The organism is Sporosarcina sp. E16_3 (genome assembly GCF_017347125.1).
Taxonomy (GTDB): domain Bacteria; phylum Bacillota; class Bacilli; order Bacillales_A; family Planococcaceae; genus Sporosarcina.
Window position 1 is genome coordinate 1 of the sequence record NZ_JADPRX010000009.1, and the last position, 57671, is coordinate 57671.

General features: G+C 41.5%; 59 protein-coding genes, 5 pseudogenes and 2 riboswitches (1 of these 66 running past the window's edge). Of the genes and pseudogenes, 22 read left to right on the top strand and 42 right to left on the bottom strand.

The features are described 5' to 3' along the window. The 4 genes and pseudogenes from I2483_RS07565 to I2483_RS07580 form a co-directional block, all read right to left on the bottom strand. A pseudogene (locus I2483_RS07565) lies at nt 1–462 on the bottom strand (amino acid degradation protein); the annotation flags it as partial. Between the two features lie 12 nt (nt 463–474). Continuing rightward, complete coding sequence (locus I2483_RS07570; protein WP_207174980.1) at nt 475–1893, bottom strand: amino acid permease; 1419 nt, start codon at nt 1891–1893, stop codon at nt 475–477. Nucleotides 1894–1936: 43 nt separating this feature from the next. Then, complete coding sequence (locus tag I2483_RS07575; RefSeq protein WP_207174982.1) at nt 1937–2698, bottom strand: dimethylarginine dimethylaminohydrolase family protein; 762 nt, start codon at nt 2696–2698, stop codon at nt 1937–1939. A 19-nt stretch (nt 2699–2717) separates the two neighbouring features. Next, complete coding sequence (locus tag I2483_RS07580; protein ID WP_481886325.1) at nt 2718–3590, bottom strand: dimethylarginine dimethylaminohydrolase family protein; 873 nt, start codon at nt 3588–3590, stop codon at nt 2718–2720. Nucleotides 3591–4493: 903 nt separating this feature from the next. On the opposite strand from I2483_RS07580, the gene I2483_RS07585 reads away from it, so the two are divergent. Next, nucleotides 4494–5234: an IclR family transcriptional regulator gene (locus I2483_RS07585; protein WP_207174984.1), complete on the top strand. Its 741-nt coding sequence runs from the start codon at nt 4494–4496 to the stop codon at nt 5232–5234. Between the two features lie 76 nt (nt 5235–5310). On the opposite strand, the pseudogene I2483_RS19745 reads toward I2483_RS07585, so the two are convergent. The 4 genes and pseudogenes from I2483_RS19745 to I2483_RS07600 all read right to left on the bottom strand — a co-directional run. Beyond that, nucleotides 5311–5439 (bottom strand): annotated as a pseudogene (locus I2483_RS19745) (undecaprenyl-diphosphatase); the annotation flags it as partial. Nucleotides 5440–5670: 231 nt separating this feature from the next. Further along, entirely contained in the window at nt 5671–6540 is an 870-nt protein-coding gene (gene pheA / locus I2483_RS07590) for a prephenate dehydratase (protein WP_207174985.1), read from the bottom strand. A gap of 46 nt (nt 6541–6586) precedes the next feature. Then, a complete protein-coding gene (locus I2483_RS07595) occupies nt 6587–7594 on the bottom strand; it encodes a TAXI family TRAP transporter solute-binding subunit (protein ID WP_255550335.1) in 1008 nt (335 codons plus the stop codon). Between the two features lie 53 nt (nt 7595–7647). Continuing rightward, on the bottom strand, nt 7648–9579 hold the full coding sequence (locus tag I2483_RS07600; RefSeq protein ID WP_207174987.1) for a TRAP transporter permease: 1932 nt from the start codon (nt 9577–9579) through the stop codon (nt 7648–7650). 690 nt (nt 9580–10269) lie between these two features. On the opposite strand from I2483_RS07600, the pseudogene I2483_RS19660 reads away from it, so the two are divergent. The 3 genes and pseudogenes from I2483_RS19660 to I2483_RS19750 all read left to right on the top strand — a co-directional run. Continuing rightward, nucleotides 10270–10353: pseudogene (locus I2483_RS19660) on the top strand (FAD-binding protein); the annotation flags it as partial. Nucleotides 10354–10374: 21 nt separating this feature from the next. Beyond that, nucleotides 10375–10515: a hypothetical protein gene (locus I2483_RS07610; protein WP_207174989.1), complete on the top strand. Its 141-nt coding sequence runs from the start codon at nt 10375–10377 to the stop codon at nt 10513–10515. Between the two features lie 21 nt (nt 10516–10536). Next, nucleotides 10537–10697, top strand: a pseudogene (locus I2483_RS19750) (FAD-binding oxidoreductase); the annotation flags it as partial. A gap of 60 nt (nt 10698–10757) precedes the next feature. Here I2483_RS19750 and I2483_RS07620 read toward each other — a convergent pair. From I2483_RS07620 to I2483_RS07635, 4 genes are all read right to left on the bottom strand, one after another. Beyond that, nucleotides 10758–11585 carry an undecaprenyl-diphosphate phosphatase gene (locus I2483_RS07620; RefSeq protein WP_186668194.1) on the bottom strand — a complete coding sequence of 276 codons (828 nt, stop codon included), beginning with the start codon at nt 11583–11585 and terminating at the stop codon, nt 10758–10760. A 7-nt stretch (nt 11586–11592) separates the two neighbouring features. Continuing rightward, nucleotides 11593–12204 carry a DedA family protein gene (locus I2483_RS07625; protein WP_186668195.1) on the bottom strand — a complete coding sequence of 204 codons (612 nt, stop codon included), beginning with the start codon at nt 12202–12204 and terminating at the stop codon, nt 11593–11595. A gap of 558 nt (nt 12205–12762) precedes the next feature. After that, a complete protein-coding gene (locus I2483_RS07630) occupies nt 12763–14385 on the bottom strand; it encodes a long-chain fatty acid--CoA ligase (RefSeq protein WP_207174991.1) in 1623 nt (540 codons plus the stop codon). 140 nt (nt 14386–14525) lie between these two features. Next, entirely contained in the window at nt 14526–15674 is a 1149-nt protein-coding gene (locus I2483_RS07635) for an acyl-CoA dehydrogenase family protein (RefSeq protein ID WP_207174993.1), read from the bottom strand. Nucleotides 15675–16037: 363 nt separating this feature from the next. Between I2483_RS07635 and I2483_RS07640 the strand changes: the two genes are divergently transcribed. From I2483_RS07640 to I2483_RS07660, 5 genes are all read left to right on the top strand, one after another. Next, nucleotides 16038–16388, top strand: coding sequence for a lmo0954 family membrane protein (locus I2483_RS07640; RefSeq protein WP_207174995.1), 351 nt, complete (start codon nt 16038–16040; stop codon nt 16386–16388). 16 nt (nt 16389–16404) lie between these two features. Beyond that, nucleotides 16405–17043 carry a PspA/IM30 family protein gene (locus I2483_RS07645; RefSeq protein WP_207174997.1) on the top strand — a complete coding sequence of 213 codons (639 nt, stop codon included), beginning with the start codon at nt 16405–16407 and terminating at the stop codon, nt 17041–17043. 123 nt (nt 17044–17166) lie between these two features. After that, entirely contained in the window at nt 17167–17868 is a 702-nt protein-coding gene (gene liaF, locus I2483_RS07650) for a cell wall-active antibiotics response protein LiaF (RefSeq protein ID WP_207174999.1), read from the top strand. Further along, nucleotides 17865–18911, top strand: coding sequence for a sensor histidine kinase (locus I2483_RS07655; RefSeq protein ID WP_207175001.1), 1047 nt, complete (start codon nt 17865–17867; stop codon nt 18909–18911). Before liaF ends, I2483_RS07655 begins: the two co-directional genes overlap by 4 nt. Next, nucleotides 18886–19518: a response regulator gene (locus I2483_RS07660; RefSeq protein ID WP_207175003.1), complete on the top strand. Its 633-nt coding sequence runs from the start codon at nt 18886–18888 to the stop codon at nt 19516–19518. Before I2483_RS07655 ends, I2483_RS07660 begins: the two co-directional genes overlap by 26 nt. A 68-nt stretch (nt 19519–19586) precedes the next feature. Here I2483_RS07660 and I2483_RS07665 read toward each other — a convergent pair whose 3' ends face one another. Together I2483_RS07665 and I2483_RS07670 are read right to left on the bottom strand one after the other, a co-directional pair. Next, complete coding sequence (locus I2483_RS07665) at nt 19587–20054, bottom strand: DinB family protein (RefSeq protein WP_218624897.1); 468 nt, start codon at nt 20052–20054, stop codon at nt 19587–19589. A gap of 82 nt (nt 20055–20136) precedes the next feature. Further along, a complete protein-coding gene (locus I2483_RS07670; protein WP_186668209.1) occupies nt 20137–20460 on the bottom strand; it encodes a hypothetical protein in 324 nt (107 codons plus the stop codon). A gap of 333 nt (nt 20461–20793) precedes the next feature. Here I2483_RS07670 and I2483_RS07675 point away from each other — a divergent pair, with 333 nt between their 5' ends. Next, nucleotides 20794–20892, top strand: a complete 99-nt coding sequence (locus I2483_RS07675) for a YjcZ family sporulation protein (RefSeq protein WP_207175006.1) — start codon at nt 20794–20796, stop codon at nt 20890–20892. Nucleotides 20893–21057: 165 nt separating this feature from the next. Then, entirely contained in the window at nt 21058–21702 is a 645-nt protein-coding gene (locus tag I2483_RS07680; RefSeq protein ID WP_207175008.1) for a CPBP family intramembrane glutamic endopeptidase, read from the top strand. Nucleotides 21703–22486: 784 nt separating this feature from the next. Here I2483_RS07680 and I2483_RS07685 read toward each other — a convergent pair. The 5 genes from I2483_RS07685 to I2483_RS07705 all read right to left on the bottom strand — a co-directional run bounded on the left by I2483_RS07685 (nt 22487) and on the right by I2483_RS07705 (nt 27740). Further along, entirely contained in the window at nt 22487–24679 is a 2193-nt protein-coding gene (locus I2483_RS07685) for a sensor histidine kinase (RefSeq protein ID WP_207175010.1), read from the bottom strand. Nucleotides 24680–24681: 2 nt separating this feature from the next. Next, on the bottom strand, nt 24682–24858 hold the full coding sequence (locus tag I2483_RS07690; protein WP_207175012.1) for a hypothetical protein: 177 nt from the start codon (nt 24856–24858) through the stop codon (nt 24682–24684). Continuing rightward, on the bottom strand, nt 24836–25525 hold the full coding sequence (locus tag I2483_RS07695; protein WP_186668215.1) for a response regulator transcription factor: 690 nt from the start codon (nt 25523–25525) through the stop codon (nt 24836–24838). Before I2483_RS07695 ends, I2483_RS07690 begins: the two co-directional genes overlap by 23 nt. 141 nt (nt 25526–25666) lie before the next feature. Continuing rightward, nucleotides 25667–26542 carry a DMT family transporter gene (locus I2483_RS07700; protein ID WP_207175014.1) on the bottom strand — a complete coding sequence of 292 codons (876 nt, stop codon included), beginning with the start codon at nt 26540–26542 and terminating at the stop codon, nt 25667–25669. 568 nt (nt 26543–27110) lie between these two features. Further along, nucleotides 27111–27740, bottom strand: coding sequence for a nitroreductase family protein (locus tag I2483_RS07705; protein ID WP_207175016.1), 630 nt, complete (start codon nt 27738–27740; stop codon nt 27111–27113). Between the two features lie 133 nt (nt 27741–27873). Between I2483_RS07705 and I2483_RS07710 the strand changes: the two genes are divergently transcribed. The 4 genes from I2483_RS07710 to I2483_RS07725 all read left to right on the top strand — a co-directional run bounded on the left by I2483_RS07710 (nt 27874) and on the right by I2483_RS07725 (nt 30952). Next, nucleotides 27874–28206 (top strand): winged helix-turn-helix transcriptional regulator, encoded by a 333-nt coding sequence (locus tag I2483_RS07710; RefSeq protein ID WP_346267708.1) that lies wholly within the window; start codon nt 27874–27876, stop codon nt 28204–28206. 227 nt (nt 28207–28433) lie between these two features. Then, a riboswitch (PreQ1 riboswitch) is annotated at nt 28434–28480 on the top strand. Between the two features lie 7 nt (nt 28481–28487). Then, nucleotides 28488–28970 carry a QueT transporter family protein gene (locus I2483_RS07715; protein ID WP_207175018.1) on the top strand — a complete coding sequence of 161 codons (483 nt, stop codon included), beginning with the start codon at nt 28488–28490 and terminating at the stop codon, nt 28968–28970. A gap of 64 nt (nt 28971–29034) precedes the next feature. Then, the gene (locus I2483_RS07720; protein ID WP_207175020.1) at nt 29035–29265 is read left to right on the top strand and encodes an excisionase family DNA-binding protein; all 231 of its coding nucleotides are present in this window, start codon (nt 29035–29037) and stop codon (nt 29263–29265) included. A 196-nt stretch (nt 29266–29461) separates the two neighbouring features. Further along, the gene (locus tag I2483_RS07725) at nt 29462–30952 is read left to right on the top strand and encodes a BCCT family transporter (RefSeq protein ID WP_186668225.1); all 1491 of its coding nucleotides are present in this window, start codon (nt 29462–29464) and stop codon (nt 30950–30952) included. Nucleotides 30953–30990: 38 nt separating this feature from the next. Here I2483_RS07725 and I2483_RS07730 read toward each other — a convergent pair whose 3' ends face one another. From I2483_RS07730 to I2483_RS07740, 3 genes are read right to left on the bottom strand one after another with little or no spacing between them, the layout of a single operon-like run. Further along, the gene (locus I2483_RS07730) at nt 30991–31977 is read right to left on the bottom strand and encodes a homoserine dehydrogenase (protein ID WP_207175022.1); all 987 of its coding nucleotides are present in this window, start codon (nt 31975–31977) and stop codon (nt 30991–30993) included. Then, nucleotides 31935–32801: a homoserine O-acetyltransferase family protein gene (locus I2483_RS07735; RefSeq protein WP_207175024.1), complete on the bottom strand. Its 867-nt coding sequence runs from the start codon at nt 32799–32801 to the stop codon at nt 31935–31937. Before I2483_RS07735 ends, I2483_RS07730 begins: the two co-directional genes overlap by 43 nt. 30 nt (nt 32802–32831) lie before the next feature. Continuing rightward, complete coding sequence (locus tag I2483_RS07740; RefSeq protein WP_207175026.1) at nt 32832–34121, bottom strand: O-acetylhomoserine aminocarboxypropyltransferase/cysteine synthase family protein; 1290 nt, start codon at nt 34119–34121, stop codon at nt 32832–32834. A 125-nt stretch (nt 34122–34246) separates the two neighbouring features. Further along, nucleotides 34247–34362, bottom strand: a riboswitch (SAM riboswitch). Between the two features lie 145 nt (nt 34363–34507). Here I2483_RS07740 and I2483_RS07745 point away from each other — a divergent pair. Continuing rightward, nucleotides 34508–35143, top strand: coding sequence for a glycerol-3-phosphate acyltransferase (locus I2483_RS07745; protein ID WP_207175028.1), 636 nt, complete (start codon nt 34508–34510; stop codon nt 35141–35143). A 61-nt stretch (nt 35144–35204) separates the two neighbouring features. Here I2483_RS07745 and I2483_RS07750 read toward each other — a convergent pair whose 3' ends face one another. Both I2483_RS07750 and I2483_RS07755 read right to left on the bottom strand, forming a co-directional pair. Next, the gene (locus I2483_RS07750) at nt 35205–36563 is read right to left on the bottom strand and encodes an aspartate aminotransferase family protein (RefSeq protein ID WP_207175030.1); all 1359 of its coding nucleotides are present in this window, start codon (nt 36561–36563) and stop codon (nt 35205–35207) included. Nucleotides 36564–36603: 40 nt separating this feature from the next. Beyond that, nucleotides 36604–38067: a CoA-acylating methylmalonate-semialdehyde dehydrogenase gene (locus tag I2483_RS07755; RefSeq protein WP_207175032.1), complete on the bottom strand. Its 1464-nt coding sequence runs from the start codon at nt 38065–38067 to the stop codon at nt 36604–36606. Nucleotides 38068–38217: 150 nt separating this feature from the next. Here I2483_RS07755 and I2483_RS07760 point away from each other — a divergent pair, with 150 nt between their 5' ends. Continuing rightward, complete coding sequence (locus I2483_RS07760) at nt 38218–39873, top strand: PucR family transcriptional regulator (RefSeq protein WP_207175034.1); 1656 nt, start codon at nt 38218–38220, stop codon at nt 39871–39873. An 18-nt stretch (nt 39874–39891) separates the two neighbouring features. On the opposite strand, the gene I2483_RS07765 is transcribed toward I2483_RS07760, so the two are convergent. Genes I2483_RS07765 through I2483_RS07780 form a run of 4 tightly spaced genes read right to left on the bottom strand, consistent with a single transcriptional unit; the run spans nt 39892 to nt 44561 of the window. Further along, nucleotides 39892–41517 (bottom strand): amidohydrolase, encoded by a 1626-nt coding sequence (locus I2483_RS07765; RefSeq protein WP_207175036.1) that lies wholly within the window; start codon nt 41515–41517, stop codon nt 39892–39894. Nucleotides 41518–41576: 59 nt separating this feature from the next. Next, nucleotides 41577–43040: a sodium:solute symporter family protein gene (locus tag I2483_RS07770; RefSeq protein WP_207175039.1), complete on the bottom strand. Its 1464-nt coding sequence runs from the start codon at nt 43038–43040 to the stop codon at nt 41577–41579. Then, entirely contained in the window at nt 43040–43261 is a 222-nt protein-coding gene (locus I2483_RS07775; protein ID WP_207175041.1) for a DUF3311 domain-containing protein, read from the bottom strand. Before I2483_RS07775 ends, I2483_RS07770 begins: the two co-directional genes overlap by 1 nt. A gap of 43 nt (nt 43262–43304) precedes the next feature. Then, complete coding sequence (locus I2483_RS07780) at nt 43305–44561, bottom strand: M20 family metallo-hydrolase (RefSeq protein WP_207175043.1); 1257 nt, start codon at nt 44559–44561, stop codon at nt 43305–43307. Nucleotides 44562–44824: 263 nt separating this feature from the next. On the opposite strand from I2483_RS07780, the pseudogene I2483_RS07785 reads away from it, so the two are divergent. Next, nucleotides 44825–45019, top strand: a pseudogene (locus I2483_RS07785) (GABA permease); the annotation flags it as partial. A gap of 155 nt (nt 45020–45174) precedes the next feature. Here the strand turns inward: I2483_RS07785 and I2483_RS07790 are convergent. The 7 genes from I2483_RS07790 to I2483_RS07820 form a co-directional block, all read right to left on the bottom strand. Further along, nucleotides 45175–45948 carry a TSUP family transporter gene (locus I2483_RS07790; protein ID WP_207175047.1) on the bottom strand — a complete coding sequence of 258 codons (774 nt, stop codon included), beginning with the start codon at nt 45946–45948 and terminating at the stop codon, nt 45175–45177. A gap of 63 nt (nt 45949–46011) precedes the next feature. Next, nucleotides 46012–46239, bottom strand: a complete 228-nt coding sequence (locus I2483_RS07795; RefSeq protein ID WP_207175049.1) for a sulfurtransferase TusA family protein — start codon at nt 46237–46239, stop codon at nt 46012–46014. A 28-nt stretch (nt 46240–46267) separates the two neighbouring features. Continuing rightward, on the bottom strand, nt 46268–47395 hold the full coding sequence (locus I2483_RS07800) for an MBL fold metallo-hydrolase (protein WP_207175051.1): 1128 nt from the start codon (nt 47393–47395) through the stop codon (nt 46268–46270). A 33-nt stretch (nt 47396–47428) separates the two neighbouring features. Then, nucleotides 47429–47995, bottom strand: a complete 567-nt coding sequence (locus I2483_RS07805) for a sulfurtransferase TusA family protein (protein ID WP_207175053.1) — start codon at nt 47993–47995, stop codon at nt 47429–47431. A gap of 57 nt (nt 47996–48052) precedes the next feature. Continuing rightward, nucleotides 48053–48349, bottom strand: a complete 297-nt coding sequence (locus I2483_RS07810; protein WP_207175055.1) for a rhodanese-like domain-containing protein — start codon at nt 48347–48349, stop codon at nt 48053–48055. A gap of 24 nt (nt 48350–48373) precedes the next feature. Next, on the bottom strand, nt 48374–48853 hold the full coding sequence (locus tag I2483_RS07815) for a DsrE/DsrF/DrsH-like family protein (RefSeq protein WP_207175058.1): 480 nt from the start codon (nt 48851–48853) through the stop codon (nt 48374–48376). Nucleotides 48854–48921: 68 nt separating this feature from the next. Next, on the bottom strand, nt 48922–49185 hold the full coding sequence (locus tag I2483_RS07820) for a metal-sensitive transcriptional regulator (RefSeq protein ID WP_186668244.1): 264 nt from the start codon (nt 49183–49185) through the stop codon (nt 48922–48924). 300 nt (nt 49186–49485) lie between these two features. On the opposite strand from I2483_RS07820, the gene I2483_RS07825 reads away from it, so the two are divergent. The 4 genes from I2483_RS07825 to I2483_RS07840 all read left to right on the top strand — a co-directional run bounded on the left by I2483_RS07825 (nt 49486) and on the right by I2483_RS07840 (nt 52852). Beyond that, entirely contained in the window at nt 49486–49707 is a 222-nt protein-coding gene (locus I2483_RS07825; RefSeq protein WP_067213589.1) for a DUF2187 family protein, read from the top strand. 245 nt (nt 49708–49952) lie between these two features. Then, entirely contained in the window at nt 49953–50615 is a 663-nt protein-coding gene (locus tag I2483_RS07830) for a lysoplasmalogenase (protein ID WP_207175060.1), read from the top strand. A 35-nt stretch (nt 50616–50650) separates the two neighbouring features. Further along, the gene (gene pepT, locus I2483_RS07835; protein ID WP_207175062.1) at nt 50651–51877 is read left to right on the top strand and encodes a peptidase T; all 1227 of its coding nucleotides are present in this window, start codon (nt 50651–50653) and stop codon (nt 51875–51877) included. 18 nt (nt 51878–51895) lie between these two features. Continuing rightward, nucleotides 51896–52852 (top strand): DMT family transporter, encoded by a 957-nt coding sequence (locus tag I2483_RS07840; RefSeq protein ID WP_207175064.1) that lies wholly within the window; start codon nt 51896–51898, stop codon nt 52850–52852. An 82-nt stretch (nt 52853–52934) separates the two neighbouring features. Here I2483_RS07840 and I2483_RS07845 read toward each other — a convergent pair whose 3' ends face one another. From I2483_RS07845 to I2483_RS07875, 7 genes are all read right to left on the bottom strand, one after another. Then, nucleotides 52935–53597 (bottom strand): M50 family metallopeptidase, encoded by a 663-nt coding sequence (locus tag I2483_RS07845; protein WP_207175066.1) that lies wholly within the window; start codon nt 53595–53597, stop codon nt 52935–52937. Continuing rightward, a complete protein-coding gene (locus I2483_RS07850) occupies nt 53594–53800 on the bottom strand; it encodes a hypothetical protein (RefSeq protein ID WP_207175068.1) in 207 nt (68 codons plus the stop codon). The genes I2483_RS07845 and I2483_RS07850 overlap by 4 nt, the downstream gene beginning before the upstream one ends. A gap of 109 nt (nt 53801–53909) precedes the next feature. Beyond that, nucleotides 53910–55004: an ABC transporter substrate-binding protein gene (locus I2483_RS07855; RefSeq protein ID WP_207175179.1), complete on the bottom strand. Its 1095-nt coding sequence runs from the start codon at nt 55002–55004 to the stop codon at nt 53910–53912. A 27-nt stretch (nt 55005–55031) separates the two neighbouring features. Then, complete coding sequence (locus I2483_RS07860) at nt 55032–55826, bottom strand: ABC transporter ATP-binding protein (RefSeq protein WP_207175070.1); 795 nt, start codon at nt 55824–55826, stop codon at nt 55032–55034. 4 nt (nt 55827–55830) lie between these two features. Then, the gene (locus I2483_RS07865) at nt 55831–56559 is read right to left on the bottom strand and encodes an ABC transporter permease (protein ID WP_481886326.1); all 729 of its coding nucleotides are present in this window, start codon (nt 56557–56559) and stop codon (nt 55831–55833) included. A 234-nt stretch (nt 56560–56793) separates the two neighbouring features. After that, the gene (locus I2483_RS07870) at nt 56794–57147 is read right to left on the bottom strand and encodes a rhodanese-like domain-containing protein (RefSeq protein ID WP_207175074.1); all 354 of its coding nucleotides are present in this window, start codon (nt 57145–57147) and stop codon (nt 56794–56796) included. A 122-nt stretch (nt 57148–57269) separates the two neighbouring features. Further along, a protein-coding gene (locus I2483_RS07875; RefSeq protein ID WP_207175076.1) for an acetyl-CoA hydrolase/transferase family protein crosses the window boundary here: on the bottom strand, nt 57270–57671 show its final stretch. The gene runs 870 nt beyond the window's last position; the window shows 402 of its 1272 coding nt (coding positions 871–1272); the start codon falls outside the window, past its right edge; the stop codon is at nt 57270–57272.

A 57671-nucleotide genomic window follows, 5' to 3' on the forward strand; every position in this document is an offset into this window, starting at 1 on the left:
TTCGATGAGCTGCATATGGAGCGCAAGCCCCATTTTCATATCCATCGTACCGCGACCAAACAAGTAATTTCCTGTCTCAAGGTCAATACGTGCAGCTTCAGGAAGATCGGCATTGTGATTGGGCTCAGACAATATTCTCGTCAGTTCTTCTGGATGAAAAGCAAGAGGTTCTAATACACCATATTCTTCTGTCCAAACCGTATCAAAATGGCTCATAAGCACGATTGTTTCCGTTGCATCCGGGTGCTTGTACAAAGCAGTAACTGCGTGACGACCAAGACCAGCATCGTGCAGTTCCAACCGGTCCGGATTGTCTTTGAAATAAGCTAGTTCTTTTAATTTCGCCCCTAACTTGGGAGCAAATGCACGCTCGCCATCTGTTAACGTACGGCTATCCCAGCTAACTAGTTCACATAACAGTGACCGAAGTGTAGAGGGTGTGCCCCATAGTAATTGGCTCATAATAATTCTCCTTTAATTTACAGGTTCGACTTTAGTTTCAACAATGACCTTGTTCTTTTTTTCCAACCTAAATTTATAAAATAGCATACAGGCAACCAAGAATCCTACACCGTAGTATAGACCAATTCGCTGTGTTGGATCGAATGCCAAAAAGACGAGAATGAGAAGACAAAAGGCGATACAAAACAACGGGACATATGGATAGAAAGGAACTTTATACTTCAGATCTTCCAATTTCCCGCCCCCTTTCAAGTAGTGACGACGGAACATCAATTGGGATGTCGCAATTCCCATCCATGAAATCGTAACGGATATTCCTGCAATCGACATAAGTAATACGAACACTGCTTCTGCTTCCATTACACTTGTTAATAATGACAAAAGAGAGAACGTCATTGTGAAGATAAGTGCATTGAGCGGTACTTTCCTTTTCGAAAGACGCCCGAACACCTTAGGTGCCATTCCTTCATTTGACATTGCCCATAGAAGACGCGTTGACGCATATAGACACGAGTTTCCGACTGACAAGATTGCCGTCAAGATAACAAAGTTCATAATGCCCGCCGCGTACGGAACACCTGCGATTTCCATCAACGTCACAAACGGACTCGCGAGTAAACCAAGTTCGGATGCAGGGAAAATAGCAGATAAGACAATAATAGAAGCGATATAGAAAACGACTATTCTAAAAATTATCGTCCGGATCGCTTTCGGAATGTTCTTTTCAGGATTTTCAGTTTCCCCTGCCGCAATTCCAACCAGCTCCGAACCTTGATACGAGAAGATAACGTTCATCATCGTTACAAAAACGATAGCAATGCCCGCTGGGAATAACCCTGTAGGAGCTAAATTTGTTAAAAATGGTGTTGTACGATCTTCCATGGGAATGAAGCCAAAAATCGCTGCAAACCCAATGACGAGGAACAGAATAACTGCAACGACTTTAATACCCGCAAACCAGAATTCAGCTTCTGCAAAACCTCTCGTCGACAACGCATTCAAAGAGAATAAGAGAGCCACAAATGCCAAACACCACATCCAAATCGGGACATTTGGGAACCAATGTTGCATGAGTATTCCAGCAGCAGTGAATTCCACTCCAGCAGTGGCGGCGGAACCTACGAAATACATCCAGCCAAGTGAAAAGCCAGCCGTAGGACTAATGTAACGCGTTGCATATGTCTGGAAAGACCCTGTCACAGGCATATGGACAGCCAGCTCGCCAAGACAAACCATAACCATATATAAAATCAAACCACCGAATAAGTAGCCGAGCAATGCTCCCCCTGCCCCGGCTTGATTGATTGTATAACCTGCATTTAGAAATAATCCCGTCCCGATTACCCCTCCAAGAGAAAGCATAAACAAGTGTCGGCTTTTCATGGAACGTTTCAATAAATTGTCTTGCGGTTGCTCCCCTTTACTTGACATAAAATTCACTCCCCTGTTTTTCCCATTTAATTTTCTATTGCGATTAGAAGCGTAGTGACAGACAGCTTAATCCGCCATCATGCTTCTGAACTTCGGACATTTCCAGTTCAATTGTTTCATAACCTGCTTCATTAAATTTACGTTTTGTTTCTTCATATCCTGACGGAATAATGACATAGTCATTGACACGGATACAGTTGGCCGAATACTCGTCTTCCTTGCCTATAACAATTTTTTCATATGAATCAAATGCTGGATGATCCACAAATTCTCCCGCTACGACCATCCGGTTATCTCCTAGGTAAGCAATTCCTGTTTTCAAATGGAAAAACTCTTTCAACGGAATAATTGTCGCTTCATAACCTTCATGTTCCAAAATGGCTTTCAATTGAAGTGCCCCTTCTTCATTTGTCCGTTCAGAAATCCCGATGTAGAAACTATTTTCAGCTTGTAGAATATCACCGCCGTCAAGTGTTCCTGGCGATTTTATATAATGAAATTTCTTGTAAAATCCTTTTAGACTAGCTTCGATTTCTTTGATTTCCCCATTACGTGATTCTGCTCCCGGATTTGTAATAACCGCGAAGTCAGCTGTTAATACAGCTGCATCTTCTACAAATGTGGAGTCTGGGAATTCCTCACTTGCAGGAAGATGGGTAACAGTCACGCCGCACTTTTCCAAAGCTTCAATATAGTTTTTATGCTGTTCCAATAACGTTTCAAATACGGGTTTACCTAAATCAGAAGTCGTCAATCCATTCAAATAGCTTTTTCCCGGTGTTTTTACGATTACGTTTGTATACATACCAATCCACTCCCTAATTTTAGTTTCTTACAACTGGACTTGTCAGACATGTAGGCCCGCCCGTCCCTTTCACACTGATTTCTTCCCCTTTGTATTCATAGACCGTTGCACCGGCATCAATTAGCTGCTTTTTCGTGGAAGCGTTACCATTTGCAATTACACAAACACGCGGCGCAAGTGCTAATACATTACAGCCAAGGGTATGGTATTCATCTTCTGGCACTTCGATCAACTGGATTCCTCGTTCAATAAGTAGCTGACGGAAAAATACCGGCATAAGACGGGAATGTACAACAGCCAAATCACGATCGACCATGCTGATGAACGACATTAGATGCAGACATTCCGCTTCTCCTTGGTCATGCGGCAGTTGAACGATGATGAATTCATCAACGAAAGAAGCCGTCATTTCTTTTAGTTGCCGGATCGCTTCGTCATTCGTACGGTATCCACGACCTACAACGAGTGTCTTGTCGTCCAACCAAATGATATCTCCACCATCCGATACTGCATCTCCCGTCAATTCACCAACAATCTTAATCTCTTTTTCTGCAAGGAACTCTTTATATACTGCAGCTTCCGGTTGTCTCAGCTTTTTACCAGATTTCAAAATGATTGCTCCGTCTGGCGTAAACTTCACCGGATCATGCGCATACAACGAATCCATACCAACTTCAGGCGAAGCCGGCAAATAGTCAATTTGTGGCACATATTTTTCAAGAATCGCGATAAAATCCTTAAATTCACGGATTCCCTCTTCAAAGTTTGGTTCTTCAAGGTAATTAAATGTTTTCCATTGATTCGCTAGATGGTTCTGATTTAAGAAAGCTGCACTTGGATGCTTTACAATTACCCGCTTTAATGGTCTGTACATTGATGAACAATAAGTCAATTTACGTCACCCTTTTCCGCATAGTGGAAAACGTTTCCGTTGAATGGAAAGTTTATATATAAAATATATTCTCTTCGTGATACAATGTCAATGTATTTCGAATACTTCAAATTAAAATTTTCAGAGTAATGAATTTTACCATGTCTGTTGATTAACTAAAAATAACCACTAATAAACCTGATCAGAACTTAGACGCCATGTGTATAGTTGCTTTTAGATCGCTTAGGATTGAATGATTTCTATATGATTACCGTGATGTCTGGATGTGTAGGGATAATCGTATGGTGGTTATTCATCCGTCGCACTCCAAATGCCTAAGTACACGAAGTGCAGATGCTTTTTGGGATGAAAGAATAGCGGTGCTTCCTATTTGGATAAAAGCCGCCAAAGATGAAATTTTGGCGGCTGAAATTTTCTCTTTGTTTTTTTCTTTTTTACTAGTAAAGAAGCGTCACTTTCTATAAGCTATCACATGATTAGATGCATACACTTTGCTGGAAGTAAGAAAAGAACGCATTGTACAATGTGCCTAAGTACCCGAAATTGTATCTTCGGGCACTTATAATCTCTATAGAAAGTCAACTATTCTTTTCTTTCAAAGCAACTGCATTATTCACTTAAATGGTGTAGGAACGCTACAGGAAATTATTCACAACAGGATGACCAAGGAGAAATGAACTGCAATTCCTCCCCGAAGATGTGGCTAGAAGTGACGGAGACACTTCTAGCCACATCTTCCCCCTCGGTAAAGGTGTCGTGATTATTTCGCCGAAAGCGGACCGAAAATATCCCAGTGAAAATGAAAGTATTCATGCCCATTTCACTAGTTTTTTATGCAGGTAAATGGTTAATCAACAGACGTGGAATTTTACGTAGTTATTTATATGACAGGTGGTGTTTTACATGCAATCAATTGACCGCGCAATGATCGTAGCCAAAACACTCGCTGCACACACGGCAGAAAATGGCGTATCTATTTCAGACCTGTCCAAGCAATGTGAGTTACCCCTCAGCACAATGCATAGATTGCTGAAAGCAATGATCAAACAAGGTATGGTGGAGCAGGATGAGCGTACGAAATGCTATCGGCTCGGAACGATTTGGTTAGAATACGGTTTGCAAGTGTATGATTCGATGGATTACGTCACTACAATAAGACCCGAACTGGAGCGTTTAGGCCATGAAGTAGATGAAAGTGTCTATCTAAGCAGACCGGCAGGGGTTGAAGCAATTATTTTAGAAAGAATTGATAGCGAAAAAAATACAATTCGGATTTATGACCAACTGGGTTTGCGTATTCCAATGCATATCGGTGCGGCTAATAAAGCGATGCTTGCCAACATGCCTTCTTCTAAATCGGCAGCTATTTTGCAGAAACTTTTACCTATTGAGCAATTGGCTACGGTTAAAGCAACACTAAAAGAGATAAAAAAACAAGGATATGCAACAAGCCACGGAGAGAGGACGGAAGGCACTTCTTCCGTAGCTGTGGCAATTCTAGACGGCCTCGGAGAAGTTGTAGGAGCAGTCAGTATAGGTTTCATCAGTTTCAATCTGACTGAAAATCGGATGGATTTCCTTATTGAAAAAGTAATGGAAACAGGCAGACGGATTTCTGAAAAGTTAGGTTCTAGCAACAATTGATCACATGCTTTTAGACTTTAATGTAAAAGCAAAAAACGACTCCCGCACACCAATGTGCAGGAGTCGTTTCAAATTCTTATAAAAACGCAATAACCGCTAATACAGCCGCCAATATAAGTCGGTAAACTGCAAACAGTACAAGTTTAACGCGTGAGATTAGCGCAAAGATGAATGCGCTAACGAAACCGACGATGTAAAACGATAATGACAAGCTCTAAATTGAAACGTGAATTCATCTTTTCACCATCAAATTTTATTAAATCCAACTAAACTACATAAACGCTTCAAAAATACGGCAACAACCGAAAATATCGAACCTAACTGAATCACAATCTTAAATGTGATTACAGGATATTTCACCAGGAACTCCACTATTCTAAGTCACATATCATCGACATAGCTCAAGTCACAGATCCTACTTAATCGAATTGGATAATCAATATCCAATGTCTGCTGTTAATACTGGATACGTTCCCAATTGCCGAAGTTTACAATTTAAGTCACGTATATCAGAACAAGCCCGTACATAACTAGATAATACATTTGTTGTATCAATATCAATTAAGAAAACGTATTCACCCAGTTCTGTTTTCATAGGTACTGACTCAATCTTTGTCGGTGTAATCCCCCAGTGATCAATAATAGCTAGAACTTTATGAAGCATCATCAATTTTTTCTCCGGAAAAGACACTATTATCGAAGATTTCATACTATCTTCAGGAAGCATTAATTCCTCATATCCCAGTACAATAAAACGAGTCATATTCATTATGTTATTTTCAATATTTTTCTTTATTTCCAATAACCCATAAATATCTTTGGCAACGAAATTTGCGATAGCAAGCCACGATTCATCAGGATTTTCAGAGATAATCTTAGCTGCTAGCGCGGAACTATCAGTCGCACGTTGCTCTATATCGGGGTAGAAATCTCGCAAATACTGATTGCATTGTTTTAATGCCTGAGGATGTCCATAAATAACCTCATAATTATGAGTTAATGATTGTGATTGGTTTGCTAATAATTCGTGATGTATCGGTAATCGTACCTCGGCCTGAATGGGTACATTAATTTCATTAATGAGCCAATCGAGTGTCATATCTACAGATCCGCCAATTGAGTTTTCAATTGGAACAACAGTATAGTTGGTTTCTATCTGACGAGCTGCTAGCAAACATGCTTGGATCGAAGAATATCCCTGCAAACTCACCGATTGTCTATTTGGAAATAGGGCATTTACCGCTAGCTCCGTAAACGTGCCCGTGGGTCCAAGATATCCAATACTTTTCTTATTTCCCTTCATCATCTAACACCTCCCTTTTTAAACATGACGTCTTTACTTCAAAAAAATTCTACTTTAAAATACCAATTTCTTTATAGTAACGTTCTGCCCCACTATGGATTGGAATATCAGCGAGTTCTGTTACCGCCTCATCTATATTCATTTGGTTAACAATTGCATGGGCAGATTTCAAACTATCGATATTTTCCCAAAAAGCTTTTGTCAATTCATAAATAGTATCATCATCTACTGAAGCGTCTGCCATTAATACCATTTTAATAGCTAATGTATCGATATCTTCTTTTTGATTTTCATATGTTCCACTTGGAATCGTTACTTCTGAATACCACGGATAAGTTTCCATTAATGATTTACGGACTTCCGGTTCAATTCCAATCAATACACCATCCGCAGTAGATGTCATTTCTGTAACTGCTGCCGTAGGTAGTCCTGCTTGAATCAATGCACCATCGATTTGTTTATTCCTCATTAAATCGATGGCTTCTGTGAACCCAACAAAATTTTCTTTAATGTCATCTGGATACTCGATTCCGTATTCCGGTAAAATGATACTGGATTCTACCTCAGGTGTACTTCCTACTGCTCCTGGTGCAAAGCGCTTTCCTTTTAAATCTGAAATTGATTTAATTCCTGCATCTTTTCGAACCACAAATTGATTGGGATTATAATAAAGCCCCGCAACGATTCGAACGTCTTTATATTGGCGATCTTTAAAACTTCTTTCACCGTTATAGGCTTCCCAAATGATACCCGTTGTTGCAAAGGAAATATGGGCTTCACCGTTTTTCATCAAATTTAGATTATCGACGCCGCCATTTGAAGCTTGGGCATTTACACGAACACCCTGGACTTCTTTTCCCCATAAATTAGCCATTGCTGCGCCAAGTGGATAAATTGTTCCTGTCGTTGATGCGGTTGGGAAATTCAACTGCACTGGTTTAGAGGATTTCCCCCCTTCTGTTTCTTCGGTGCCATCGCTTCCACAAGCACTAGCAAGTATAGTGATCATCGCTAACACACCTATCAACATAATTTTCTTCCAACTGTTCTTAACCATTGGCAAACACCCTCTCATGATAGAAAATCTAGTTCTTCAGTACTTTAATTCTGCTATACTTTCACTTCTTTCGTCATTCTCATTGTTGACTTTTGCCAGATAACAACAATTAACAAGAAGCAAATACCTATTCCATCTGTCACAGTTCCAGGCGCAATCATTAGCAGCCCAACTACTATTAAAATAATCCTTTGAATAACTGTCGCCCCTTTTAGTAGCCAACCTTGTAAACCGGCTGCTAATGAAACGGTACCCACTAAGGCCGTTAATACAGGAATAATACTCTTTGTATACGCCTCTTCCCCTAGAAGTAATGCCGGTTCATAGATAAAGAAGAACGGGAGTAAAAATCCGGTTATACCCAATCGCATTGCTATCATTGAAACTTGGTGTTGGTTCGTATTTGCAATTCCTGCCGCTACATATGAGGCTAATGCAACTGGCGGCGTAATATTAGATAAACAAGCATAAATTAACACGAACATATGAGCAGCTAGTGGCGCTACACCTAGATTTATCAGAACCGGCGCACCTACTGTGGCAACAATAATGTAAGCCGCCACTCCAGGTACACCCATGCCTAGAACAATACTCATCAGCATTACAAGGAGGCTTGCAATAAGTAAACTCTCATTAGCGCTTGCCATAATCGTGTAGCCAAAAGTCAAACCAATACCTGTTAATGAAACCGTCCCGATAATTACCCCAACAATAGCGCAGGCCACAGCTACACCAAGTGCTCCTCTCGCCCCCTCCTCGAGTGCTTGTAAAATCTTTCTGATGCCCATTCGTGTATCTTTTCGCGCCCAACTCGCAACTACACAAGCTACAATCGAAAATACAGCTGCATAAACAGGCGTATACCCCTTGAACAACATAACCATTAGAACAATAAGTGGTAATGATAAATGCCCTTGTTTCTTCAGAACCTCAAAGACATTTGGAATATTCTCTTTAGAAAGACCTCTTAACCCTAAACGTTTTGCTTCAAAATGAACAACCATGATTAGTGTTACATAATAAAGTAAAGCTGGTATAATCGCTGCAATAAGTACGGTTGTGTAAGGAACACCGAGGTATTCAGCCATTACGAATCCAACTGCCCCCATAATAGGTGGTGCAAACTGGCCACCAGTAGACGCAACTGCTTCTACCGCTGCAGCAAACTGTGGTTTATATCCAGTCTTTTTCATCAAAGGTATCGTTATTGTTCCGGTAGTCGCTACATTTGCGAGTGCACTTCCATTAATCATTCCCATTAAACAACTAGCAATGACAGCTACTTTAGCCGGGCCACCTGGAGAGCGACCAGCAATTGTTAATGATAAATCATTGATAAACTGGCTAAATCCACTTATTTTCAGGAATGCCCCGAACAAAATAAATAAAAAGACAAATGTAGCTGAAACGCCTACTGCAATCCCAAATATGCCTTCACTACCCCAAAACAGGTAATCTATCACTCTTTTCAAACTAAATCCACTATGCCCAAAAGATCCTGGAACGATTTCACCAAAAAAATTATATAATAAAAAAATTAATGCGAGAATCGCAAGGTTACCAACAACTCTCCGAGCTGCCTCGAAAATCATTACAATTCCGATAGCACCAAATACATAGTCTATTGTGAGTAAATAGCCTCCGCGAAGTACAATCTCTTTATAACTAATTAATAAATATCCAAACGCAAGGACACTTAAGCTCACACATATCATGTCAACTATGGTTGGGCGGTGAAGGGTCCCACTCCTTTCTTTTCGTGCGGGATATAATAAAAACACTAACACTAACATAAATAAAATATGCCAGCCTCGAAGGGTAATCGCATTAAGTGCCCCTGTACCGGCAGCGATGAGCTGAAAAATCGACCAAATAATAGCTAATGTTGATACTACTACAGCTGTTTTTCCAACGTATTTCCGAAATCGGAATTCGCTATCGACATTTTCAACAAGTTGAACACCTATTTCATTTTCCTTACTCATTTTCCGCCTCCATTTCCCCCGAAATAGCTCACTTAGGATTAACTAGTCAATCTAAAACAAGTATATTCTTAGGTAAAGATAAACCATTCACCTTCCAACTTACGGTACGGATTTTTTTTGATAAGACCATAGCAAATTAATAACAAGTTCAAGATAGAGAACAAAATCGGCAAATGCGGCACTTTTCAAAGTTGAAGAATACTAACGTTCATTATGGATGCTATTGCCACTACTAATGCGGCTGGAGCTAGACAAAATGGGTACAAAAAAAAGCCCCTTCAATCCCTTGGAAAGGGACGAAGAAGCTCTCCGCGTTACCACCCTAATTGATGGCCGGTTTTGGACCGGTCATCCACTTCATTAGTAGTTGAGAATATCGAATGGCGTACTTCATACATATTGTTGCCTGAATTCACACCTACCATTCAGTCTCTTGTTGCTGCTCACAATATAATTACTGGACCATCTCTCAAGTATATTTAATTTAATTTTTTAATAGTTGTCATTAGCTTCGCGCAAAAGTAATTGTTTTGAATGTTACCATGTCAAAATTATAAGTCAAGTTTTAATTTTCATTTATTTCGTTATTGGGATGAGTTCAATCTTCTATTTTTCTTGCGGATAGTTCTTACTATCGAGTTCACAAAACAAACTCCATACCTTCCTCGGCAGTGGTTTTCTGCCTAGATTATCGGGGGAATGGTTGCGACAAATACCAGTGGAAAAACCGCTGTAAAATATGGTTCCATGCGTGATCAAGTGTTGAATCTTGAGTAGTGTCGGAGAGCCGCAACAATGATTTTACAAAGCGGTATCCCCGTATTACGCATGGAGATGGAGCTTGTCGAGGATAAAAGCATTGAGACAGTCAATGCCTACGTGGGCTACGATATACCCATAGCCCACTCGCTGTTTTTTGAATTTGCCGGAACGTAATCTGGGGCGGAAGAAGAGGTAGCAATCGAAGTCGGAGGCAGTTGTACAGGTGAACATGGTGTGGGTCTAGGTAAGCGTATGTTTCAGCAAGCCTAACATGGAGAGGCCCTAGAGGTAATGAAGCAGATGAAACAGCTGCTAGATCCAAAGACTTACTGAATCCGGGTAAGATTTTCTTATAATAGTTACTAAAAGCAAAAAACGACTCCCGTACACCAATGTGCAGGAGTCGTTCCAATTTCTTATAAAAATACAATAACCGCTAACACAGCTGCTAAGACAAGTCGGTAAATCGCAAACGGTACAAGTTTAACGCGTGAGATTAGCTTCAAGAAGAAGCGGATGGAAATCAATGCGAAAATGAATGCACTGATGAATCCGACGATGTAAAACGACAGATTATCCATCGACAAGTACTCCCAGTTCTTCAAAACCGATACAAGGCTTGCGCCCATCATAATTGGAACAGCCATAATGAACGTGAAATCTGCCGCAGTCCGGTGATTCATTCCGAACAGCACACCGCCCGAAATTGTGGCGCCTGAACGCGAAAACCCTGGCCACAGTGACAGACATTGGACAAGACCAACTGTGAACGCCTGCTTGTATGTGATTTGGTCCAACGTTTGTACTTTCGGTTTTTTGGGACCAAATTTGTCAGCGACAATCATAAGAATTGCCCCTGCTACCAAGGCAAAAATAACCGTTTCCACTCCGAATAAATAATCATCAATCAGATCTTTAAACGCAAATCCAAGAATGACAGCTGGAAGCATACCGATAATGACATGCCCTAAATTGAAGCGTGAATTCATCTTTTTACCATCAATCTTATAAAGACCGACTAGGCTAAAAAGACGTTTCCAAAATACGACGACAACTGCTAAAATCGATCCTAACTGGATAACGATTTTAAATGTAATCGCGGGATATTTACCTAAAAACTCTTCCGTTTTCAGCCACATATCGTCGACAATGATCAAGTGACCCGTCGAAGATACAGGTGCGAACTCCGTCATTCCTTCAACAAATCCAAGTATTAACGCTTTAATCAAATCAAATAATTCCATAAGTTAACTACACTCTCTTTCTACGGAAACGACCATACCAAATGCAAATCGCTATACCGCTAATTGCTAGCAGTGCGTACGCAATGTTCGAATAGATGTCCATATAATGGACGATCGATTGCCAATTGTCGCCAACTGCTGCGCCGATCATAACAAGTGTCGCGTTCCAGATCAGACTACCTATTGTTGTAAGTAAAATGAATAGCGGGAAATTCATATTCGACATGCCTGCTGGAATCGAGATTAGGCTACGGATTAGTGGAACTAGGCGGCAGAGCAGCACTGTCCACGGACCATATTTGTTAAACCATGCATCGGCCTTGCGAATGTCTTTTCGTGTAAGACGTAAAACGCTTCCCCACCGATCGACAATTTTCTCAAGGCGTTCCACATCGAGAAATAACCCGATACTATACAAAATCATCGCCCCAATAACCGATCCAGCCGTCGCCGCAATAATGACGCCCACTCGTGTCATATCTGAATACGTCGTCATGAATCCGCCGAATGTCAAAATGACTTCAGATGGTATCGGTGGAAACACATTCTCAATCAGTATTAATAAAAACACACCAAAGTAGCCAAACTGATCCATAAATTCAGTAATCCAATTTTCCAAGTTACGCCTCCACCAACTATTACTTTACTAAATACCGAATGCAAGTGCAAACTGACTTCGTGAAATGAATGGACGTTCCTTTATAAAAAGAAGTTGCCTTTCTTATCAATTATTTTATGCAAAAGAATCCATTCCTATGATTCTACGTCGGTATTACTCGCATTAATTACCCTAATGGATTCTTTACCTTTTGTTGATAACCTTATGAAATACGGAGTTATCAACAATCGTCAGTTGATAACTTCAAAAAATGTTTATAGTTTCAGAATTTTCTATCGAAAAACGTCTATTTAGGTTATTAATCAAATTACATACAAAGATATCCACAATTTTCTCCCCAGTTTACAATCTACCCACAATAAGTAATCAAGTTATACACTACCCGCCAAGCTATATATAGTGCATACTATAGTATATTGTATTTATACCAAATTACTGCGATACAATTCACTAAAGTACTAACTATCCAGTTGATTATTCAAGTATAGGATATCATGCCGTTAAACTTTTTAATTGATTGCATGAAAAAGGGACCAGTTACGGTCCCTTTTGCGTTTCTTACACTTGCTGATAATGTTCGGTCAATTGATTACGTAATGAGGCTTTTAGGAATTTACCGACGGATGTTTTCGGGATTTCATCCAAGAAGACAACATCGTCCGGTACCCATAATTTAGCGAACTGGCCTGCCAAATAGGTTAGTAGCCGCTGTTTCATCTCTTCGTCAGCAACCTTCCCCTCTTTCAAGACAACACACGCAAGTGGACGTTCAATCCATTTCTCATGCGGTATCGCTATCACTGCCGCTTCAAAAACATCTTCATGCGTCATTAGCGCATTTTCCAAGTCAACAGACGAAATCCATTCGCCTCCACTTTTGATCAAATCTTTTGTTCGATCCATCAATTTTAGATAGCCGAACTCTGTCATGACTGCAATATCCCCCGTAAATAGCCAACCATCGCGGAAGGCTTCTGCTGTCCGCTCATCATTGTAATATTCACTTGCAATCCAAGGGCCTCGAATGGCTAATTCGCCCATTGTTTTACCGTCCCAAGGTGCATCTCCATTTTCATTGACAATGCGAACTTCAAGACCTGGCATCGGCAACCCTTGAAGTGCACGGACGTCGATTTTTTCATCCATTGTCAAATCGATCATCCCTGATGAATAAACGGATAGACTGACCAGCGGCGATGTTTCGGTCATGCCGTAGCCAACGATGAATGGTACGCCAAGTTTTTCTTCAAATGCACGGATCAATCCTTTTGGCGAAGCTGAACCACCGCTTACAACGGCTCGAAGGGATGACAAATCTCTTGGGTTCTGCTCTTGTTCCTTCAGCACCGCGAGCCAAATTGTTGGAACCCCCGCTGTTATAGTCACCTTCTCCTGCTCAATCAAGTCCAGTAGTAGCTTCGGATTTAAGCCCGGCCCTGGAAGGACTTGTGTTGTGCCAAAAAAGACTGCAGCGAATGGCATTCCCCATGCATTTACGTGGAACATTGGCACGACTGGCAGGATAACATCTCTCTCAGATAAGCCCATGGCATCAGCTAGTCCTAGCGCATAACTATGCAGTACAAGTCCGCGATGGGTATACATGACTCCTTTTGGATTGCCCGTCGTAGCGGAGGTGTAGCACATGCCCGCTGGCGTATTTTCATCGAGATCTTCTGGGAATACAAAGTCTTCAGACGCTGCTGCAAGAAGCGCCTCATACGAATAGACATTTTCGAGAGTTGTCTGCGGTATTTCAGTGCTATCTCCCATGATGATATAATGTTTCACTGTTTTCAGATAGGGCGCAAGTTTTTCGAGATGTGGAAACAGATTATCATCGACAAGCAGGATTTCATCCCCCGCATGGTTGATGACGTATGCAATATGTTCCGGCGATAATCGTATATTTACCATATGAAGGATAGCACCTGTTCCAGGCACACCAAAATAGGCTTCTAAATGTCGATGGTGATTCCAAGCAAACGTTCCAACTTTCGTTCCGTGCTTCATCCCAAGTTTTGTTAGGGCATCTGCCAGTTTGCGCGTTCTTTTTGCGAACTCGCGATATGGAATCCGGTGAATCGAGTCTTCTCCTGTGCGTGAAATAATTAATTTGTTAGGGAAGTATTGCTCTGCTCGCTTAATAAAGGAAGATAATAAAAGTGGTGTTTGCATCATATTAATCGATCCCCTTTTCATGTAGAATAAGTTTTTTTACGTAATAAGTGCGATCTTAAATCATAGACATACGTCACATATGGCCCCGAAAGATAATATGCCATACGAAGCTAAATTATTCCTTCAAGCATCCATAAATCCTACAAACCCATATTCTTCGCGATGATAACCTTCATGATTTCATTTGTCCCTGCGTAAATCGATGCCACAGGAATGTCCCGGTAACGCCTCGCAATTTTATATTCCTCCATATAACCATATCCACCGTGAAGCTGCATACACTCTGCCGAAATTTCGCGCGCCGTATCCGTCAGCCAATATTTCGCCATCGATACTTTCGTGACGACGTCCTTTCCCACTAGATGATCTTCAATAAGTGATTCCAGAAAAGCTTTGCCAATTTCCACTTTAGTTGCAATTTCAGCAAGTTTAAACTGCGTGTTTTGGAACGAACCAATCGGCTTATCAAATGCTTTCCGCGATTTCACATACGCCAATGTCAATTCCAGCATGTCTTCAGATGCCGTCTGTGCAGCAATCGCAACAACAAGCCGTTCCTGCTGTAGTTTTTCCATCATGTAGCTGAATCCTTTTCCTTCTTCGCCGATCAAGTTCGCCACAGGTACGCGGCAATCTTCAAAAAACAACTCCGCCGTGTCTTGCGAATGTAGCCCTACTTTATCGAGTTTGCGGCCTTTCGTGAATCCTGGCGTTCCTTCTTCTATAATAAGTAGACTGACGCCGCGATGTTTGGGTTCGGCATATGGATCGGTTTTTACAGCAACGAGCATCAGGTTTCCATTAATACCGTTTGTGATAAACGTCTTTTGACCATTCACGACGTAGTGGTCACCATCTTTAATTGCAGTCGTCCAGATATTAGCCAGGTCCGACCCTGTCCCTGGCTCTGTCATTGCAATAGCAGTAATATTGTCAGCGCTTACACATCCCGGTAACCAACGTGTTTTCTGCTCCATGGTGCCAAACGATTCAATATATGGAACAACGATGTCATTGTGCAATCCCACACCCGTAAGGCCTGTGCCTACACGCTCAAGTTCTTCCCCGATTATAACGCTGAAGCTGAAATCCAGACCAAGCCCACCGTATTTATCATCCACTTGCGGACAGAGGAATCCCATCTTCCCGAGTTTTTTCCAAAACGCGATTGGAATAAGCCCGTCTTTTTCCCATGTATCGTAGTGTGGGACAGCTTCTTTTTGAAGAAACTTTCGGAGCGAATCTCGAAACATGACGTGCTCATCCGTTTCAAATTTGTATCTCGCCAATGGTCAATCCCCCTTGTGTAACATGCGCTTTTGAAAGTAATAGATTATTAACTTTATCAGCACTTGCTGTGTTGATGTCCATATCCACAAGTTCATTAGGTCTGTAGACCGAAAAGCTCCCTTTTCTCCTGCCTACCGCAGTTCACACTCAATCACCAATAACAATCTCTTTCATTCCCACACCTAGTTATCGTAATTAATTAATTTTTCTTATAATAATAGAATACATGAAAATACTTACAAAATCTAGTATGACTTAGACTGAATCAGCCTCAAGTCTTAGATGAAAATCCGCTTAGCGCCCGTTTGGACGAGCCGGAAATCGTTATAAGATTAAGCTACAAACGAAAGGAGGAACAACAAATGAAAAAACTAGGTCTTGCAGCACTCGGTATTACAGCGGCAATCGTTGCCCTTGTAAACCTTGGATCACTTCTCGCACTTGCATTTTCTGCATTAGTCGCATACGCGGGGTTCCATTATTTCAGAAAGAGCACTTCCACAATCTCAAAACTATTCTGGGGAGGCGTACTTGTCGTTGGCTTGTTAACGGCAATTGCAAATGTACCAGCATTCATCGGAATTATTGCTTTAGTGGGTGTTCTGTATGCTTGCCGTAAATGGCATGGTACAGAAAATAGTAACATCATCAATAACGCCACCGATGATCCATTTGTAAACTTCGAACGTCAGTGGAATGAAATCACAAAATAATTAGGAGGAACTAACTATGAACTCACTTTGGAATAGATTCAAATACTCGGTACAAGCAGATCTTCACACGGTGCTCGATAAAAAAGAAAGCAAAAACCCAATCGCCATGTTGAATCAATACATCCGCGAGGCAGAAAAACAGACCGATTCAATCGGCAAATTACTTGAACGGCAAAGCAAACTAAAAACAGAAATGCAGAAAGAATTGGCAGAAGCAGAAAAGATGGCAGACAAACGCCGCAGTCAGCTCGAACTTGCACAAACTGCAGGTGAAGAAGACTTAGTTGCATTTGCTGAGGAGGAAATCGCTGCGTACGATACGCGTGCAGCAGAACTATCGGAAAGTGTTATGGAAACGGCTTATGAACTGATTTCACTTGAACGTAAATTCGAAGAAATGAAACATAAAGTCAAAGACATGAAAGTACGTCAGCTACAATTAATGGGCAAAGAGAATGTAACGCGGGCCCATCATCGTATGGACCAAGTCATCTCTCCTGAAAATGCAGACAGCAAAATGGCGTCAGTTGGCGATATGAAAAAGTATATCGAAAACCTTGGTGGGAAGATTGAACGTGAGTACGAAACGTCATCTATGGACCGTCGCCTCGAGTCATTAGAGAAAGAATCCGCAAAAGAAGTAGAAATTGTGTAAAATAGACTGTAGGATGCAGGTATGCAAACGTCGTCACAGAACGCGGCTTACTTAAGTTGCTTACCTGCTTCCTTACTTTCTTTACTGACAGATAATCTGACCTCAAGAAGGGGGAATAACAAGATGAAACGAATCGATACGAACAAATTCACATTTTGGGGACTTACATTCCTGCTGCTCATTTTTGTTGAGGCGGCTTTCTTTCATAATGGCAATATCGTGTTCGTCCTTCTTGGCGCCGGACTTATTTATTATGGTTTGCGGAAACGCTCGAAGCTGCTATTTTTACCAGGCTTGTTTTTTATCGCAATGGCGCTTTTCACATTGTGGAGTCTACGAGTGCTCATTTTCACCGTCATCGTCTATGTCCTCGTGAGATTATGGAAAGGCGTGCCGTCTGAGGAAATCATGCGTCCTCTCAAAGATCTCCAGCGAGAAACACCCAACGGAATTTGGAAAAACAAATTATTTTCCGTCCAGTCATCCCCCTTTTCGTCTTATGAATGGGAGGATATCCATATCCAAGGGCTCTTTGGTGATATCCACATCGATGTCACGGATACGGTGCTACCAAAAGGGACTTCTTTAATTTCCGTTAGGCAAGGTATTGGGAAAATCAAGATTGACTTACCTTACGAAATCCCCGTACGCATTCATTACACGACATTAATTGGTGATGCTAAGCTGTTCAATATCTACCGAAAACGACTTATTAACGAGTCGCTCCATATGAAAGATAGTTATGAAGGGAAATCAGCTGAGTCTCCTGAACTTATCATTACACTTTCCACTTGGGGCGGAGATGTCGAGGTGACACGAAAATGAAGGCAGTTATCGGACGTGGACTTGTTTTATCGTTTCTATTTACCGTGATTGCCGCGGTTTACTTCTATTTTATTATTGGGTTGCCTTTAGAGGAAAGTTGGTTTGCATTTTACGAATTGAAGTTTGCGGAAGTTCCTCTTGGTTGGTGGATTTTGAACACTATTCTCCTGCTTGCCTGGGGTATCGCCATATGGACGGGGTTTTTAGGAAGTTCAAGAGAAAAAGCGATTGAGCAGAGGATAACGGCGTTGATCGACACCGAGCTAGAAACCGATTCAATCGGGAAGTTCTCTCCCCGCATGGACCGGGCAATCGGGACGGTGTCAACAGTCATTCATACACAACGAAAAAGTCTGCAACGTATAATAGATGAGCGTGCGGAGGAGCAAGACAAACTGATCCAAGAAAGAATTATACAGGAACGACAGCGGCTTGCACGCGAGTTGCATGATTCAGTATCCCAGCAACTGTTCGCCGCATCGATGCTATTATCCGCAATTACAGAAAACAACGAAGCCGTTATAGCACAAAAATCGGTACTCCAAGTCGAGCGAATCGTCCAACAAGCACAGCTGGAAATGCGCGCGTTGCTCCTTCATTTACGACCGGCGGCCTTGAACAATAAATCGCTCGCTGAAGGGCTTGAAGAACTGTTAATTGAATTAAGAGAAAAAGTTCTATTCGATATCCGATTCCGTTTGGAAGAAGTGACATTATCAAAAGGTGCAGAGGATCATTTATTCCGCATCGCGCAGGAGACGTTATCCAATACACTGCGCCATGCACAAGCCACGGAGGTCGATGTGCTATTTGTTGAAAGAGATGGACTCGCGATTTTCCGTGTGCAAGATAATGGTGTCGGATTCAAGGATAGTGACGGAAAAGGCGGCTCATATGGGCTTCAAAACGTCAAAGAACGTGCAATTGAAATCGGCGGAACATGTAAAATCGTTTCCGTTCCCTCACAAGGAACAATTGTAGAAGTAAAATTACCTGCTCGAAAAGGGGATGAATTGAATGATCAAGATCCTATTAGTGGATGACCACGAAATGGTGCGAATCGGTGTATCGGCTTACCTTCAGATTCAGCCCGATATGGAAGTCATTGGCGAAGCGGTAAACGGGCGCGAAGCCGTTGAAAAAGCACTCGAGTTACGCCCCGATATTATTTTGATGGATATGGTCATGCCTGAAATGAACGGTGCCGAAGCAACTGCCGCAATCATAAAGGAGTGGCCGGAAGCAAAAATCGTTATCGTTACAAGTTTTCTAGATGATGACAAAGTATATCCGGCACTTGAAGCAGGCGCAATCAGCTACATATTGAAAACATCGAATGCGAAGCGAATTGCGGAGGCCATCCGTGAAACATTGAAAGGGCAAACGGTGTTAGAACCTGAAGTCACAACAAAAATGATGCGCAAAATGCGAGCGAACAATGAACGACAACTCCATGATGAGTTGACGGAACGTGAACTCGAAGTTTTATTGCACCTCGCCAAAGGTAAATCGAATCAGGAAATCGCTGATGATTTGTTTATTGCCCTGAAAACAGTGAAGACGCATGTTAGCAATCTATTAGCTAAACTAGAAGTGCAAGACCGGACACAAGCAGTTATTTATGCGTTTAAGCATGATTTAGTGAATTGAAAAGCAGTCATCACACGTCAGACTATACCTGATGTATGATGACTGCTTATTTTTTTAATGAATTATTCTTATGCCAAGCGGTTCAATGCATTAATCATGCCTGCATGAACACCTTCATGCCACACTGCAAATTGAACGACCGCCTCAACTGTTGCCATCGTATGCAAGGGCCCAATTGACATCGGTTCTTGTAATGTATTGTGCTGATTGCCTTCGAGCGCTTTAACCACACGCTCTGGTTGTGCCTCTAAAGCCGCGAGGAGCTCGTCTGTTGATGGGGCACTTCCTTGCCAATCGTTAGGTCCCGATCCCGACACAAAGAGAGGGATCCATTCAGGATGGATAGGTTCATAACCTTCCATTGCTTTTTGAACGAGTGTTTCCATCGTTACAAAAATATGGCCCGCATTCCAACGAATCGTGTTATTGAATCCCGTTGGTTGTGCGTCCCAAGCTTCTTCTTTTGCCTTTACAAGACGTCCAAGTGTATAAATACGTGTAAACTTTAACTGATTCATTGTTTCGATGATAATCATCCCTTTCTTTACTTCTCTGTCACTCTATCGCATCTTATCGGCAAATCAAAACGATCGCTCCACAAGGAACGACCGCACTAAGTTATGGTTTAAATGGATCCTCATTCGGTTTCTCTTCATTCCATTTATCGTGTGTTTCTTGATCAAACTTGCTGTCTTCTTTTTGTTTTTCTCCAGATGGATATTGTTCGCCCGACTTCGGCTTATTATAACCCGTGTCCGTTTTGTATGTTCCATATGCTGACTGTTCGTTCTCACCAGTCTTGACCAAGGTGTTTTTTCTAAAGACATCCGATGTATTCGAGTCGGATGGATCCGCAAGTGGAAGCTCATCGGAATTAGCTGCCCCTTTCACTTTCGGTTCAAGATCTTCTTTGTTTGGGTACTTACCATCTGATTTTGTCATAGTATCTATTGATCCTCCTTCTTCGAATAGCAATTCGGAGAACGGCATTTCCACTTCGGTATTGGTGCACCTAATGGATGCCCACCACTTTCCCGAATAGTGATTCGATTCCCACATTTTAAATTAATAATACAACATATTTCATTAAACAAGCAAGTAGAATCCCATTTTCCACGGCAGAATGGCCACTTCTATTCCCACGTCTCGCTAAACTATTCCTCTAAATGACCGAAAGCAAACATTTTTTCAACAGACGTAAAGGCGTTTGTACTTATCGCCTAGTAATCTGTTTGCATAAGCTAAATTAGACCATTCATGAAAGGAGTGTTGACGATGGGTCAATATGGGGGATTTGAGGGCGGAAGCTCGTTTGCGTTAATTATTGTGCTTTTCATCCTGTTAATTATTATTGGTGCTTGCTTTATTGGTTAATTAAGTATGTTGGGCATCAAGTACCAGGCACTTGCTAGCATAATATCTTTTCTTAGGGGGCGCTTGAAAAGCGCTCCCTTTTTATATTCCCATTTTATTCAATTCAATGAAACCTAATTCATTAATTAGTCGTCCAATACTGAATCAGTTATTGGAGGTTCTACTATGAAACGAGGAATTGTTTTATCGTTATTGAGCATCGCTTTTCTACTGTGGATTGAACAATCAGTAGAAGTTGCGTACATATGGAAAACAATGGCGAAAATGATTCTTTTCCTAATCCTCCCACTCATTTTATTGCGCAAGGCGGGATTCCCATTCTTACGCTTGCGCCAAACTGATCGAAAAAGCATGATGTCCGCGACTGGTTCTGGGGTTGCAATCATGGGGATTATCATTGTCGCATTCATCTTCTTACAGCCCTTCATAGACATTGCTGCACTTCTAGCTGATCTTGCTAGCGCAGGTATAACGACAACTACATTCCCGTTCATCGCACTTTATATACTGTTCGGCAATTCGATGTTAGAGGAATTTTACTTCCGCGGTCTGTTGCCAAACCTTGTTGGCAAGTCCCGGATTCGGTTTATTTTACCATCATTCCTGTTTGCCATTTATCATATCACGATTTTTCTTCCGTGGTTCAACCCTGCTCTTCTTATACTCGCTGTGACAGGACTCTGGGTCGGCGGAGTTATCTTTCAACTTGCCAATGAAAAAAGCGGAACAATTTTGCCCTCTTGGACGATTCATATGTGTGCGGATATTGGCGTACTACTCATCGGTGTTTATATCATGTACTTCTATTGAATAAGACTGCAGAAAAACAAGCTTAGTATCCATATTCTAAAAAAATAAAGCTGTACGCATCCCCCTCCGTATAAGGGCGTTGCGTACAGCTTATTATTTTCACTGGACTATTTCCGGCACGCTTACGGCTAACTATTCATGACAGATTTACTGAGGGGGTCCTAGTGTGTCTAGAAGCGACTCAATCACTTCTAGACACACTTTTTTCAGTCATCCTGTTGTAAATAGTTGCCTGTCGCGTTCCTACACTATTCAAGTGAAAAGTGCAGTTGTTTGGAAAGAAAAGAGTAGATGACTTTCTATAGAGAGTGTAAGTGCCCGAAGATGCAATTTCGGGCACTCTTGCACGTTGTACAATGCGTTCCTTGCTTACTTCTAGCAAAGAGTATGCATATAATCGTGTGATACCTTATAGAAAGTGACACTTCTTTAATAAAAGAGAAAAAACCATAGAGAAAGCATCAGCCGCCAAAATTGCATCTTTGGCGGCTTTTATCCGGGTAGTTACCCCACTATTCTTTCGTCCCAAAAAGTTTCAGCACTTTTGTACTTATTCATTTGGAGCGCGACGGATGAAGGACCACCATAGGAATACCGGGAAAACTGTGTAGGGATGCGACAAAGTCGCATCCCTACACATCCAGACATCTGGGTAATTCTATAGTAGTCGTTCAATCCCAAAGCAATCAAAATGCAACTATACATGTAGAACCAATGTGTGATCAAGTTACTTGCTGGTTATGTTTGGTTAATAAACAGACATGTATTATTGTATATCTATTTGTTAAACCACCGCCACGACGACCGTTACTTTGAATAAATCCCCATCTACTTCGATTTTCATATTCCCATTATGCAAATCAACGATGGATTGCGCAATTGCAAGGCCAAGTCCTGAACCATCTGTATGGCGTGATGTATCCGCCCGTTTAAAGCGTTCAAATAATTCGTCGGTATTTTCACCGAGCTCATACTTCGTCACATTTTTCACGATGAATTCGGCTGTATCACCTACTTTTCGAAGCGTAATATAGACGCGGGTACCCGGCAATGTGTACTTAATGGCATTGACAATCAAGTTATCCAAAACACGCCACCATCTTTTTCCATCCACATAGGCAACGAGTGCCGATTCAGGGAAATTCACCCTAAAGTCCAGCCCTGATTTCGAGATTTCTTCCTCGTGCTCCGCAAGGGCTTGCTGTAGTAATTGCGTCATATCAACGCGCTGTTTGTTTAGTTCCAAGTTACCGCTCGCCATTTTCGATACTTCGAATAAATCCTCGATTAAGGTCTTCAAACGCTGTGATTTTTTGTCTAAAATATCTACATACTTTGTACGTTCTTCAGCTGTAATGTCTTCCTTTTTCAGGAGATCCGTATACGTAATAATTGATGTCAATGGCGTGCGAAGATCATGGCTGACATTTGTAATCAATTCTGTTTTTAAGCGTTCACTTTTCGCTTGTTCAGTCATTGAGACATGAACACCTTCGCGCAAGTTATTCAAATTATTTGCGTGTTCGGCAAGTGGTGATTTTCCTTCTACCTTTATCTCTTCATGAAGACGTCCTGCTGCCATCGCCTCCGTAGCAACAATGATCCGGTTTAAATACGCTGACCGCTTCACTAACATGTAAAGTGCAGGCAAGCCCAGAAACAGGACGGCTGGGATGTAGAGTATTAAAGATACTGGCATAAGAAATACGACTACGAACCCTATCCCGGCAAGGAAAAAGCCGATAAGTAAAATGAACGTTTGAACACCGATTGACTTTTTCAAGAACATATCATGAAAAGCCTTGAAGAAGCTCACTGTATAACTGTCCGCAATGTCCTTTTCAAGCATTCCTTTAATTCTTAGCCGTTCAATGAAATTAACGAGCTGGAATACAACTGCCAATAAGAACAACAGTAAAAAGCCGAACTGAATTATGTTCATTACCCACGCACTCACGTTTATAAAATAGAAATAACGAAATCTGTTTGAAACGATATTTAATACTGCATACATTGCAATAGTAGATACACCCAGCAAACCTACTTTCATATCAATTTTAAGGTGGCTATATTTAATAGCCCAGTCGTTTTCCGTAACCCACCCTTTTTTAAACTGAAGCTTTGTGAATACTACGGCCAACGCAATTGCACCAACTAACCAAAGAACAAACGTAAAATATCTGTCTTGGTTATATTGCTTTATCTGGTGACTGAGTAACCCATCTTTCAATGCATCTTTCGAGACGATGACTTTGCCTTCGAATGTTCGTGTCGGATTGCTGATTGACAACATGTCATCCCTAGTCAGTTCGATTTCATCATCACGCATAAAAGTTAAATCCCTATCTACAGGAATAGACGAAGCTTTTAAATAACCATTTCCCCCATCAAATACCTTCTTATAGGCGGCGTGGGAAAACATATCGCCATATGAAAACTTTTCCCCTGTTTTGGTATCTACTAGTTCGTAAAAAACTGGAAACTCATCAATTTCTAACCTAAGGTTTTCATTCAAATAGCCTTTCAGCATAGCTGCTTTTTTAGTCCTAATTTTTGCCTCTACATGTTCATCACTTTCAAAATTTTGACGAATATCATCCAGTTTCGTGTCCCGCTCTTTAATTAATACGGCTTTCAGCTCTTCATTTTTCGACTCTTTTGCATCTGCAATCCGATCGACATATTGGTCTTGGATGTTGGATATTTGCTCAGACATGGTTCCGAATCTGTTGCGGTGTGCTTCAATTTCCGACTTCGCTACCGGAATCGTTTTTTCTGCTTCTTCCATATTAATCGGATTCAAAGTGGTTGGACCGATATTTTGATAAAAAGTATCCATATTAGCTTTAAAAACTTCCGAATTGACATAACTTTTCCCGATATTCTGTAGATCAGCCTGCACGGTTGAATTAAGCGCTATTAAAAATAACGAAACTAGTAAAACCCATAATAGTAGGGGCGATTTATTACTCTTCATCGTTAAACGCCTCCTTTAATTAGCCTGTTTAATTGGGCGATGGCCCGACTAGAACGTTCCACACCATTACCAACTAAATCGATGATGTGGGTGAAACAATAACCAATACTCAGTGCCGCAATAACAATTGCAAGGATTGACCAAAAAGCAGTGTAATCATTTTTCGATTTTGTAACCAATGCCCCACACCACCTTTACATATCTTGGATTTTTCGGATCTGCTTCAATTTTTTCGCGAATTTTACGTATATGGACAGCAACAATATTTTCAGCATTGTACGCCGCCTCGTTCCAGACGCGTTCATAGATTTCATTGATGGAAAACACGCGCCCTGCATTTTTCATCAGCAATTCTGTAATTTTGTACTCAATGGGCGTCAACTTCACAACATCGCCCTCGACCGTTATTTCCTTTGCTTCTTCATCAAGAACAAGACCGTCAACTTCAATTTTTTTCTGACCGTCATACGTACCAAATTGAATATAGCGACGTAATTGCGACTTCACCCGCGCCATCAACTCCATTGGATGGAACGGTTTGGTTACATAATCATCAGCGCCAACGGACAAACCGTGAATTTTATCAGAGTCCTCCGCTTTTGCACTTAACATGATAATCGGGATATTGCGCGCTTCTCGAATTTTGAATGTCGCTGTAATACCATCCATGTTCGGCATCATAATATCGAGAATAAGAAGATGGACGTCGTTCGCCTCCAATAACTCGAGCGCCTCTTTGCCATCCGCGGCCTTTAGTACATTGTATCCTTCATTTTTTAAATAAATTTCAATCCCGTCACGGATATCCTGATCGTCATCCGCTACCAACACCGTGAACTTCGCCATCTTCCGCACCTCGCTTTTCTTAACTCTATGATACCTATTGTACCCGCCAAATCTTAACAATTACCAACTGTAATTATGAAGAAAGTCTTAAGATAGTCAAAAAACGGGCCTTCCTATACTTACAGGAAGGCCCGGTGCTTATTAATTAGTTCTCTTTACTTTTCTACCACTCAGCGTCAATACAAGAATCCCACCAAGCAACATCGCAATACCCATCCAAGACGTTCCATTCAGTCGCTCACCTACAACAATTACACTCAATAAAGCAGCAGTAAGTGGTTCAGCAAGTGACAGCGTGACTGCTGACGATGATGGTATTCTTTTCAATCCGGCAGAAAAGAGGATATATGCCACACTGGTTGTGACGATTCCAAGATACAACACAACAGAAATTCCACGCCCTGTCATGAGCCCTTCCGTTTCTAATAAAAACAAGAATGGCATGAGCATTATCGCACTCATCGAAAAGATAACCGCAACAGCAGGCACAGGATCTACCTTTTCTAGCACGTCTTTATTGACGAGGGTATAAAAGGCAAACAACAATCCAGCTCCAAGTGACATCGCAATTCCCACTGGATTGACAACGATTCCATCCTTATTTAAAAAGAGCAGTGCACACCCTATAATTGCAAGTGCTGTCGCCATAATCCACACTTGTGTGGGACGGCGTTTTACTAATAACCATTCAATGATTCCGGAAAAAACGGGAGCACTCCCGATTGTGACGACCGTGCCGATAGCAACCCCTGTTAATCTTACAGAAGAAAAAAATAAATATTGAAAAATTGCCATTGAAATAGCTGCGTACAGGGTAGATTTCCACGGCCAATTCCGAAAATTGATTTTACGCATAATGAGCAAAATAACTAGTAATGAAAAACCCCCTACTGCAAGCCTCGATGCGCCAACTGCTAACGGATGTATCGTTTGCGGCATAAATGTTTGGGCGGTGCCCGTCGTTCCCCAAAGGATTGCTCCAAACAGCACGACTAGATATGAAATACGTTGTGACAAAGTGATTCCCCCTTACTCTCTCTATAGTAGAAGATACCACAAAAACAAAATTTCCCAACACCTTAATGGTAAATCAAGTCTGTTGATTATCCGTTTTATTATATGAAGCATTTGTAAGAAAAACGTGAAAGTATCCATTTCCACTCGTTCGTTTTCGGCTGACTTTGGACAAAATGATCACGACAACTTTACCGAGCGTTAAGTGCAATTGCTTTGGACAATAAAAGAATAGCTACCTTTCTATAGAGATTGCAAGTGCCCGAAGATGAAATTTCGGGCACTATACCGCTTTTAATAGTGCCTTTCCTACTTATTTTGGGAAAGATAATAAAAGTAACAGTGTAACGCCATTTAGAAAGTGACACTTCTATAAAATCGAAGGGAATACTATAAAGTTGGATTAAGTAGTAGCCATTCAGTCCTAATAATCCAACCACCTGTACAAAGAGTCCCTAGTGATTTACCACAAAAGTAAGCAGGAATTTACTGGTTAATCAACACCCGTGATATTAAATGTATTTATACAAAAAGCCCGAAATGCAGGTAGCATCTCGGGCAAAAATCAATCTTATATAAAACGTACAACCTCATCTAAAGGCAGACGGGAAGACCCGTATGCCGGGGCAGCAGCCTTTCCTAAAGCGATCAGTACAACTGGGAATTGATCACCGGGAAGGTCGAATCTCTCAGCAAATTTCACTTTATCAAAGCCACCCATTGGTAAAGTATCATAACCTTTTTCTTTAGCAATCAACATAAATTGCATAGAAACAAGCCCTGCATCGAAAGAAGCAATGTTCGCTCTTACCTCTCTTGGCATATTTGGATAAACTGCATTCGTACTGGCAATTGTGAGATCCTTAATAGAATCATCCATATGTCCTTCTGCCACGTTTTGTGTATAAATTTGTTCCACTTTCTTATACGCATCTATATTCCCCAAGACCGCAATAACAGCAGAAGAATCCTCAACGGCAGCTTGATTATTGGCTATTTTTTTCAGTTCCTTCTTCAATTCTGCGTCTTGAAAAACGATAAAGCTCCAAGATTGTAGGTTGCTGGATGAAGGAGCAATTGTAGCCAACTTCAGCATTTCTGCAATTTCTTCTTTACCGATTGTAGCGTTCGGATCGAACACCCTCACTGATTTCCTTGCGTTCATTACACTATATAAATTTGAATCTAATGTTGTAGTCATTGTATTGCCTCCCTTTTACAACTTACTAATAGTAAGTGATTGCATACAACTTACCATTAGTAAGTTGTATGTGTCAACCCTAACGATACATGTTAAGATAGATGAAAGATAAAGCAGAATGGAGGTTTGACTAGTGAATCAACCGAACGAATGTGGGATTTCATCACATGTCTGCAACAACTTTCACGATACGATTGAATTTATTGGCAAGAGATGGATGGGGGTAATTATTTATACATTGATGTCCGGACCCAAGCGTTTTCATGAAATCACTGAGGGTATTCCAGGGATATCAGACCGACTTTTAACAGAACGGCTAAATGAATTAATCAAAGAAGGCCTTGTTATAAAAAAACAATTGGAGCCTTCTACTATAATTGGATACGAACTTACGGATAGCGGGATGGAATTGAAAGAAGTTATTACAGCCATTCGGAACTGGATGGCAAAGCGTACAACCCCTTAGGTTAGAGCGCATATAAACACCTCCAAAAAGAGCTTTTATACCCTCGTGGTTTAAAGCTCTTTCCCCATTCTTTGACTGACTACATTCATCTATATCTAGAAGAATCATTGCTCCCACAAGGCATCGTACACCGATATTTATCCTCCCTAAATTCGTACCTCTTCGTTTTTCACATGTATTGACATGTACGAATCAAAAACACTATGATACACTGTATTGCAGGCTTTTAACACGTGGTTCGTCAACCATCCCACGCTAAAAAAACTAGGAGGAAAAGAATAATGAAGATAAAAACAATGGCCATTAGCGGGATTATCGCCGCTTTATATGTAGCTGTATCCCTATTAATAGCACCATTAGCATACGCAGCCATCCAATTTAGGATCCCTGAGATGTTCAACCATCTCGTCGTGTTCAATAAGAAATTTATATTTGGGATTGTACTCGGCGTGTTTGTGACAAACTTATTTTCCCCGCTTGGCATGTATGACCTGTTTTTCGGGGTAAGCCAATCAATCCTAGCTCTTTCAATCACGATCTTTTCTGCTAAATTCATATCCGGAATGTTCAAGCGAATGGTCTTCAACACGCTTGTCTTCACCTTTACAATGTTCATCATTGCTTTCGAGTTGAACCTAGCGTTAGGACTGCCTTTCCTTCTTACATGGTTAACAGTTGCTATCGGCGAATTTGTTGTCATGGCAATCGGAATTCCGATTATGATAGCTTTGAATAAACGTCTTAATTTCGAAAAGTTGATTTAACCAAAACGTCCCCTGCCACTTTGTCTACAATTGAATTGGCGGAGACTTTTCTAGGAGGGTTACGATGTATATCTCCATTCAAGAAACCGCCGAACACCTTAGTATGCCCGTCGAACAAGTAGAAAAGTACGTACGGGAAGGCCGTATCCGCTCCGTCCATGATGGGGAACAATTCCTCATTAACAAGGATCAGTTTGGTCACTATTTGGAACAGCTCCAAATGTTGAAACACCAAATCGATGAATGGCGGAACGAACCAATCCCACCCGATCGTGACATTAAAGATGAAGATTAAAAAACCGGCTGAGGACACACACGTCTTCAGCCGATTTTATTTTATTTGAAATGGGTTTTCATTACGAGTAATTAGGGCATAGGAATGAAAATCGCTTTAAACGGCAATACTAAACACACCGATTGATTGCTTTAAAAGCACTTTACTAGTATAGTAAGAAGCTGTTTCTAAATTACCAGTTACACGAGGGGGAATTATGAAGAAAATTTCAAATGTCTTTTACATCACAATTGGTCTGATTATTTTGACCGTCGGGTATGGCGCGTTAGCACCCGAGAATTTCGCTGCTGTCACAACTAATGCCAAAAACTTTGTTGCGTCGTCTTTTGGTTGGTACTATATGCTACTCATGTCATTTATGTTAGTACTTAGTTTCTATTTTATCGTCAGTCCATACGGAAAAATCCGACTTGGAAAAGATACGGACCGCCCGCAGTTTTCAACAGTTACATGGGTTGCCATGCTGTTCTCTGCCGGGATGGGAATCGGCCTCGTCTTTTATGGTGCTGCTGAACCGTTATCACACTTTGCAATCAGCCCTGCTTCGGAAGATCCAAATACAGATGCCGCCTTTAAAGAATCCTTACGTCAGTCTTTCTTCCACTGGGGTATCCACATATGGGCAATGTATGGAGTTACCGCACTATCTCTAGCCTTCTTCCAGTTCCGTAAAGGTGAACCGGGATTAATTTCAGCAACATTGAAGCCGATATTCGGCAAAAAAATGGTTGGTCCGTGGGGTACTCTCGTTGATGTACTCGCCGTTTTTGCGACAGCATTCGGCGTCGCTACATCTCTCGGCTTCGGTGCTGTTCAAATTAATGCAGGCCTCAACTACTTATTTGATGTTAAGATATCTATCTTTTCACAGTTTGTCATCATTGCAGTCATCACGGTCTTGTTCGTGATATCCGCATGGTCTGGGTTAAGCAAAGGTATCAAGTATTTGTCGAATACAAACTTAGTCCTGACACTAGTACTTCTTGGGTTTATCGTCGTTCTAGGACCGACATTGCTCATCTTCAATATGTTCACCGATTCATTTGGCGGCTATTTTTCAAACCTTATCCAAATGAGTTTCGGCACAGCGCCTTTGAATTCCACTGATCGGGAATGGCTCGATGGTTGGACAATTTTCTACTGGGCATGGTGGATTGCTTGGGCACCGTTTGTCAGTATGTTCATTGCTCGTATTTCAAAAGGTCGGACAATTAGGGAGTTCATGATTGGCGTACTTGCTGCGCCTACACTCCTGGTTACATTTTGGTTTTCAGCGTTTGGTTCAACAGCGATTGATATCCAGAAAAAAGGACTTGCCGACTTGACAGTACCAAGTACAGAACTAACTATTTTTGAAATGTTCAATGTTATGCCTTTGTCGTTCATAATATCCATTTGTGCGATTTTATTGATTATTTCATTCTTCATCACATCGGCGGATTCAGCAACTTTTGTCCTCGGTATGCAATCAACAAACGGTTCATTGACGCCACCGAATAATGTGAAGCTCATTTGGGGCGTTATTCAGTCCACAATTGCGCTCATTTTGCTATCTGTCAACGGCCTTACCGCTTTGCAAAACACAATTATTATCGCTGCACTGCCATTTTCTTTTGTCTTGCTGCTCATGGTTGTCGCATTGCTTAAAGCGTTGAAAGCCGAATTAAAGTTGATGAAATTAAAATAATGACCCAAAAGCGATTCCATATATGGAATCGCTTTTTCTTAACTAGTAACAAGAACTTTTTCACGTTTCCCAATCATTTGAAGGAAATCTCCAACCATTGCACTCGCCGTTGGGTACATTCCTGCGCCCGGACCAACAAGTGTGAGCGCACCAAGATAATCAGTTTCAACAATAATTGCATTATTTACGCCATCAACACCATATAGCGGATGTTCTGGGCCAATAAGAACCGGCCCCACACTACCGTGCAATATTCCCTTTTCATCAATCAAAATATCAGCGACATGCCGATAACGAAGTTTAGCCTTAGATGCATCCGCTACATCTTCAATTGTAACCTTGTTAATCCCAACAACCGAAACGCCCTGCCAATTTGGTTGACTACCAAAGGCAAGTGCGCTCAAAATCATCAGTTTCCGAAAGGCATCTTTGCCACTTATATCGTCCGTTGGATCTGCTTCCGCATAACCAAGCACCTGTGCTTCATGAAGCGCGGCTTTAAACGGGATTCCCTCTTTCCGCATCTTCGTCAATATGAAATTGGAAGTACCATTCAAAACGCCTCGAATTCGTCGCACTCGATCTGTTAGTAACAAGTTAGTCACCGTACGGATAATCGGTACACCGCCCGCTGTCGTTGCTTCGTAACCAAAGTGAACTCCGCGGAACTTCGCATGCTTTAGCAACGCTGGACCATGTTTCGCAAACATCGTCTTATTTGCTGTTATAACATGAAAACCTTTTTCTATCGCTTCCGAAAGATACGTATATGCGGGCTCCTCCCCAACAATTGCCTCAAAGATGAAGTCAATGTCCGGATTTGACAAAATTTCCTGAATGTCGTCCGTTATCCTCGTTCCAGGTGTTGCTAGACGTTCTTTCGCCTTATCACGAACCAAGATAGAAACGATATCGATTACACAGCCGGTTTCTCGTTTAATCTCTTCTTTTCTTTCATTCAAAATCCTATAAATCCCTTCACCTACAGTGCCGAAGCCAAGTAGGGCGACTTTGATTGACGGCATACCGCCACCTCCATGGACTGGTTGATGACAAGTCCCCATTTTTCAAATTCCGTTAAAAAGCTTTCATGGCCATTTTTTGTATTGACCAAACAATAGATTGAATTTGGAATCATATGGACAAACGTTCGAGTTTCTTCCGTCGGACACATTGGATCGTGCGTAAACGCAAAGGCCACTACTTTTGCAGTTATCCGGCTGGAAGCTATTTCAATGCCCCCCCGATCACGGCCAATATCATGTGTATTCATGGCACGAATTAAGGGATAGCAACTCTCCATATCATTTCTGCTATTTCCAAAAGGAGATTGCCTGCTCCCTATTTTAGTTGTTTGCGGCGTCACAGCCATTGGGAATAGAATATCCATATCTTCGGGATACAAAATGCCCCATTCAAGTACACGCATGCCACCAAACGAACCGCCGATGACCGCCCGGATTCGATTGACGCCAAGTACCGCCAACGCTCTGCGTTCCGCGTGCACCATATCGCGGATTGTTACTTCCGGAAATAAGTTCCTATAAAACTCACCCGTGGCTGGATTAACAGCTAACGGCCCTGTTGATCCGTCACTTCCGCCAAGTGCGTTAAAAGAGATGACTGATAACCCGTTCGTATCGATACTTTTCCCACGGCCGACTAGCCCGCTCCACCAACCCGGGTTTTCATCCGTTCCAACTGTCACGTGATTTCCTGTCAAGGCATGACAAACTAAGACGATCGGTCTATCCAGACTGCCTATTCTTTCATAAGCAAGCTGTACATTTTCTAAGACGACACCGGATTCCAATGTCATGTTACCGATTTCTACAATTCCCGTCTTCACGATTGTCACGCCCTTCCTTTTACCCGAAAATCATACCGTTACTGGTACTGCTAGTTCAATCGCTTGTGCAAGGTCTGCAATAATATCTTCTACAGATTCAAGCCCAACCGATAGTCTGATCAATTCTTCTGTTACGCCCGACTTTTCCAAGTCTTCAGGTCCAAGTTGCTGATGCGTCGTTGAAGCAGGATGAATAATCAGCGATTTTGCATCCCCAACGTTCGCAACATGCGACCAGATCTTAACGTTATCAATTACATTTCGGCCTGCATCGCGTCCACCTTTAATACCAAATACAATAATGGAACCGAAACCGTTTTTCAAGTACTTTTTCGCAAGGTCATAAGATGGATGATCTTCGTTGCCTGTATATGTTACCCATTCAACAGATGGATGTTTCTTCAAGAACTCCGCTACCTTAACGGCATTTTCATTATGCCTTGTCACACGCAGGTGCAACGTTTCAAGTCCTTGGAGGAAGTTGAATGCACTATCCGGATCTAAGCAAGGCCCGAAGTCACGCAAGAGTTGAACGCGTAGTTTAGTCGCAAATGCCGCTGCTGCTGTATCAATTCCGTAACGAAGACCATGATATGATGCATCCGGCTCTGTGAAGCCAGGGAACCTCCCCTGTGTCCAATCGAATGTTCCGGCATCAACAGCAACCCCACCGATTGTCGTACCATGCCCACCAATCCATTTTGTAGCAGAATGGATGACAACATCCGCACCGAACTCAATAGGATTCGAACCATATGGCGATGCAAATGTACTATCTATGAGAAGCGGAAGACCATTTTCATGCGCAATGTTCGCAACCGCTTCAATATCAAGAACATGAAGACCCGGGTTACCGATTGTTTCTGCGAATACGGCTTTTGTTTTATCTGTAATTGCTACACGGAAATTTTCAGAATCTGTTGCGTCGACGAATTTTACATTAATTCCATATCGCGGTAGCGTAGTGGCGAATAGATTATACGTACCACCGTATAAGTTGCTTGCTGCAACAATTTCATCTCCGGCCCCTGCAACGTTCAAAATGGAAAATGCAATAGCCGCCATGCCAGAAGACAATGCAACTGCCGCCGTACCACCTTCAAGAAGCGCAATACGCTCTTCAAAAACTGCAACAGTCGGATTTGTGATGCGTGTGTAGATATTGCCTGCTTCTTGTAGTGCAAATAATTTTTGAGCGTGCTCTGTATCACGGAATACAAAAGAAGAGGTTCTATGAATTGGAACTGCGCGTGAACCTGTTACAGGATCAGGTTTTTGTCCACCGTGTAGAAGAATTGTTTCGGGTTGAAGTTTTGTCATTTTCATTACCTCCAGAGTTTTTTTAGATGGATACGATTGTGATGTACGGAGGCGTTAGGGGTATTTTCGGAATAAAAAATAACCCCCTTCGCTTAAGAAGAGGGTTACGCTTTCGCTTATTCCTCCCCTTATCTTTCAGACCGTTCGCACGAATCTGTAGGAAGTAGCACCTTTGCAAGTTGGTGACTTGCTGGTTGCCGGGCATCGCAGGGCCTATTCCCTCCGCCGCTCTTGATAAGAGTTTGTGATATTCAGTTTTCCATCTTGTGACATAGTATAGTAGATATCTCAATACTTTGTCAATAGTTTATTGAACAATATTTCTGAAACTTGTGTCTATGTAGAATGTTACACTTAATCTATCGCCATTTTAGGAGGAATTTGATATGTGGTTGTGGGTTGTAGGCGTGCTCTTTTGGGGATATGCAGTCGGTTGTCTGCATGGGTCAGTTATCGCGCAGAAAATATCCGGCGTTAATTTGAAAGAAACTGGTGTAAAAAATGCCGGCGCTTCGAATGCGACCATTGTTCTTGGAAAGAAATTCGGCGCACTTGTTGCAGTAATTGATATCGGAAAAGGTGCGGCAGCTGTCTTACTTGTGCGTTATTTCGCAGATAACGCGGGACTTCTAGGAGACATTTTAGCCTCACTTTTATTCCTCGCAGGTGCAGCAACCGTAATTGGGCATAACTTCCCGTTTTATATGAACTTTAACGGCGGTAAAGGAACCGCGACAATTATTGGTGTACTGCTCGCCATCGACTGGCAGATTGGACTCATCGGTTTTGTATTATTTGTCGTCGTAGCGCTAGTAACAGACTTTCTCGTGTTCGGTGTACTGATGCTCTACCTGACGCTTATCGCGATGGCAGTGTGGACGGACGGATACTGGCCGGTCGTGATAGCAACTCTGTTATTTGCAATTGCGGTTTGGAAGCATATTGAGAATTTCCAACGGATGAAAGAGCGTAGTGAGAAGCGGGTTTCGACGGTGTTTAAAAAGAATAAAAGTAAAAACTGAGAGCCCCTAAATAGGAGGTTCTCAGTTTTTTATTTAGCAGGATAAAAAGTATTCCCCTAACTCATTCGTTTTCACTGAACACTCTCTTCATAACCGCAATAATAAAGTCCACATCTTCATCCGTACAAGACAGCGGTGGGCTGAGCGCTAGAATATTGTTATACCCAGCAACTGTATCGCCGTTCCTTCCTATAATAAGTCCATTCGCCTTACATTCGCCAATGATTTTCGCAACACGGGCATTTGTAGCAGGTTCTTTCGTTTCTTTATTCTCCACAAGTTCAATGCCTAACAAGAATCCAAGCCCGCGGATATCTCCAACAAACGGATGATCCTTTAAGCTTGCCAACTCTTTTAGGAGACGCTCGCCAAGCTCAGCCGACCGTTCAACAAGACTTTCTCTCTCAATGATTTCTAGATTCTTCAACGCGACTGCACAAGCCGCTGGATTCCCACCAAATGTATTAACATGGCGGAAATGACTGTTACCTTCACCTGTATCGAACTTTTCATAAATATCTTTTCGAATAGCCGTAACTGATAATGGCAAATAAGCGCTCGTTAGTCCTTTTGCCATCGTAATAATGTCCGGTTTTAAATTAAAATGCTGATGACCAAATTCTTTCCCAGTCCGTCCGAATCCACAAATGACTTCATCAACAATAAGCAGCACACCGTGGCGTGTACAGATTTCCTGGACTTTCTCCAGATAAATCGGATGTGGAATTAGGATTCCACCACCTGTAATAAGCGGTTCCATAATAATTCCAGCGATTGTTTCCTTCTGTTCCCAAATGATCTTTTCTTCAAACTCTTGGGCGCGTTGTATATTGTATTCTTCAATTGACTGTCCCGCAGGTCTACGGTAATTGTCCGGAGGTGCAATGTGCAAGAATCCTGGCGCTAGCGGCTCATACTTGTATTTCCGCAGTGATTGACCCGTTGCAGCCAATGCCCCCATGGAGCTTCCGTGATACGCACGGTAGCGGGAAATGAATTTATAGCGTGACGGCTCCCCGTTTTGTTGATGGTATTGACGCGCAAGTTTAAATGCTACTTCGTTCGCATCAGACCCGCTGTTTGAATAAAAGATTTTATAGTCGCCGCCAAGCATTTCATTCAACTTTTCAGCAAGTAAAATCGCTGGTTCGTGACTTTGAGTCATCGGTGTATAGGCCATCTTTTTCATCTGATCATAGGCAGCTTGCGCTAGCTCCTCACGACCATAACCAACGTTTACACACCATAACCCAGACATTCCATCCAAGTAACGATTGCCGTTATGGTCTGTAATCCAGGCCCCTTCCCCACTCTCCACTATCATCGGTGGATTCTTTTCATTATAGGAAGAAATATGGTGCCAAACGTTTTCCCGGTCCTTTTCAACTAATGATTTCGTAGTCTCTTTTGCTGTAGTCATTTCCTCTACTCCCTTCTATTTTCACAATTAATTCTTAGTATTAGTGACGCGCAGTCAACATTTTTTTACGTGTGTAAAACTCAATCCCATCGCGACCATTCGCGTGCAAGTCACCGTAGAATGATTTTTTATAGCCAGAGAACGGGAAGAACGCCATTGGAGCTGGAACACCAAGATTCACGCCAAGCATCCCCGCATCAATTTCTTCTCTAAATTTTCGGATTGCACTTGCACTATCTGTAAATAAACAAGCCCCGTTTGCAAACTCTGATTTGTTCGCAAGTTCAATTGCTTCATCTAATGTATCCACTCGTACAATAGACAACACCGGAGCAAAAATCTCTTCTTTCCAGATTTTCATTTCCTGAGTGACATTGTCAAAAATCGTCGGGCCGACGAAATAACCGCCTTCCGAAGTAGACTTATCTTCACGGCCATCACGTAATAGTTTAGCACCTTCCGCAATACCTGATTCGATGAAACCGAGTGTCTTGCCTTTATGTGAATCTCTAATAACAGGTCCAAGGAAAATCCCTTCTTCTAGTCCATTACCAATCGTCAGTTTATTTGACTCATCTACTAGTCTTCCGACAAGTTCATCTGCAATATCACCTACTGCAACGACGACTGCACAAGCCATACATCTTTCCCCTGCAGATCCGAAAGCCGCGTTAATAATATTGGTGACCGTCAAATCCATATCCGCATCCGGCATAACAATTGTGTGGTTTTTCGCGCCTGCTAATGCTTGGACACGCTTACCATTTGACGTTCCAGTTTTATACACATACTCAGCAACTGGCTGTGAACCTACGAACGACACGGCCGGAATATCTGGGTGATTTAGAATGCCATTTACGATTTCATGCGCACCATGAACGATATTGAAAACACCGTCAGGCAGACCCGCTTCATGCAATAATTCAGCAAGACGGTTCGCCAAGAGTGGCGTCCGCTCTGAAGGTTTTAGGATGAACGTATTTCCACTCGCGATTGCAAGAGGGAACATCCAGCAAGGCACCATCATAGGGAAATTGAACGGTGTAATCCCACCAATTACTCCTATCGGATAGCGGTACATACCCGATTCAATGTTCGTTGCGATATCAGGGAGCTGATACCCCATCATTAACGTTGGGGCTCCAGCAGCAAATTCGACACACTCAATCCCACGCTGTACTTCGCCGTACGCTTCAGCATAGTTTTTACCGTTTTCAAGCGTAATAATTTTCGCTAGTTCTTCCCAGTTCTCTACTAACAACTGCTGATATTTAAATAGAATTCTTGAACGTTGAGGTACGGCAACTTTCTTCCACTTTGCAAATGCAGTTTTCGCTGCCCCTACCGCATTATTCAAATCTTCTAGCGTCGAAATAGGAACTTCGGCCAAGATTTCTCCTGTCGCTGGATTTGGTACCTCTTCATATTTATCTGTCGTTGATTTTACCCATTGTCCATTGATGAAATTTGTTAGCGTCTTCTTTTCTACCGCTGTTATTATCATTTTCATTCCTCCAATTCTATTGTCCTTGCTAGTTGAGGCTATTTTAGTTAGACTTCTAAATATAGTTTACAAATAATTTGAATTGTTTTCAATTTACACTTTGTCTAATCATTAGACGTTTATTTTGACGTTATGGAGGTCGTAACTTATATGAATAAATTAAAGCTAACCGTCCGCGATGTTCTGTCACGGGACTCTTTCAAACACGCGAAAGTCGTTGCAGGAAAAGAAGGATTGAACCGGCAAGTAAAATGGTCTCATGTATTAGAGGTAAAAGAATTTGATGCCTTAATAAACGGAGGAGAGATGATTCTTACGACGGGAATAGGTTTACAACTAGATTTAGTAAGCCAACTAAAGTATGTAACAAGTCTAATAGAGAAAGATGTGGCATGTATCTGTATAGAGGTGGGACCTATCTATAAAGAAATCCCATTCGAAATCATCGAACTAGCAAACAAACACGCATTTCCATTCATTATTTTTGAAAAAACCGTCAAGTTCGTGGATATTACCCAAGACCTTCATACGTTTATCATTAATCAACATCACCAGATGCTTTCACAACTTGATACCTTATCGAGAAAATTCATAACACTTTCCCTTGCACCCAATGGTATTTTAAAAATCTTACAAGAACTGAATCAATTTTTCCGACATAACATCCTTTTCATCACTGATGATGCAAAGCCTTATTATTACCCGTCCGAGGCTAAGGATTTGGAAACGTCCGTCCGTAACCACCTTGAAGGTTTCCCGTTAATCAATACGGAACAGAAGTTTTTCACACTTGAAGAACAAGTATTTGCCGTGATGCCTGTTATTGGGCTAGGACAAGTTTGGGGACATCTCTGCCTCCAAGTTAAAGAGAAGCTACTGGATGAACTTCCCTTTCTCATTTTGGATCGCGCTGCACTTGCACTTACTCAAATTATGCTACGCAACCGGACAATTGAGGAACGCAAACAGAATAATGAAGACAGTTTTGTACGGAATTTATTGAACGGAAGAGATTTTGAACAGGAAGACCTTCAAAAGTATTTGCCAGCCACAAGTCGCAATATGTATTTCAGAGTTTTTATCATACAGATGAATGCACCGGAAATGAACATCGATGAAGGGAACTGGGAAGAGATCAAACTGCAGCAATCAATCATGACTCGGGCTCTTTTTAAACGAAATGGGTTTTTCCCCGCTGTTTCATCCAGTAAAAATGAAATAACAATTATTGCATCATTTATTGCAGCAGATCATTTAAAACTGGAAACGGTACGATTTTCAGAAATTATACAAAGTCTCATTGGGCTGAGGGAAAGTAATATAATTGATTCGAGTAAATTCACATTTGGAATAAGCACAGTTTACAAAGATATTAATCAAGTAAAAACAGGCTATAATGAAGCGAAAAAAGTTCTTAGATTGTATGAGTCCCAAACAACAACTACTCACTTCTATGAAGAGCTTGGAGTGTACAGACTTCTTCTCTTATTAGCGAATAGCAATAATCTTGAAGCCTATGTAAATGATTACTTAACTGAAGTGCTAGATTATGATAGAAAAACGGAAAGCGATCTATTCACAACGTTAAGTGTCTATCTGGATTGTGGCGGAGCAAAGAAAGAAACTGCAGATCGTTTGTTCATCGTTAGGCAAACGTTATACCACAGGTTGGAGAAACTGGAAATGCTTCTTGGTAAGAATTTTATGGAGCCATCAAACCGGCTTGCACTTGAAGTAGCAATAAAAGCTCATAAACTTTTGAAAGATGGCCCTTATATAGAAAAAAAAGCCGCCATTGCTCCATAAAGCAAAACGGCTTTTCTTTCACACTAAATGTAATGCTACTTTTTCGATAAGAATTTCACCATCTATTACCGTCATCTCAACTTGTAAGTCTTTTATCTTCTCCTTTTCAATCGTTAGAAGACTTTCGTTTAAGACTACTAGATCCGCTAGCTTTCCAACTTCTATACTTCCTTTGTTTTGTTCCTCGAAGCTTGCATAGGCACCCATCCATGTATAAGCTTTGACGGCTTCAAGAATGTCTATGACTTGTCTCTCGCCAACTACCTGTCCTGATTTTGTTTTTCTATTCACTGCTGCATGTATTCCAAGTAGGGGATCATGAAATACAACTGGGGCGTCCGATGCAAATGCTGAAGGAATCGACGCATCAATATAATCCCTTGCAGGATACATAATATCGACCCGATCACCGTAGTTCTCTAAATATGAATCTCCATTTACGTACATGAATGCAGGGTTAGGTACTATGACAACATTCAATTGTTTCATACGTTTCTGTAAGTCTGGTGATGCAATACCCGCATGTTCTATGCGGTGGCGATGGTTGTCACGCGGATGTTCATTTACCGCATTTTCAATACAGTTAAGAACCATTTCAATTGCTTGGTCACCTTGTGCATGTGCGGTTATCTGAAAGCCCTTCTTATGCGCTTCGCCTAAAATCTTGTTTAATTGATCCTGACTATAGTAAAGTATCCCCTTATTCCCCGCATCGCTATCGTATGGTTCTCTCGTGGCAATAGTAGGACCCGTGCTACTACCATCAGTAAAAAGTTTCGCCGGGCCTATTTTAAATCGACTATTCCCCATACCCGTTACAACTCCAGCATCAACCATTTTTTGTATGAATGTTTCAGAATCCGTCAAGGAACCAATCATCGCATAAACTCTAACCTTTATGTCGCCCGACATGACACTCTGCTGCATCACCCTAAGAATATCAGGCCCCGACCCATAGCCTCCAGCATCATGAACACTCGTTATTCCCGCTCTAACAAAATTATCCGATGCAAGCTTCATCGCTTTTTTCAATTCTTCATCGCTGTAGGAAGCAACAGTGAATAATTTCATATGAGCATTTTCAATAAGTCTTCCTGTCAATTCCCCTAAATCATCCTTTTCAAGTATTCCACCTTCCGGGTTGCGCGATTGTTTCGTAAATCCGCCCATTTCCAGTGCTTTGCTATTGGCGATAGATGTATGGTTACAAGTACGAATTATGACAATTGGATGACTTGTCGATACAGCATCTAATTCTTCCTTCGTCGGAAATCGTTTTTCTTCCACTTCATGTTCATTGAAACCCCATGCTCTAACCCATTCTCCTACACTTGTATTCTCTGCCTTCTTTTTGAGTTCTTTAAAGATATCATCCAATGACCGGATATGAGGACCAACACAGCTAACTCCGAGAAGGTTCGTTCCGTAAATCGTCAAATGGAGGTGGGCATCTATAAACCCAGGGATTAGCGATTTCCCTTTCAAATCGATAACTTTTGTTTCATTACCTATAAACTGCTTCATTTCAGCAGACGTACCTGTACTAATTATAATATTTCCTTTGACCGCTACCCCTTCCAAAATAGTCTGTTTAGAGTCTACAGTAATAACTTCTCCATCAATGAATACAATGTCCGCCTTCATCGGATTCCCCCCTGTTTATAGAATGTCTTTTGGAAATAAAGCAAAACTCCAACTACAACTTAACTGCGAAGGTAAATATCTTCTTCTTCATTACCTGGGGATTTTGTCATGAAACTGATTGTCACCATCAAAATAACGTTAGCGATTAAACCCAGTATTCCGGCATGGATACCGAATGGCGTAGAATCTGCAACAAGCTGGAAGTAAAAGTTGAGCGCTGTACCGAGTAGCAATCCGGTTACCACCCCTGATGCAGTTGCACGGCGCCAATATAATGCACTATACACCGCTGGTGCAAACTGAACAATTGCACCATATGCGCCCAAAAGAAGTGCAATTAGACCTTGGCCACCGAAAATAGTGATGAGATAAGCTAATCCGCCAATAACAAAAACACCAATACGCATAATTCGCAAAACAATTTTATCAGGTATATCTTTTTTCAGATTACGAATAATTCCGTCTGTCGTTTCCAATGAAGCACTATGTGTTATTGCATCCGCCGAAGACATTGCTGCCGCTAAGGCCCCTGCCCCAACTAGTCCATATACCCAGCCTGGCAGATTCATTACCGTTGTAACAAGAAACGGGAAAATCTGATCTGCGCTCTCCAATAGATTTGCATCAATTACTCCTTTAGCTGCAAACCCAACTAGAAGAAGAGGAATTAGAAACAATGCAAAAACTGGGTATACGAGTACAGTTTTCTTTATAGTTTTAGAATTTGAAGCGTATGATTTTGAAAACAAGTGAGGCCACATGAGAAAACCGATTACCGACACAAGAATTGTCGTCGTGAAAGGTATTTTACCCATGTTGGAACCTTCTTTGCCAATCTGAAGGAATGAAGGTTGCTCAATTGCAATAGTCGTGAACATTGTTCCAATTGAGTCATGAAGCTGGTGTACGATAGCCAACCCGACAACCCACGAAATAACAATCATTAGAAATCCTTGGAACACATCCGACCACGCCGCAGCGCGAAGACCCCCAGTAGCCACATAAACCACTACAATTCCATATGACACCAACGCACCCAACCAAAAGGGGATTCTTCCTTCTGTCATTATATTAAAGATAATCGCCATACCTGTAAGCTGAGTTGCTAAGTACTGAATTGACGCCAATAAAGCTATTAACCCGACGATGATACCTAAAGTTTTACTTCTGAATCTAATTTTCAAAAAGGAAGAAAGCGTATATAGATTATATTTCCTACCAATCTTCGATATTTTGGGCCCAATGATATACCAAGGCAATATAGCAAAAGCAGTATAAGTAATAATATAAAATGCAGGTGCCCCTTTTTCAAAAGCCCAGCCCGGGGCCCCTAGGAAGGAAAATGCACTGAAGACAGCTCCTCCCATTAAAAACCACATAACTATAAGACCAAGCTTACCGCCCGCCACAGCAAATTCATCTAATGAACTTGAGTCCCTTCCCTTACTAGCAAGCATGCCTACAACTAGTGCGACAACTAAATAAGCAATCATAATGAATAGCGCTATTTGCCAATGGGCCATTAATCTTCACCTTCTTCTGATTTAGTAGGATCCACTTTATATAAAATTAACATTGCTGTAAAAGTGATTAAAATCCATATGATAACCCAGAAAAACGAAAATGGTAATCCCATTATTATGGGTTCAGCCCTATTTGCAATTTCATATAACGGGAATATCAATAGTAAAAAAGGAATAGTTACTGTCACAATATATATAGTAGTAAACTTCTTCTTACTCATATTATCCCTCCTCAAATGATATTTTATAGACATTCATATTCTATTATTGATTTTTACTTACCATCTTCGTTACTGTCCTATATAACAACTCTGTGCCAAGAGAAATATCTTCAATAGAAGAGTACTCTTTCGGATTATGACTAATGCCACCTTTTGAACGGACGAATATCATCCCATAATCGCATACGTAAGACATAGCAAGCGAATCATGAAATGGTCCACTCATCAATTCAGGAGTATTCAACTTCATCTTCATACTTTCCGCTCTCATGATATTAATGATTTCCTCACTGCAATAACGGGGTTCATTTCTTGTATCCTCTGTTATCTCGTATATCAAGTTATTTTCTTCAGCTATTTGAGCGATTTCTCGACGTAATTTCTCTTCAATTTGATTTCTACGTTCTTCATTTATATCCCGAAGATCGACTGTAAATGTCACTTCTTCTGGAATAATATTTCTTGAATCAGGGAATACTTCCAGACTCCCTACCGTCCCTACCGTAGGTGCACTATTATTTTCACTTACAAGCTCATTCAACTTTACGATAACCTTTGCTGCTCCGAGTAGTGCATCTTGTCGCATATGCATCGGAACCGAACCAGCATGCCCGGCGAGCCCCTTTAACTTGACTGTGAGCCACAATGGACCAGAAATCCCGGTGACAATTCCAATCGATTCTCCGGCAACTTCTAATACGGGTCCTTGCTCAATATGTAACTCTATAAAAGAACCAATAGTGGAATGATCATATTCGGATTCTTTGAATCTTTCTGGGTCACATCCGAATTCAATCAACGCTTCTCTTCTTGACACACCATTTTTATCTGTACGATCCAGCTCTCCTTTTTCTAATCTGCCAAGTAGTCCTCTGACCCCAAAAAGCCCTTTGTTAAATCTACAGCCCTCTTCATCTGAAAATGCCACTACTTCAATCGGCCTAAAAGGAATAGTGTTTTGTTCCCCCATCGTCTGAATCACTTCAATTGCGCCAAGCACCCCAATTACACCGTCAAATCTTCCTCCATAAGGTTGTGAATCAATGTGTGAGCCGACCATAAGTATAGGTTCATTAGGTTTTTCCCCATTCAATCTTCCTATTAAATTTCCAAAATGATCGATTCTCGTTTCAAGTCCCGCTTCTTCCATCCACTTCTGTACTTTCAGGACCGCCTCTTTATCTTTTGATGAATGCGCAAGCCTGGAAACCCCATTAATTTCAATTTTCCCAATTTCAGCGAGTTCCTCAATTCTTTTTTCCAAACGTGGAGCGTTAATTAAAGTTGCTAGCGCTTTCATTTTACTCCCCCTCATAAAGTTTTTAATTTAGTCTCGTTACCCTACTCAATATTGTATTCCGAATATTCCATTAGTTCATTTCACTTTTAGTTAAGTCAATTCCATAATTACTTTACACCTTGTCCAATATTAAAGATGGATGGAAGTAGAGGATAAGTTATATAAGGATTTATACAGGATCAAAACTTTTAGGGACGACTCTATAATAATCACGAGATACAATACCTTTCATATAAGAAGTTCATATTATCTAACAGGAAAACGCCTTCACACATCTAAGAATGCGAAGAAGATTAGAAAGTGAAAATCCTGAAGCACTTCAAATTAGAATGTGGTTGTTCCCTTATCTAACCTATGCGACTATTTTTGTTATTACGGGAATCTTTATCGCAATGCTCGTCATAGAATCGTTACGGGTGCAGGCAGTACTCACCTTACTCATTGCCGGATTGACCGTCGCTTGATATTTCATCTTTGTTCGAAGAAAAGAAGGAATCAAAGAATTGAAGAAGGGAATTATACAACCTTCTTCAAGAACGCTACACTAATATATAAAAATATCCGGTATCACCCACATAATGGGCGATACCGGATTTCATCACTTTATGGTTTGCTAAAAATCCAGCCATATTTTAATAGCAGTCCCCAAAATAAGAAGTGCCAATAGCCATTGAAGTACTTTCGTATTCATCTTTTGACCAATTTTCGCCCCAATAGGCGCCGCTATTATACTTGCAACAATCATAACCGCCGCAGGTCCATACAACACTTGATCGGTCGCAACCTTCCCGATTGTCGAACCTATGGAAGAAATGAACGTAATGGCGAGCGATGTTGCAATCGTCATTCGCGTAGGTATCTTCAAAACAACCAGCATAATTGGTACGAGAATAAAAGCTCCTGCGGCTCCAACAATTCCTGCAGCAATACCAACAATGAATGCCAACACTGCCGCCAACCACTTATTGAATTTGACTTGATCGACCGGAATGTCATCCAATCCTTTCTTCGGAATGAACATCATAATTGCAGCGATTGTTGCCAATATACCGTAGACCAGGTTGATAGCACCTTCAGATAACAAATTCGAGCCGTATCCGCCGATAAAACTACCTACTAAAATACTCGACCCCATGTACAGAACCAACGATTTATTTATCAAACCACTTTTACGGTACGCCCATACGCCGGAAATCGTTGCGAAAAAGACTTGAATTGCACTTATTCCAGATACTTCATGAGCGGTAAAGACCGCAACACCAAGAAGAGGCGGGATATATAACAGCATCGGATACTTGATAATTGATCCGCCTATCCCGACCATTCCAGAAACAAAGGAACCAACAAATCCAATTAAAAATATCGTGATAATAAACGCAAAATCCACCCTATTTTCCTCCTTTCAAAAGGAGAAAGGGTATCCAACAAGCAGATACCCTTCCATTTTCAATCAACCTTTTTGAATCCAAAATGTAAATACGCCGGCCTCTTCCGTATGCTTCACTAAGTCATGACCACCTGATTTCGACCATGCAGCTAAATCTGCAACGGATCCTTTATCTGTCGCAAGAATTTCCAACACTTCTCCTGCTTCCATTTCCTTCATCACTTTTCTTGCACGTACAACCGGCATTGGACAAGCCAACCCTTTAGCGTCTAATACTTTGTTTGATTCCATTAAAAATCTCCCCTTAGTTTTTATTAAGTTATCTGATTGCACAACGATTTGGTCCGATTTCCATTTCACGTTGTGTTTCTTCATCAGGAATTATTTTGCCTATATTTGTTTCACGGATTTGCTGGTAAGCATTCGGTTGTGGTGGTAAATTACCTGTTACCATTTCTCTGAATTCTACTTCACTTTCAATATTCAAACCGTGGTTTTCTGCGAATAATGTACCTAGTTTCCCAGAAACACTACCATCGCTATTCAATTCTTCTATGATCATGAAGTGCGCAGGGAGAACAATCAATTCCCCTGACAATTCGTTATATCGTTTGTACAATGACTCCCGCAAATCGCCAACCCAATCTTCGGCTAAACCAGCAAGGTCGGGGCGTCCGATTGAATCGATGAACAAGATATCGCCTGAAAGTAAATACGTGTCATCTACTATGAATGATGTAGACCCAATTGTATGCCCTGGTGTATACAAAGGTTGAATGGCAATCGTCGCATTACCGATTGTAATCGACCGCCCCTCTTCTAATGACTCGTAGGCAAATAACACTTCACCGGCATCTTTTGGCGGCAACCAGTACGTTCCATTTACGACTTCAGCAATTTTGCGTCCCCCGGAAATATGATCCGCATGGAGATGTGTATCCAAAATATGCGTAATTTTGACATCCAACGTTTCCGCAAAATCGAGGAATACATCGGTCATCCGTGTTGCATCGACAATTGCCGCTTCCCCGTTTGATACGATCATGTATGACAGACAACCTTTACCGATTCGTACGAACTGATACAGCTCTCCGCCGCCTTTTAAGTCGCCTACTTTCACCGGCTCTAAATGTTCACTCCATGCCTTCATGCCGCCCCGTAAGTAATGGACTGCGCGCCCTTCTTCCGCAATCATTTCCCCAACCATAATAGATGAGCCTTCTTTTGCGCAGACAACGACAATATCTTGATCTGTAGGAAGCTGTTCTAGGATTTCTTCAACCCCATCGAGTAAATCGAAATAAGGGATATTGAGATACTGAATGTTCTTCCCTTCAATTTTCCAATCCGCAAAGGCATCTTCATTACGTACGTCTAGAATGAAAAATGGTTCTTGATTCACTACTTTTTTCGCTATTGTACTTGCCGTCATTGGTTGAACTGTCATTTGTATACCCCCTCTAGTAATTTCACTCATTAATTACACAACTTTTTCTGTAGGTCCGTTCCATTCACTCATGCCTGGGACAACGTTTTTCACTTTAATAAATCCGGCTTCAGCAAGTTTCCGAGAAGCTACATCACTGCGACTACCTGTACGGCATACGACGTAAACTTCCGTTTCTTTATCAAGATTCCCGAGTTCACTTTCAAGGTCACCTAGCGGCAAGGACTTAGCCCCCGGAATATGATTAAATGCGTATTCTGCCGATTCACGAACATCGAGCACAAGCACTTCACGATTCTTCTCTAAAATGGCTTTCAGTTGTTCATTCGACACGATGTGTGGGTGTTTTTTCTCAACTTGTTCATCTTCGCTTGATTTCCGTACATAATGCGTAAGAACTCCTGCTTCTTCAGTCGTGCCGAGATAATAATGTCCAGAACCCTCAGCCCATGCTTTTAAATCTGCCGTAGATCCTTTATCAGTCGCCTGCACTTCCAACACATTTCCCGGTTCCATTTCTTTCATAATCTTTCTCGTTTTGACGATTGGCATTGGACATGCCATTCCTTTTGCGTCAAGAATAAAATCAGTTTTTATCATGTCATCTGCCCCTTTTACTCATGCCCGTATGGGTATATTTTAATATAAAAAAATGGGTTATTCCACTGAACCTTCCCAGTCATTCATACCGCCAACCATGTTCACTACTTTAAAGCCGTGTCCCTCTAGCAATTGTGTGGCTCTTCCACTACGTCCACCTGAACGGCACACCATTGTGTACTCAATACTTTTATCCAATTCATGCATACGGAATTCCAATAATCCAAGCGGAATATGAATTGCTTGTGGTATTTTCCCTTCTTTCACTTCATCCACTTCACGCACGTCAATCAGGTGAATTGTTTTGTTGGTATTTAAATTTTCTTGAACTTCTAATGGTGTTATTTCAAGCATTTTAAACCCTCCATCTTTTAAATTTTAAATAAATAAGTTTACATTGCCTTCTTGAGCATCTCCAAGATAAGCAGCAACTCCACCGTACTGGATGCCATCCATCAATTCTTTCTGCTGCAAGCCTAGAAGATCCATCGTCATCGTACAAGCAACAAGTTTTATATCTTGTTCTTCAGCCAGTTCGATTAATTGCGGAAGTGTCATCGCATTGTGCTTTTTAATAACGTGTTTTATCATTTTAGGACCCATTCCAGCAAAGTTCATTTTGGAAATACCCATCTTATCTGCACCGCGCGGCATCATTTTACCAAATACTTTTTCAAGCAAACCTTTTTTTACTGGGACTAGTTCATCTTTTCGTAGTGCATTCAATCCCCAGAATGTATGAAATATCGTTACTTGGTGATCATAAGCTGCAGCACCATTTGCGATGATGTACGCCGCCATTGCTTTATCATAATCTCCACTGAATAATACAATGGTGGTTCTTTTCGTTTCAGACAATCAAATCTCCCTCTCTATTTGTACCCCACGGGGTATACTATGCATTAAAAAGAAAAGAGTCCATTATTTCATCGACTCTTTACTAGTAAATCTACAGCTTCTTTTACAATATCCTCTTGTGTTCTTGGATCGCTGTCATCCATTTGTTGAATACATTCAATCAGATTGGAGCTGACAATAACGCCAATCGTTCTATCTATAGCTGAGCGTGAAGCTGACAATTGTGTAATTACTTCTTTACAGTCTTTATTGTCATCCATCATTTTTAAAATACCTTTGATTTGTCCTTCAATTCGTTTTAGCCTGTTTTTTACTTTGTCATCGTATTCCATGCTCTTCACTTCCTTTTTTTTAAGCTATATCTGCATATTATACCCCGGCAGGTATGATGTCAACCTCTTTGCTTTTATTAAGATAAAAATTTCGGGACTTAACCAAAGCTATTTAAATAGCTAATAAAGTCTACTATCATGCAAATTTCGTAAAAATATGGTATACTAATAGTAGACAACATGTGTGTTATCGTTTACGTTAAGTTGTTTTCCATCTTCATCTACTTGTTGCTGCGGGTTTCCCCAAAAGCGCTTTTTAACTAGATGGCAAGATGAGAATGGATGATAGGGGGAATTCGAATGGCTTTTCCACGCAGGGAAAAAGAAGTATCGGATTTTGTCGCAGCGCGCAAAATCGACGAAGAAATTTCATTTGTCCGTAATGAACACGAAGTAAATGGTACTATTTTTAAAATACTTGAGAACTCCGTCATTGTTGAAATCTCATCCAAGGACGCCGAACTTATTGGCGCCGCGTCAAATCTTACTGTTGTTTCACATAAGAATTACTCAATCGTTTAATAAATATAAGAAAAAGGCATCCGCGATTAAAGCGATGCCTTTTTTCTATGCCTTTTATGAAGGGAGAATTAAACTTGCTGATGAATTGCTGGCAATGGACGACAGGTTGCACTAACTGAGCTATAGACTTCCCGAACTATACGACACCCCGCCCGAAACTATTCAATAAACTCCTAAAACTATACAACCGAAAAAGGGTTTCTCTTCCTATTCCCCGAAAAGTAGTAGAAAAGGGGGTTGTCCTTATGATTAGAAGTCTAGTACTCACTGCAATTACCGCTATGGCAATCGTTTATATTTTCTTTATTCCTGCTAATCCAGTCGGCTTCAAAATTATAATGAAACTGATTCCGATGGCACTTATCATCCTATTCGCATTAACGACAAGACCTCTTTTTTCTCCTACATACAAGCGGATTATCATCTTCGGCCTATTCGTCTGCATGATTGCGGATGCCGTTATCTATTGGTTTTTACCAGGACTTATTACTTTTTTAATTGGTCATATTTTTTACATATCGGCGTTCCATCATGTCGCACGGAAGTCCATGCCTATTTGGGCAGCTGTTCCGCTTCTTCTATATGCCACTGCCATGGCTGTCTGGATCGCTGGTTCACAGTTTTCCGCTGGTCAAACCATCCTCGGCATAGCCATTATTGCCTATATTGGTGTCATTTTGACTATGGGTTGGATGGCTATCCGAACGCGAATGAAGCTTACTATCATTGGCGCACTGCTATTTATGTTCTCAGATTCTGTTCTCGCAATCGATCGATTCGTTTACGAAATTCCATACCGCGATGCATTCGTTATGGTGACGTATTATGCCGCACAAGTTTTCCTAGCAGCCAGCATTGGAAGTCGAGTTGTAAAGTATTCCGTAAACCGGAACAATCTGATAAGATAGAGTTACCAGCACTTTATTAGGAGGAATTATTAACTATGAAAGAAAAACTAATCGAACGACTTGTACGTTATGCAAAAATTGACACACAATCAGATGCAGGAAGCTCTTCTACGCCTTCAACACCCGGCCAATGGGACCTTCTGCATGAATTACAAAAAGAACTCGCGAATATCGGTCTAGAAGACATTACTCTCGACGAAAACGGCTATTTGTTTGCAACACTGCCTGCTAATACAGACCGTGACGTACCTGTCATCGGATTTCTTGCACACGTTGACACAACGACCGATTACACCGGAAAAAACGTCAAGCCCCAGCGCATCGATAATTACGACGGCAATGATCTTCAACTGAACGACAACACAATAATGACAGTAAACGCTTTTCCCGAATTGAAAAACTATATCGGTCACACACTCATTACGACGGATGGTACAACGCTTCTCGGCGCGGATGATAAAGCAGGGATTGCTGAAATCGTTACAGCGATGGAATATTTGATTGCCAACCCGGATCTTAAACACGGGAAACTGCGCATCGCCTTCACTCCTGACGAAGAAATCGGCCGTGGACCACATAAATTTAATGTCGAAAAATTCGGCGCCAAATATGCGTATACGATGGATGGCGGACCACTTGGTGAACTGCAATACGAAAGTTTCAACGCGGCGGCTGCTAAAGTTACATTCCACGGTGTCAGCGTTCACCCTGGTTCCGCGAAAGATAAAATGGTCAACTCCGTTTTACTAGCCAATCAATTCCAGGCAGCAATGCCGCCAAATGAAATTCCTGAGAAAACCGATGGCTACGAAGGATTTGTTCATCTTATGCAGTTCAACGGGTCCACTGAAGAAACAACACTTGGCTATATCATCCGCTATTTCGACCGTGAAACCTTCAAAGCCAGAAAACAGCTGATGATTGAAACCGCTAATAAGCTCAAGAAAGAATACGGCGAGAACGCAGTCACACTCGAAATCGAAGACCAATACTTCAATATGGGAGAAAAAATTGAACCTGTCATGGAAATAGTTGATATCATGTCTGATGCATTCAAAAACCTCAATATTGAACCGAACATCGTACCCGTACGCGGTGGTACAGATGGTTCCCAATTGTCGTACATGGGTATGCCAACGCCTAACATCTTCACAGGCGGAGAAAATTATCATGGCAAATACGAATATATTTCAGTCGATAATATGGTGAAAGCGACAAATGTCATCATTGAAGCCGTGAAACTTTTTGAAGAACGCGCCTAAATAAGAGGGGGATAACTTATGAGGGAAATTTGGATTGGTGTCCTTTCCTCCGTTTTTTTCGCGGTGACATTCATTTTGAACAGATCTATGGAATTATCGGGAGGAAGCTGGCTTTGGAGCGCCTCCCTCCGCTATTTCTTTATGGTACCTTTTTTAATCGCTATCGTCGCTTACCGCAAAGGTCTTGGTGATGTGAAGAAGGAATTTGTCCGTAAACCTGCACCATTTTTCGTCTGGAGCGTAACGGCCTTTGTCTTATTCTACGCACCACTTACATACGCGGCAGCTTACAGTCCGGGTTGGCTTCTTGCTGGCACATGGCAATTGACAATTGTGGCCGGCATCCTGCTTGCACCTTTCTTCACGTTGATTATTAAAACACCAGATGGCGAAAAAAAGATTCGGCATAAAATCCCGCTTGTCTCACTTGGTATTACTCTTATTATTTTTGCCGGTGTCGTACTAATCCAAATTCCGCACGCACAAAGCGTTGAACCGCGTACGTTACTGCTTGGCATCATTCCCGTTATTTTAGCAGCGTTCGCCTACCCGCTTGGTAACCGCAAAATGATGGAACTTCTAGGTGGTCGACTTGATACGTTTCAACGTGTGCTTGGAATGACGCTTATGACAATTCCCATCTGGATTGGCTTTTCCATCTATGCGTTCTGGTCAGTCGGACCCCCTTCTATGAGCCAGCTTGGTCAGTCGTTCATCGTTGGTATCAGTTCTGGCGTCATCGCTACAACCTTATTTTTCATGGCAACCGACCGCGTACGCGGAGATCAAGGCAAACTTGCCGCCGTGGAAGCAACACAGTCAACACAGCTTATTTTTGTTATCCTTGGCGAAATGATGATTCTCGGCATTGCACTGCCCGGTACGCTTTCTTTAGTTGGCATCGCAGGAATCATTACAGGAATGGTATTGCATAGTTTGCAAACATCGGTGACGAAACAGGAGAAAATAACTTAACAAGAAATAGCCTCCCAAAGTTGAAATTTCACTCGGGAGGCTATTTTTCACTTCGGATTGAGACGCTAGTATGTTCAGGCTATTAGGTGGGTTTAAATTTCCTCATGGCTAACCATCCAAAATATAAAGCTTGGGCAAAGAAAAGTATTCCCCAAGCTTGGGCAGGGATCAGATGAGTTAGTCCAGCCAGACTAGTTGCATCTCCTGCTTGTAATGGCGTTTTAAAACTTATATACATAATCTCAAACGCCGATGTAATGGATTCTATAAAGATAATGGAAACCAAAAATAGAACAACGTATTCAATAATCAGGCCTTCAGCTTTCCAAAGTAACCATACAAATGCCGCGGTAAAGGTAATGATCCAGAAAAAACCGTATACGTTTCTAACCCAAAATAGTAAACTGATTCCCAAGATGGCTAATAAAATGTAAATCACCATCGAATAACGTCCTTTGTAAATAAGGAAGAAGAAAGTACATGCCATAAATGAAGAAAAAACATATCCCGCTAACCCTGTGATGAACTTACCTATCCAAAATTGATGACTCGAATAAGCTACTCCCTCTGTATTTGAAAATAAATGGATTTCATGCGCCTTACCAAAAGTTAGTATACTGGCCAGTTGATGGCCTACCTCATGAATTAGTGTATTTGCAACAGCGAAGTATTTACCGGCGATTGGTAACTTCGTTAATATAATGGCTAAGACTAAAAACACTAGCACTTTTATGAGTAGTTTCAACCTTCTATCTCCTTTGTTTGGGTACGAGAATATTCTATATAGGTTGAGTTAATGATTACATTGAATGACGCTTCGGCTACCCCTTGTAAGGCGCCTACGCTTAATTTATACGCCATATTCAATACTTCAACATTTATAGCTACTTTTAGTTTAGCATTTAGAAAGTCGAAATGCGATGATGTTCCTTCTAGGGTTGGATCCATAAATAAGTGCAACCCTGATAGGAAGGTACAAAAAAAGAGCTAAAATCACTAGCTCTGAAAGGGTTTTTATTTAGAGGTGTCAACTCTTACATCATATTAATTACAGCGATCACCGCTTATATTCTCCAATCGCCTCGACCGCTTTTTCCGTAATCGAGGTATCTATCGCTTTATCAAAATCAATCTCACCACGGATAGCACCATTTGCTTTGTACGCGTCATATTGCTTTTTAATATCGTCGATGAACATCTTACCATCTGGATCGAGGCCGGTGACGTTGACTTTCTCCCAAAGCGCCGGGTCTTTCAACGCTGTATGCTTCGTCATAATGTCGATTATCTCGTCTTTTCCTTCACCTTTGATAAATCCATCATTGTAATCACGCACACCTTTCAAATAGGCGGCCATGAATCGCAATGATATGTCTTGCTCTTCGGCCATGAATTGAGGTGAACCTAACACCATTGCAATTTGGGACTCCGGCGCAAAATCAGTCGTGTCTCCAAATCGTACATGAAATCCTTTTTCTACGCCAGTTGCGATGAGCGGTTCAATATTAACGGCTGCGTCAATTGTTCCATTACTGATTGCACCGAGCATACTACCAAAATCGCTCATAAGGACAAATTCGACGTCATCCTTTGTCAATCCGGCATATTTAATCATTTCCTCGTAAATGTATTCATCAATCGAGTTGTGTGATGATACGCCAACTTTCTTCCCTTTAAAATCTTTATACTCTTTTATTACGTCAACCATATGATTACCTATGACAAGTGTAAAATACGACTTGCCTGGCACGTTATGCCCTTTATCCGCAATAATTTTCACGTCAATGCCTTGCCCAATCGCGTTGAAGAACGACGCAGTGGAAACACCGCCTGCAATATCCACTTCCCCAGCTGCTAACGCTGGAAGCATGTCATCGCTGTTTGCAAACTGAGCAAACTCTACTTCAATATTATAGTCTTCAAAGTAGCCTCTCTCTTTTGCAATATAGAATCCGGCACCAGATGCAGCACCGTCCTCTGCAATGACGACTTTTGCACGTTTTTCAAGCGGTGCCAAATCACCTGAAGGATTAACTGCAGCTACTTCTTCAGGTTTTTTATCTTCTACTACTGGTTTCGCCGTCTCTTTAGGAGAACAAGCACCAACGATTAGCGCTATCGCAAATAACGATAGCAACCATCCGTTTTTCATCCACTTTGCCATCGAACCTCTCCCTTTCTATTCATCTTCTTGTCTTGAACGCTGCACTTCTTCCTGCAAGTGCTTCCATATTTCCACGAATTGTCCTGCCATAACGGGGTTTTCTCGTATGTCCTCGATTTTTCGCGGGCGTGGCATATCGACAATAATTTCTCGAATAATTTTACCTGGCTGTGAACTCATCAGTAAGATACGATCACTTAGCAATAACGCTTCGTCGATACTATGGGTAATGAATAAAATCGTCTTCCCGGTTTCCGACCAAATTGACAGCAATTCTTCCTGCAAGATGAATTTATTTTGTTCATCAAGTGCACCGAACGGTTCATCCATCAACAATATTTCTGGATCGTTGGCAAATGCACGTGCAATGCTCACCCGTTGTTTCATCCCCCCAGATAGCTCTTTTGGATAAAGGGATGAAAATTTTTCTAGACCAGTCTTTTTCAAGTAATATGCCGTACGCTCTTTTATGAACTTTTTCGGCATATGGCGCATTTTGAGTCCGAACTCCACATTCTTTTCGACAGTGAGCCACGGAATGATACCCCTTTCCTGGAACACCATTGATTGCAACGGTCGATTCTCTCCATCCGTCGCAATCGCAATTGTAAATTCACCAATACTAGGGGTTTCAAGCCCTGCTAAGATTCGAAGTAACGTTGATTTACCGCAGCCACTTGGTCCAACTATACAAACGAATTCCCCATCATTGATTGTTACATTAATATCGTCAAGCGCCGTAACACTGCCTTGTTTTTTATAAAATGCCTTGGTTAAATTGCGTATGATGATTTTTGCTTTCTTGCTCATCTACTCACCTCCACGGTAACATCTTTTTCTGAATTCCTCGTAGCAACAGCGAGAACAGATAACCGAAAAACGAAATGAGGATGAGCCCAACGTACATTTCTTGCAGTAAAAATGATTTGTACGAAACCCAGATTAGATAGCCAATCCCTGATGTAGCACCCATCATTTCCGCTGCGACAATTGTCAGAAGCGCAATCGCCTGCCCCATCTGAATCCCTTCCAACATAACGGGCATTGCACCTGGAAAAGCAATTTTCGTAAAGAAATCTAGTTTACTGGCTCCATAATTTTTTGCAACATCCAAATAGATTGAATCAATATTAATGACACCAGCCGCCGTATTAATAACAACAGGAAAAAAAACACTACCAGCTATCGTTATAACTTTTGATAAATCCCCGATTCCAAAAAGAATAATAATGATTGGAAGCAAGGCAAGTGTAGGTATCGGCATGAGCGCCATCACAATTGGCGAAACAAAATGCCGAATTGGCGTATAAAGCCCCATTAGCAGACCGATGACGACACCGGGTATGACACCTAGCAAAAATCCGACAAAGATTCTGTATAATGAAACACCGATATGACCAGCCATTTCACCACTTGAAATCATCCCAAAAAACGTACTCACAATTGCGGATGGAGGTGGGAAGAAACGAATATCAATCATTCCAGTCCTCGACAACAGTTCCCACATGAGAAGCAGGAACAATGGCGAGGCAATCGTCAGCATCTGCTTTAGCCGCTCTTTCGTTTGCCTTTGTTTCCATTCGCGCTGTTCGATTTCAAACGGATCGTATCGGACAGCCTTATCATCTCTCTTCAACGTCCACCACCTCTTCATTCAAATAGTATGTGTCAGCCTAATAAAGTGTGTTGGGCATATGCAGATAAACGGGCATAATCTATTCTTTTCTACAAAAAAATCCATGAGAGCAACATTCCCCATGGATTTTCCCGATTTTCATTATCCGCGCCAAGCACTCATGCCGCCTGTAACGTTCAAAACGTCCGTAAACTTTTCTTTCTTCAATATTTTCGCTGCTTGTCCGCTTCGCATGCCACTTTGACAAATAACAACGGTTTCTTTCGATTTGTCCAGGCTAGCCAACTGTGATTTCAATGTGTTCAACGGAACATTTTTAAACTCTTTAATATGTCGTCCTTTATATTCGCCAGGCGTCCGAACGTCGATGAACTGTACTGATTTATTTTTCAACATTCCTTTCAAGTCCCCTGTCGAAACAGAACGAACACCTTTAGCCGGCATCATGCGCCAAGCAATAAATCCGACGATTAGTAATATAAATAGCCACTCCATAAAGTCCCACTCCCATTCTTCTTTAGATCTTAATTCGAAATATACCACACGGGGTATAAAGGCGCAATCAATTTGTTCCGAACATAAAAACAGCGCTCCTCGTAAGGAACGCTGTTTCGATGTCAATATAGTATGCCATTTTTCTTCGCATCAAACACTAATTCTTCCCGGAATGCCGGATGGGCAATATCTATGAGCGCTTTTGCACGTTCAGACAACGACTTGCCATACAGACTAGCGATGCCGTATTCAGTGACGATATTGTCGACGTCATTTTTCGACGTCGTTACGACAGAACCTAGCGACAATTGCAGTTTAATGCGTGAAATCGTGTCGTTTTTCACTGTCGAATACATGCAAATAAAACCTTTACCACGCTTCGCAAAACGTGCCCCGCGTGCAAAGTCTGCTTGTCCACCGGTTGACGAATAATAGCGTCCTCCAATTGTTTCGGAAGCACATTGTCCATAAAGGTCAACCTCTGTTGTCGCATTGATGGACACAATTCTTTCTTCTTTCGCAAT

Coding starts and splice junctions, on each gene's coding strand:
- I2483_RS07855 (WP_207175179.1), bottom strand. CDS start 55,004: ATGAAAAACGGATGGTTGCTATCGTTATTTGCGATAGCGCTAATCGTT.
- I2483_RS07820 (WP_186668244.1), bottom strand. CDS start 49,185: ATGGAATACGATGACAAAGTAAAAAACAGGCTAAAACGAATTGAAGGA.
- I2483_RS07745 (WP_207175028.1), top strand. CDS start 34,508: ATGTGGTTGTGGGTTGTAGGCGTGCTCTTTTGGGGATATGCAGTCGGT.
- I2483_RS07620 (WP_186668194.1), bottom strand. CDS start 11,585: ATGGAATTATTTGATTTGATTAAAGCGTTAATACTTGGATTTGTTGAA.
- I2483_RS07685 (WP_207175010.1), bottom strand. CDS start 24,679: ATGAAGAGTAATAAATCGCCCCTACTATTATGGGTTTTACTAGTTTCG.
- I2483_RS07715 (WP_207175018.1), top strand. CDS start 28,488: ATGAAGATAAAAACAATGGCCATTAGCGGGATTATCGCCGCTTTATAT.
- I2483_RS07740 (WP_207175026.1), bottom strand. CDS start 34,121: ATGACAAAACTTCAACCCGAAACAATTCTTCTACACGGTGGACAAAAA.
- I2483_RS07770 (WP_207175039.1), bottom strand. CDS start 43,040: ATGGCCCATTGGCAAATAGCGCTATTCATTATGATTGCTTATTTAGTT.
- I2483_RS07585 (WP_207174984.1), top strand. CDS start 4,494: ATGCAATCAATTGACCGCGCAATGATCGTAGCCAAAACACTCGCTGCA.
- I2483_RS07830 (WP_207175060.1), top strand. CDS start 49,953: ATGATTAGAAGTCTAGTACTCACTGCAATTACCGCTATGGCAATCGTT.
- I2483_RS07765 (WP_207175036.1), bottom strand. CDS start 41,517: ATGAAGGCGGACATTGTATTCATTGATGGAGAAGTTATTACTGTAGAC.
- I2483_RS07695 (WP_186668215.1), bottom strand. CDS start 25,525: ATGGCGAAGTTCACGGTGTTGGTAGCGGATGACGATCAGGATATCCGT.
- I2483_RS07750 (WP_207175030.1), bottom strand. CDS start 36,563: ATGACTACAGCAAAAGAGACTACGAAATCATTAGTTGAAAAGGACCGG.
- I2483_RS07800 (WP_207175051.1), bottom strand. CDS start 47,395: ATGACAGTTCAACCAATGACGGCAAGTACAATAGCGAAAAAAGTAGTG.
- I2483_RS07675 (WP_207175006.1), top strand. CDS start 20,794: ATGGGTCAATATGGGGGATTTGAGGGCGGAAGCTCGTTTGCGTTAATT.
- I2483_RS07720 (WP_207175020.1), top strand. CDS start 29,035: ATGTATATCTCCATTCAAGAAACCGCCGAACACCTTAGTATGCCCGTC.
- I2483_RS07775 (WP_207175041.1), bottom strand. CDS start 43,261: ATGAGTAAGAAGAAGTTTACTACTATATATATTGTGACAGTAACTATT.
- I2483_RS07670 (WP_186668209.1), bottom strand. CDS start 20,460: ATGACAAAATCAGATGGTAAGTACCCAAACAAAGAAGATCTTGAACCG.
- I2483_RS07870 (WP_207175074.1), bottom strand. CDS start 57,147: ATGGAGTGGCTATTTATATTACTAATCGTCGGATTTATTGCTTGGCGC.
- I2483_RS07705 (WP_207175016.1), bottom strand. CDS start 27,740: ATGACTACAACATTAGATTCAAATTTATATAGTGTAATGAACGCAAGG.
- I2483_RS07660 (WP_207175003.1), top strand. CDS start 18,886: ATGATCAAGATCCTATTAGTGGATGACCACGAAATGGTGCGAATCGGT.
- I2483_RS07850 (WP_207175068.1), bottom strand. CDS start 53,800: ATGGATCCAACCCTAGAAGGAACATCATCGCATTTCGACTTTCTAAAT.
- I2483_RS07860 (WP_207175070.1), bottom strand. CDS start 55,826: ATGAGCAAGAAAGCAAAAATCATCATACGCAATTTAACCAAGGCATTT.
- I2483_RS07760 (WP_207175034.1), top strand. CDS start 38,218: ATGAATAAATTAAAGCTAACCGTCCGCGATGTTCTGTCACGGGACTCT.
- I2483_RS07795 (WP_207175049.1), bottom strand. CDS start 46,239: ATGGAATCAAACAAAGTATTAGACGCTAAAGGGTTGGCTTGTCCAATG.
- I2483_RS07630 (WP_207174991.1), bottom strand. CDS start 14,385: ATGATGCAAACACCACTTTTATTATCTTCCTTTATTAAGCGAGCAGAG.
- I2483_RS07655 (WP_207175001.1), top strand. CDS start 17,865: ATGAAGGCAGTTATCGGACGTGGACTTGTTTTATCGTTTCTATTTACC.
- I2483_RS07730 (WP_207175022.1), bottom strand. CDS start 31,977: ATGCCGTCAATCAAAGTCGCCCTACTTGGCTTCGGCACTGTAGGTGAA.
- I2483_RS07840 (WP_207175064.1), top strand. CDS start 51,896: ATGAGGGAAATTTGGATTGGTGTCCTTTCCTCCGTTTTTTTCGCGGTG.
- I2483_RS07665 (WP_218624897.1), bottom strand. CDS start 20,054: ATGATTATCATCGAAACAATGAATCAGTTAAAGTTTACACGTATTTAT.
- I2483_RS07680 (WP_207175008.1), top strand. CDS start 21,058: ATGAAACGAGGAATTGTTTTATCGTTATTGAGCATCGCTTTTCTACTG.
- I2483_RS07595 (WP_255550335.1), bottom strand. CDS start 7,594: ATGGTTAAGAACAGTTGGAAGAAAATTATGTTGATAGGTGTGTTAGCG.
- I2483_RS07575 (WP_207174982.1), bottom strand. CDS start 2,698: ATGTATACAAACGTAATCGTAAAAACACCGGGAAAAAGCTATTTGAAT.
- I2483_RS07865 (WP_481886326.1), bottom strand. CDS start 56,559: ATGCTGACGATTGCCTCGCCATTGTTCCTGCTTCTCATGTGGGAACTG.
- I2483_RS07645 (WP_207174997.1), top strand. CDS start 16,405: ATGAACTCACTTTGGAATAGATTCAAATACTCGGTACAAGCAGATCTT.
- liaF (WP_207174999.1), top strand. CDS start 17,167: ATGAAACGAATCGATACGAACAAATTCACATTTTGGGGACTTACATTC.
- I2483_RS07810 (WP_207175055.1), bottom strand. CDS start 48,349: ATGCTTGAAATAACACCATTAGAAGTTCAAGAAAATTTAAATACCAAC.
- pheA (WP_207174985.1), bottom strand. CDS start 6,540: ATGATGAAGGGAAATAAGAAAAGTATTGGATATCTTGGACCCACGGGC.
- I2483_RS07755 (WP_207175032.1), bottom strand. CDS start 38,067: ATGATAATAACAGCGGTAGAAAAGAAGACGCTAACAAATTTCATCAAT.
- I2483_RS07640 (WP_207174995.1), top strand. CDS start 16,038: ATGAAAAAACTAGGTCTTGCAGCACTCGGTATTACAGCGGCAATCGTT.
- I2483_RS07825 (WP_067213589.1), top strand. CDS start 49,486: ATGGCTTTTCCACGCAGGGAAAAAGAAGTATCGGATTTTGTCGCAGCG.
- I2483_RS07610 (WP_207174989.1), top strand. CDS start 10,375: ATGATTTTACAAAGCGGTATCCCCGTATTACGCATGGAGATGGAGCTT.
- I2483_RS07725 (WP_186668225.1), top strand. CDS start 29,462: ATGAAGAAAATTTCAAATGTCTTTTACATCACAATTGGTCTGATTATT.
- I2483_RS07570 (WP_207174980.1), bottom strand. CDS start 1,893: ATGTCAAGTAAAGGGGAGCAACCGCAAGACAATTTATTGAAACGTTCC.
- I2483_RS07780 (WP_207175043.1), bottom strand. CDS start 44,561: ATGAAAGCGCTAGCAACTTTAATTAACGCTCCACGTTTGGAAAAAAGA.
- I2483_RS07600 (WP_207174987.1), bottom strand. CDS start 9,579: ATGAGTAAGGAAAATGAAATAGGTGTTCAACTTGTTGAAAATGTCGAT.
- pepT (WP_207175062.1), top strand. CDS start 50,651: ATGAAAGAAAAACTAATCGAACGACTTGTACGTTATGCAAAAATTGAC.
- I2483_RS07805 (WP_207175053.1), bottom strand. CDS start 47,995: ATGATAAAAACTGATTTTATTCTTGACGCAAAAGGAATGGCATGTCCA.